Origin of the sequence: Priestia sp. YIM B13551, from assembly GCF_042787905.1 — a bacterium.
Classification (GTDB): Bacteria; Bacillota; Bacilli; order Bacillales; family Bacillaceae_H; genus Priestia.
Genome location: NZ_JBHZOX010000002.1, coordinates 561,873 through 616,750, shown reverse-complemented (window position 1 = coordinate 616,750; position 54,878 = coordinate 561,873). Strand labels below are relative to the sequence as shown.

The following is a 54,878-nucleotide window of genomic DNA, read 5'->3' as shown; positions in this document are numbered from 1 at the left end:
ACATCTGATAGCTGAGTTAGGAGTAGACTACGCAGTTATTATCCATTTTGATGAGTTATACGCTAAGCGCCCATCAATTGATTTTATCAGCAACTTAAAAAAGCTTAATCCATCGGAGATCATAGTAGGCAACGATTTTCGTTTCGGCCGAAATAGAGAAGGAGATATCAAGCTGCTGGCAAAGCACTTCCTAGTAGATATCATCCCGCCTGTCTGTTGTTCAGAAGGAACAAGAATCTCTTCTACTAGAATTCGTCAGTTACTCCAGCAAGGTGCAATTGACCAATCAAATGATTTATTAGGCTGGTCTTTACAAAAGGAATATGTATAAAAAAATGAGTGTTTGAAGATAAGTATGAGACTTCTTTAGAAGGAGGAAAGTGAAAATGAAATTACTAGGCATATCAGGCACGATTATAGGTTCTAAAACAGGTGCTGTTGTTCAACAAGTGCTTGAAGAAGCTAAATTGCAGCATCCAGACATCGAAATTGAATTTTTAGATTTACGAGATTACACTATCCAATTTTGTGATGGCCGCGATCCCTCTGCTTATTCAGAAGATACTAAAAAAGTCATTGAAATTATTTCTAGCGCTGATTTTTATATAATTGGTTCACCTATCTTCCAAGGGTCAATCACCGGTGCTCTTAAGAATGTATTTGATTTAATACATCCCCAGGTTTTTCGAAATAAAGTAATGGGGTTCATCGCCACAGGCGGGACTTATCAGCATTATCTAGTCATTGAAAATCAGTTAAAGCCTATTGCGGGTTACTTTCGTGCTTTTGTGGCACCGAGTTATGTATACGCTCATACGACTCACTTTAATCAAAAGAATGAAGTAGCCGATCCGGAAGTGTTAGGTCGCATTAAGAATTTAGCAAATGAAGTCGTCTACATGCAGAAAAAACTAAAAGTAAGCGAGCTGGAAATCCTTAATTAATCACATTTTAAGATTTTAATATTTTCAAGTGTAATCAAAATAACTTTTATTTTTTGAAAATTAAAATTTATTAAAAGGAGATTATCTCAATGACAAATACTATTCAATCATCTAAACCATTAAATCTTTGGAAGTTTATCGAAGAGCATAAAGACCAGTTAAAACCACCTGTAAACAATAAAGTGGTATGGAAAGACTCAGAATTGATGTTTATGGTTTTGGGAGGACCCAATAAACGCCGTGACTTCCACGTAGATCCTTCCGAAGAGATTTTTTATCAATTAAAAGGTGATTGCTATGTTGAAATCATTAATGAAGAAGGCAAGCGTGAAGTTGTAACGGTGAAAGAAGGAGAAGTGTATTTACTTCCTCCAAACGTTCCGCATTCTCCACATCGTGTAGCAGACACAATCGGTATTGTTATCGAGCGAAACAGAAGTGAAGGGGAGTTAGAAGACTTTGTATGGTTCTGTGATGAATGTGATGCGGAGATGCATCGTGTGAAAGTTCAGCTAACCAATATTGAAGTTCAAGTAAAAGAAGCCATTCAAGAGTTCAACAGCAGCTTAGAATTACGCACATGCAAAAAGTGTAATCATGTTATGGCACCGGAAGCGAGTGAATGGAAATGCGAATAGATTTTCATACACATATCATTCCGGAAAGTTTCCCTGACTTTGCTCAAAAATATGGCGGTGAGCGCTGGCCTGTGCTAGAACGCACATGCACATGCGGCGCATCAATTATGGTTGGAGGGAAAAATTTCAGAGACGTAACGGACCAAGTATGGAGCCCTGAAAAACGTATAGCTGACATGGATAAAGAAGGAGTAGATATTCAAGTGTTATCTCCTATCCCTGTTACGTTCTCTTATTGGGCTCAGCCCGAACATGCATTAGAAATGGCTAAAATCCAAAATGATTTTATTGCAGAAACAGTTGCTAAGTACCCTGACCGCTTTGTTGGGTTAGGAACGGTTCCTATGCAAGACGGACCTACGGCTGTTAAAGAAATGGAACGGTGCATGAATGAATTAAAACTGCATGGAATTGAAATTGGGACAAACGTCAATGGTCAAAATTTAGACCATCCGTCTTTCATTGAGTTTTTTCAAATGGCTGAAAGGTGGGAAGTGCCCATTTTCATTCACCCGTGGGAAACGTTAGGCCGTGATCGAATGCCAAACCATAACTTTATGTATACGGTAGGAATGCCAAGTGAAACAGCACTAGCGGCTGCAACACTTCTATGGAGCGGCATTATGGAGAAATTTCCTACATTAAAAGTCTGTTTTGCACATGGAGGAGGATCTTTCCCTTATATTCTTCCTAGATTAGATAAAGGGTGGGAAGTGTGGCCGCACCTCAGGCTGACAACACATCCTCCTAGTTACTATGCAAAGCAATTTTATTTTGATTCGTTAAACTACGATCCACTGAACATAAAGTATATGATTGAACGTTTTGGACATGAAAAAATCTTTATGGGATCGGATTATCCATTTTTACTGCGTGAAGTTGTTCCGGGAAAAGTTCTGGATGAAACGCTGGATTTAACTGAACAACAAAGATTAGATATGCTAGGTGGAAATGCCGCGAAGTTTCTAAACATTGGGCAAGAAAAAAGGAGTGACATTTATGCCAACAGTACAAACACCAGAGAATAGATTACAAGAACTTGGCTTAACGCTGTCAAAGGTTCGTCCTTCAGTAGGAAACTACGTCAGCTGTGTACGAACAGGTAATTTATTGTTTACTGCTGGCCAAGGTGTAGATCAATATCACGGCAAGTTAGGCAAGGATTTAACAATTGAAGAGGGATATAAGGCCGCTCAGCAATCAATGCTGAATGTATTGAGTGCGGTAAGTTATGAGTTAGACGGGTTAAGCAAAGTGAAGCGTGTCGTTAAAATTCTTGGTTTTGTAAATAGTACAGAGGACTTTACGGACCAGCCTAAAGTAATGGATGGCGCTTCAGACTTACTCGTAAAAGTATTTGGGGATAAAGGGAAACACGGCCGTTCAGCTGTAGGGATGGCCCAGCTCCCCAATAACACAGCTATAGAAATTGAAATGATTTTAGAGATTGAGGATGAGGAGGATATCCGATGAGTAAAGAGGCAGTTATTGAAAAAGTGACGGTAAAAGACGCAAAGCTTTTTATTAATGGAGAATACGTAGATGCCCTATCCGGTCAAACCTTTGATACCTTTAATCCAGCAACGAATGAGAAATTAGCTTCTGTAGCTAATGGCGGCACAGAAGATGCAAAGCGCGCTATCGACGCAGCTCAACGTGCATTTGAAAGCGGTATTTGGAGCAAGATGCCTGTTGAAGAGCGCTCTGCCATCCTTTGTAAAATGGCTGACTTAATTATGGAGAAAGTAGATGAACTAGCTTATTTAGAAACGCTAGATGTAGGCAAACCTATTAAAGAAAGTCGAGAGTTTGATATTCCACGAGCAGCTCAAAACTTCCGCTTTTTTGCTGAGATGGCTAAATATATGGTGCATGAGCATTACGAAACGCATAATGTAATGTCCTATGCCAAGTATTCACCAGCGGGAGTTACAAGCCTCATTATCCCTTGGAATCTACCGTTTATGCAGATGACATGGAAAGCTTCCGCTGCTTTGGCATCCGGTAATACAGTGGTTATTAAGCCTGCTTCTTATACACCGTTAAGTGCAGTGATGCTTGGAGAAATCGCTAACGAGGCTGGATTGCCTCCTGGTGTGTTGAATATTATTACGGGTCCGGGGAATACGGTAGGAACTACTATGTCTACTCACCCGTCCGTTCGGCGTATTTCATTTGTAGGGGAAAGTAATACAGGAAAAACGGTCATGCGAAATGCAGCAGAAAACCTGATTCCTGTTTCGCTGGAGCTTGGAGGCAAATCAGCCAATATTGTATTTGAAGATGCGGATTTAGATGAAGCAGTAAAAGGATCTATCGAAGCAATCTATCGAAATCAAGGAGAGATATGTTTAGCAGGTTCTCGTTTACTTGTACAAGAAAGCATTTATAAGCAGTTTCTTGAAAAGTTCACAGCGGAGGTAAAAAATATTAAAGTAGGCGATCCTCTGAGTGAAGAGACAAACATGGGAGCACTTGTATCACAAAGTCACTTAGAAACGGTCGATGAATATGTTCGAATTGGTTTGGCGGAAGGAGCTAAGCTGGCATGCGGAGGAAAAAGAGTAGAAGGTTTAGAAACAGGAAATTTTTATGAGCCGACTGTTCTTTACGACGTAGATAACAAAATGCGTGTAGCTCAAGAAGAAATTTTTGGTCCTGTACTTGTTGTCATTCCGTTTAAAACAGAAGAGGAAGCAATTCAAATTGCCAATGATTCTATTTATGGATTAGCAGGGGTTGTCTGGACAAATGATTTACGAAGAGCACAACGCGTTGCTTCTGGAGTTACTGCTGGATTACTTTGGATCAACTGCTGGTATATTCGTGATTTAAGAACGCCATTTGGTGGAGCAAAAGCAAGTGGAATTGGTCGTGAAGGCGGCCGGCACAGCTTTGAATTTTATACCGAAGCCAAAACAATTACGATGAAACTTTAACTCTATAAAAGAGGTGATTAACGGATGCGTACACTTATTAGTGAGCTTGCAGAAGAACTTTTAGAAGCAGAAAAGACGAATCAGCCAATTTCTCCTATTACAGAACGACATGCTGCTTTATCAGTAGCTGATTCTTACCATATTCAATTAGAGATTGTAAAAAGAAAGCTGGAAGAAGGAAAAAAAATTATTGGTAAAAAAGTTGGTCTAACCAGTAAAGCAATGCAAGATATGTTAGGAGTTAGTGAGCCTGATTATGGACACTTATTTGATGATATGAAAGTAACGGATAATGAAATAATCAACATTCATTCAATGGTGGCTCCAAAAATTGAAGCGGAAATTGGATTTATTCTAGAAGAAGATTTAAAAGGGCCAAACGTTACCTATTTAGATGTCTTAATGGCAACGAAATACGTCGTGCCGACCATCGAAGTAATCGATAGCCGTATTGCCGATTGGAAAATCAAATTAGTGGATACGGTTGCAGACAATGGCTCTTCTGCCAAAGTAGTGGTAGGGAATAAATATTCCACAATTGAACAAGCCGATTTACGTACGACTAGTATGCTTCTCTATAAAAACAAAGAGCTCGTCGCAACAGGAGCTGGAGCAGCTGCCCTTGGACATCCGGCACATGCGGTTGCATGGCTGGCAAATAAGCTATCTGATTTCGATATTTGTTTAAAAGCCGGCGAATTAATCTTACCAGGGGCTCTATCTTCAGCAGTACCAGTTGCGAGCGGGGATGTAGTAAAAGCAGAATTCGGTTCTCTTGGTTCAGTATCCGTACGTTTTGAATAATACCGGAAAGAAGGTGAAGAGTAGTGGAAAAAGTAAAAGCCGCAATTATTGGCTCAGGAAATATTGGGACCGATTTGATGTATAAGCTTCAGCGCAGCGAATTTATCGAGTTAACAGCTGTTCTTGGAATTGATCCGGATTCAGATGGTCTAAAAAGAGCGAGAGAAGCAGGATATCAAACATACAGCAATGGAATAAAAGCCCTTGCTGAAAATCCAGATCTGGCGGAAATTGTGTTTGATGCTACATCGGCTAAGGCTCACGTTAGACATGCAAAGATTTTAAAAGACTTAGGAAAAATGGTTATCGACTTAACTCCTGCTGCTAAAGGACCTTTTGTGTGTCCTCCTGTTAATCTTGGAGAAAATCTTGAATCAGAAAATGTAAACATGATTACATGCGGCGGTCAAGCAACGATTCCTATCATTTATGCAATCAACCAAGTTGCAGATGTAACATATGGAGAAATTGTGGCTACTATTTCTAGCCTAAGCGCTGGACCAGGAACACGAGCAAATATTGATGAGTTTACTGTTACCACCAGAAAAGCTATTGAAAAAGTAGGCGGTGCAGACTGCGGAAAAGCTATTATTCTCTTAAATCCGGCTGATCCACCTATCTTAATGCGCGATACAATTTATTGTAAAGTGAAAAATATGAATAAGGAAGCTATTCAAAAGGCTATCAAGGATATGGTCAAAAAAGTACAAGAATATGTACCAGGCTATAATTTAAAGCAAGAACCATTATTTGATAGTGATCAAGTAACAGTCTTTTTAGAAGTAACTGGAGCCGGAGATTATTTTCCTTCTTATGCCGGTAACTTAGATATTATGACGGCTGCTGCAGCGAAGGTTGCGGAAGATTATGCGCGCTATAAACTCGAAGAGAGCTTATATGGACGAATAAAGAAAGAGAGGGCTATGACGAATGAAACGTAATAGTGATAAGCCTATTAAGATTACAGAGGTCAGCCTCCGAGATGGAAGTCACGTAGTCAAGCATCAGTTTACAGAAGCACAAGTAAAAAGTGTCACGAAAGCGCTGGACGATGCAGGGATGCACTATATCGAGGTTAGTCATGGAGACGGGTTAGGAGGCTCGACTCTGCAATACGGAAAGTCTCTCGTTGACGAAATGAAATTAATTGAGGCTGCGGTAGAAGAAGCGAAACAAGCCACCGTTGCTGTTCTTTTAATTCCGGGAATTGGAACGGTACATGAGCTGAAGCAAGCAAATAGCCTTGGGGCAGGCTTAGTCCGAGTAGCTACACATGTGACGGAAGCAGATGTTTCTGCACAGCACATTGAATATGCTCGGAAACTAGGGATGGAAACTTTCGGTTTTCTGATGATGGCCCATTCAGCACCCGTAGAAAAGCTTGTGGAGCAAGCAAAGCTAATGGAAAGCTATGGGGCACAAGGAGTTTACATAACTGATTCAGCAGGAGCTCTTTTGCCTCATGAAGTTCGTGAACGTGTTAGAGCACTGCGTAACTCTCTTCAAGTTGAAGTAGGTTTTCACGCTCATAACAACCTTTCGTTAGCTGTTGCAAATACGCTTGCTGCTATTGAAGAAGGCGCCACGAGAATAGACGGAAGTGTTCGTTGTTTAGGAGCCGGAGCAGGTAACACTCAAACTGAAGCATTGATAGCCGTGTTAAACCGTTTAGGAATAGATGTAGGTATTGATTTGTATAAAATAATGGATCTGGCTGAAGAAGTAGTAGGACCTATCCTGCCAGGCTCTCAAGAGATTCGAAAAGGCAGCCTCGCAATGGGTTATGCAGGCGTGTATTCTAGTTTCTTACTTCATGCAGAGCGTGCTGCAAAGCGTTTTAATTTGGATTCACGTGATATTTTACTTGAACTTGGTAAAAGAAAAGCAGTCGGCGGTCAAGAAGATATGATTCTAGACGTGGCTGCTGAGTTAGCTCAAAGAAAGGTGGAAATGTGATAATGCCTTTAACGAAAAGCGCAAATTTAGAAATCGTTGACTATCTTTTATCTGCAGAAAGAGAAGGGTATGAAGTAACAAAAGTGACGGAACGCTACCCTGATTTGACAATTGATGACGCTTACAGCTTGCAAAAACAATTGATTGAACGAAAAGTACAAGACGGTGTAAAACGAGTAGGTGTAAAGCTTGGTTTAACAAGTAAGGCTAAGCAGGAAATGATGGGGGTACATGAAGCGATTTATGGATACTTAACAAGCGACATGTTGGGACTTGAATGGGAACCTATAGTATTTAATCAGCTGATTCACCCAAAAGCTGAGCCTGAAATTGCTTTTTTAATGGGGGAAGACCTCTGTGGAACCAACTTAACTGAAGAAGATGTTTTAAAAGCAGTAAAATATGTTGCACCAGCTCTTGAAATTATCGACAGCCGTTACTTGGATTTTAAATTTACTCTTCCTGATGTAGTAGCTGATAACTGTTCGTCTTCACGTTTTATTGTAGGGAGCAATTGGATAAAGCCTGACCAAGTGAATCTAGCTAATATCGGAATGGTGATGTCTAAAAACGGAGAGGTTGCTACGGTAGGCGCGGGTGCTGCCGTGCTAGGACACCCTGCTAAAGCTGTCGCCTGGGCGGTTAATAAACTAGGTGAACATAAAGAGGGATTGAAAAAAGGGGATATTGTATTAACTGGAGCGGTATCTGAAGCAATTTCTTTTAGATCAGGTGATAGTATCCATGCACAGTTCGCTGATTTAGGCAGCGTATCATTCAGCTGCAGCTAACTAGAATTTTTTAATAATTATTTCATCTGAACATAAAGGCCCTTTGTTGTATAGAAAACTTTAAGGGAAGTCGATAGTATGCCGATTGTACAAGTTCACCTTTTGGAAGGAAGAGAAGAAAAAGACATTAAAAACATGTTAGTAGAAGTAACCGAAGCAATTTCTAACAGCCTTCACGTTGAAAAGGAGAGAGTAAGGATCATTGTCAACGAGGTTCCATCTTCGCACTGGGGAATTGCAGGAGTATCAAGGAAAGAAATAGATATGAATAAGAAGAAATAAGTTGATTAGCTATAATAAAAGAGCGGTATATTTATATACCGCTCTTTTTTGTATACATCGGAAACTATCTAAGGAAAAAGAATCGTTCTTTTAATAGTCGCTTTAAGTTAGTTGATTTTTTTCAACAGCGCGCGGACAGGACTTCCATCAGCTTCAACTAAAGGAAGAGGAGCTGCGATTAGTTCATAGTCTCCTGAAGGGATTTTATCTAGTAAAACACCTTCTAAAATATGAATTTTATGGTATGCAAGTTCATGGTGAGCCGCTAGTTCTTTACTATCGAGTGGATCTACTGAAGGCAGATCAATGCCTAGCAGGCGAATGCCAAGCTTAGCAAGGTAAGGAGCTAAGCTTGGTTCAATGTAAGGAATGGTTTTCGGGAAAACACTTCGGTCTTGCCACGCGTCTGTTCGAATCAATAAGCGTGTAATACCTTTTAAAGTAACATCTGACAATTCATTTATTCCAATGCTTTTATTAGCTGGGATATGGACAACTTTTGTACGTCCAATATATAAATCTAAGTCCAAATCTATAACCTTTTTTCCGTTATCATCGAAATGAAAAGGTGCATCGATATGAGTGCCGGTATGGATACTCATTGTTATTTTTCCAACATTTACAGAACCGGTCTCTTCTTTACTCCAATTCACTTCATAAGAAAAGGGAGTATCACCAGGCCATCCTGCTGTTTTTTCGTCTAGAGGCTGTGAAATATCAATCCATTTGCTCATTCTTACTACCTCTCTATCTTTTTATAGAATATTTATAGCTTAGTTCGCAGACTCCATAGTTCTGGGAAGAAGTGCTGATCCAGAGCTCTCTTTAAGTAATTCACTCCAGAAGATCCTCCTGTACCTTGTTTGTTTCCAATAATTCTTTCTACTGTACTCATATGACTAAATCGCCACATTTGCTGTTGATTTCCGATATCAACTAATTTTTCTGCTAATTCGTATAAGTCCCAATACTGATCAACGTTACGGTATACGGTAAGCCATGCATCCTCTACGCTGGCATTCGGTTCGTAAGGCTGTGAACAATCTCTTTGTAAAACTTCTTGATCTACCGGCAATCCGCGTTTCATAAGAGCATGAATAGCAGCATCATAGATACTAGGCTCATGAAGAGCCGTTTGCATTTTTTGATATAAATCCGCGTCATGCTGGTAAACAGATAGTGTATGGACATTTTTATTTCCTAAAGCAAATTCTATCAGGCGATTTTGATAAGATTGAAAGCCAGAAGATTGACCTAATTTATCTCTAAATTCCATGTACTCTGCCGGTGTTAAGGTAGAGAGAACACTCCAAGATTGAATTAGCTGCTGCTGAATTCTTGAAACGCGTGATAACATTTTAAATGAAGGTTCCAGGTTATTAGCACGGATGCACTGAATAGCAGCTGTTACCTCATGTAGAATTAGTTTCATCCATAGTTCACTAGCTTGATGGATGACAATAAACAGCATTTCATCATGGTGATTAGAAAGTCTATGCTGACTAGATAATATTTTATCAAGGTGCAGGTAATCTCCATATGACATAGCTTTCTGAAAGTCCGTTTGAAGTTCTTTCTCTAGTTCAACTGCATTTGGTGCCTTGTTATTTGTCGTTTTCATTTTGTATCCCCCTTGTTTTTATGTAAAATAACTTGAACGTTAACGTAATTCCTCTAATTCCTCTTTCAAGCTGCTATTAGCCATATCTTCTGCAAAATGATGGTTAACTTTTCTTTTCTTAGAGATAAAATAAGCAATGGATAAGAATGCTAACCAAGGAATTCCAAACTGAAGCATAATTTTAAAATCTGTAAACCAAGTGGTAATCATTAAACCGAGTAATAAGATGGCTCCTAAAATCGTAAAATAGGGGAAGCCAAGCATTCTTACCGGTAATTTTCTTCCACCAGATTTCTCCCATTTTTTTCGGAAGTAGAGGTGAGAAACAAATATCATAAGCCATGTGAACATAGCTCCGAACATTGAAATACCCATCATAAAGGCATATGAAGAGCTTGGGAGCAGTCCATTAACTGCTGCCGCAAGAAAAATGCCCAGGGTTGATACAGCAAGGGCCCATAGCGGTACACCTTTTTTACTTAGTCTCCCTAAAAAAGCTGGTGCATGTTTACTTTGAGAGAGAGAGAACATCATACGTGTAGAAGCATATAACTGACTGTTCATAGCTGATAAAGCAGCCGTTAAAATAATGAAATTCATAATTCCAGAGGCAGCCGGGATATTCAGAATTTCCATTACTTTCACAAATGGACTTTTATCAACTTGAGCTGATTTCCATGGAACAATCATTAACATGATGCCTATAGTCAAAACGTAAAAAGTAGTTAAACGAAACACAGTTGCTTTTAAAGCCTTCGGAACGGCTACATCAGGCTCTTTTGCTTCTCCAGCTGTAACTGCAATCATTTCGGTTCCTAAGAAACTAAAGAGGGAAATAAAGACAGCTACCCACATTCCCCACCACCCGAAAGGAAGGAATCCACCATCATTTACAAAATTATCTGTACCCATATTAGGGCGTGCATCTGTTCCAAATAGAACATAGGACCCTAAAAGAATAAAGCCCACAATTGCACTAATTTTTATCATAGAAAACCAATACTCAAAAGTAGCAAACGTATTAACACTAGTTGCGTTTACATAGATTAGTATAGCAGCAAACACTAAAATCCAGACAATACCCGGAACGCTTGGAAACCAGTACTTCATATACACGGCTATTGCACTTACTTCTACTCCAACGGCGAGAACGTTGGCTATCCAATATGAATAGCGAACCAAAAACCCTGCCAGGGGATGTACATATTTTTCAGAAATTGTTCCAAACGATCCAGAGGTAGGGTGGGCCACTGTCATTTCTGCCAAACACCCCATTAAGAGTAATACAACAAAAGCTCCTAAGGCATAACTAACCAATACACTAGGTCCAGCTGTTTGAATCGCAAGTCCACTGCCTAAGAATAGTCCAGTTCCAATTGCACAGCCCATCGAAATCATTGTCAATTGACTTGTTTTTAGATTTCGTTTTAATCCCTTTTCTGCGTCATCTTTGTTTGGCAATTGAGTATTGTGGTTTTTCATATTTCATCTCCCTCATAGTTTCAAAATAATGGTTTGGCTGCATATCTACGTAAAATAGCTTCCTCAAGAATTAGAAAGCGCTTACTTTTTTCGTTAAAAAAACAAGTAGTTTAGCTTTTACGCCACTACTTCACGTTCGTTTTTAAATTTTTCATATTCTTTATCGTTCATAATTTTCTTCAAAGTTTGTACTACTTCCCAGACTTCTGTATAAGAAGTATAAAGAGCAACAGGAGCAAGACGAATAATATTCGGAGCGCGAAAATCTGGAATGATACCATTCTCTTTTAATGCTTTACAAATGCGCGCTGCTTCCTTATGTTCAAGACTTACGTGCCCTCCGCGCTTTTTATCTTCTCTAGGGCTTCCGAGGGTAAAATTGAAGTCACTCAGTTCTTTTTCTAATAAATACATTAAATAATGATTGATTTTAAGAGATTTAGCTCGAATATTATCTATACCAGCCTCAGTGAAAATTTCTAGCGATCCAATTAAAGGAGCAAGACTTAAAACGTGGGGTGTTCCAATTTGATAAGCACCGGCTGAATCAGCAGGTGTTAATGTGTGCTCCATATCAAACTGCTTTTCTTTTTTTGAACTAAACCAGCCTGCTAAACCAGGTGCTGTTCCAAAATGTTTTTTATTTACATATAAACCGCCTACACAGCCAGGTCCACCGTTTAAGTGCTTATAATTACACCAATATGCAAAGTCCACATCCCATTTACTAAATGAGTGAGGAATTGCACCAATAGAGTGGCAGCCATCAAATCCAATCAAAATTCCACGTTTGTGTGCTTCAGCCGTCAATCGTTCCATATCTAATATTTGGCCGCTGCGATAGAGTACAGTTGGTAGGATAATTAAAGCAATCTCATCGGTCATAGCCTCAATAATGTCATCTTCTTCTAAAAAACGGCCATCGCGGCTTTTTACACGTATAAGGTGAGTGTCTGGACTGTATCCGTGGGTTCGCAGCTGACTTTGAAGCGCATAAATATCAGATGGGAAGGTCAATTCATCAGCTAAAATCTTTGTGCGCGTTCCTTTTGGGTTGTAGAAAGTAGCTACAAGCTGATGAAGGTTAACTGTTGTCGAACCAGTTACAATGACTTCTTCGCTAGAAGCCCCAACTAACGGCGCACTCATTTCACCTAATTTTTCGGACAAGGAGAACCATGGATGTTTCCCCTGAGTCCATCCATCAATTCCTTGTTCTTTCCAATCATTTAATACTTCTATAAGTCTGCGTTCAGCTCTTTTAGAAAGGAGCCCCAATGAGTTTCCATCCATATATATGGAATCAGGCTTTAAATAAAATTCGTTACGAAAACTTGAAAGGGAGTCTTCTTGATCCAACTGTTTGGCATACTCTAATGTGGGTTTAAAGGTATTTAATTGCATAATTTTCCTCCTCTGCATTACTTAATATGTATCCTAGAAGAATCGTAACAAAGAATATGACACAGTGTCAATAATATAATTTTGAAAATTAAAAAAATAATTTTTGTAATAAATTCTCTTTATTACTTTTCGTTTTGTGAAAACTTCTATATCCTAGAGAGTAAAACGGATAGGGAGGAAGGAGCCTTAATGAATGAAAATAATATTGAAGATAAACGGCATTTACGTTCAATAAAGACTCGACAAAAATTATTAGAAGCTGCAAGAGAAGTATTTATACAAGAAGGTTTTCACAAAGCAACTATCACTCAAATAATAAAAAAGGCAAGGGTTGGGTATGGTACTGCATACGTTCATTTTGAAGGAAAAGAAGACTTTTTAGTTGTATTAATGGAGAATGTTATGGAGAAATTTTATGAAATTGCCGAGGCTGCATTTTTACCCGCATCTGTAAATGAAGCAGAAGAAATGATTCATAAACAAACGAACGAGTTTTTAAAAATGGCTGAGGATGAACAAAAAATGCTGCAAGTGTTTGAGCAGGCTATTGGTATTTCTCCTCTCGTTTCAGAGAAATGGAAGAACATTCGGGAAAAGTTTATTCAACGAATTTCAGAAGACATTGCCTATGCGCAGCGCAATGGATTAGCACGTAAAGATGTACATAACGAGTTAGTAGCAAGAGGGTGGTTTTTCACTAATGAAATGTACCTTTGGGAAATTGTTCGTAATGAATATAAGCACCCTGTAGAACAAATTGCTAAGAATATCGCATCTATTTATATTAAAGGACTCTATTTATAATTTCGGTGCGTAAATTGCACTTGTTTGAAATAGTATATAATATCCCGTTAATATTCAACTCTATAAAGCTAATCCAAATAGTCGATGAATGAATTTGACTTGATTTTGGACAGAGGGTTCCAAAAAAATATTTCCTCATTACTTAACGATTATCTAATGTGAGATACTTTCTTTTTATTTGAATTCTGTTTCCATAATAGAATTCAAATTCTCTTTAGCTTGGTGCCTCTTTTGCACATAAGTCTTCTTCACTCTATAAAAGAAACCTCAGTTCAAGTCATACATTTGAACTGAGGTTTCTTATTATCCTCGAAAGGTTAAATTTATTTTTTATTTACTTGGCTTCCACTTTTTTTCTGGCTCTGGGAACTTGTGTTGCCAGTTTGAAATTCATTGCCTAATTCAACATCATTTCTTTTATCTTGCTTCTCTACTTGCTCTCTTGTCTGGTTCTTTTTCTGTATCCCTTGTTTTGACATTACTTATTTCATCTCGCTTTCATCTAGTATTGTTTTTAATATGTGCAACTATAAGAAAAAACATATAAATTAAATAAATAATTTGTTAGTTGCTTCTGAATCAAAGCCCTATTTATCACCAAGCTACCCCCGGCATATAAACAACCGAGCACATCTTACATTACTACCTACGTCTTACCTAATGCAGTAATTACTCTTTTTTAGTTTTAGGGTGGACGGACAAGCTTTATGGGATTAATTTGATTTTGGAATAAGTGAGAATAGTATCGTAAAAAGGACGCATAATTAGTAAAACAATTACTGTTGTTTAATATGTCAGGAAATGAAGATTTTACTCATTTTTGGAGGAAGTTGTAATGGAGAAAGATCAAACTTTGAAAAATGCGATGAATGAATGGGCACGTGTAACTGAAGACCCAGAAATGTTAATGACTTATGAAGTAAACCAGGAATTCCAAGTAGATGAAAAATTGACATTAAAAAAAGCTGAAAAACAAGGGAAAAAAAGAGCTATTAAGAGAGTAGCGTTAAGAATGCTACAAAAAGGTATGGATAATCAAACAATATCTGAATTAACTGAGCTTACAGAAGAAGAGATTGAACAGATTCGTAAATAACGAATGTAAACCGAAGGTAGGAAGGAATATATCCAAAACAAAAATTTTATTTTATCACGATAAAAAAAGGGCTACCCCAAAATAGGAAAGAGGTAGCTTGCTCTACTCAAGCATAAAATTGAATACATTGGTTGAGTTAAAACAACTACATTATTTTAACATGTATAAAATTTTTAGTAAAACGCTATCATTTCCAGTTTTATTACCTAATTTCCTCTGCTAAAATGGAATCATAGGGATGAAGAGAGAAGGGTAGATGAGGCATATGAGTACGAGTCTATTGCTAACTTTAGGAGTTATATTTTTGGCAACAATAGCTATAGCCATTTTAATTAAGATTCCAGAGGAAGATTAAACTGAATAATAAAATAAAAAGCTATCTCAAATAATAAAGGAGATAGTTTTTTTACTGCTTTATGTCTCATTTGAAAAATTAAAATTGATTTTATATAGAGGAATTAAATGCATAAAAATTAATTAAAAACAAATACTTTCACTGTCATAAATAAAAAGGAGGCTAGATAAAGATGGATGCACAAAGAGCACAAAAAATTGCCGATTCAGTGGACATGGCCAATGTAATATATAACGGGAAAAGCATTTACATTGAGCATGTAGACCAACAAAATGGGGTAGCTACAATTCATAACCTGGATGAACCAAATAATAAGCAAAGTGTTTCTATATCTGAACTAACAGAACAATAATTTACTCTTAGAATAAAAAAGCCGTTTTATTTAGGCTTTTTTTTATTTTTCTCTCATTTTTATGGAGAGAGGATAAGAAGAAAAAATAACCACATTAGAAAAGTAGTGTTAGATCAAGGATGTATAAAAATCTAACCGTAATGAACTTCACTTTTAAATGGAGGACTCAATATAATGAAACACGACTCCTTATAACTTCCATCTTTCAAAGAAATCCCTTCCCAACAACAGTAAATCAAGCAAATAAGAAAACATTGAGGGTTAGAAGTCATTTTTTCGTTTATGTTGACTTCTGCGAAATTTTATTGTAGGATAATCTATATCATCAATAAACACATTAAATACTTATCCTACGATGCACGTTATGCCCTATTTGTTTTGAACCGTACTGTTTATTTGGGATTCCTACATTTGTTGACTGATGCCATGCCTGTCTTTGACACAGGATCGCTGGAACGTTAATATGCGGAAACCCACCTGCGAGATCGCGGGTTCACAAAACAGATTGGGAGGACGACATAGGTGGGAATCCCTTAACTATACATACCGTGCTAGACGGGGAGATGGCGGTGCCCTGTAACCTGCAATCCGCCTTAGCAGGGGTTAATTCCTAACAGAGGTATGAGTCAGGTAAGGTCTGACTTGGACAAGTGGTGTTGACAACTAGGTCCTGCACAACAGAAACCTATGAACATGGTCAGGTCCGGAAGGAAGCAGCCATAAGTAGATTCTTCTGTGTGTTGCAGCACAACCCGGTCGAGCTAACTGTACAAGTAACGCTTATTTGATCATGTCAATGACGGGTGCACGGTGTTTTTACTTAGCAATTTTTATTTAGTGTTAAGAAAACTATCTTTAATAGGTCTGGTGGCGATAGCAGAGAGGTCACACCCGTTCCCATATCGAACACGGAAGTTAAGTTCTCTAGCGCCAATGGTAGTGGGGACTTTGTCCTTGTGAGAGTAGGACGTTGTCAGGCAAAAAAACAGCTCATCATATCAATGATGGGCTGTTTTTTTGTATATTAATTTCGTTTAAATTGATTTCTACGAAATTAAATGTTATGTTTTATGTAATTTATTAGTACATGTAGGAGGATTTAGAGTGAAAAAAAATAGCCTAGAAGTTATTCCGTTGATTGATGACTTTAGCCAATGGTTAATAGAATCAGGCAAATCTGATAATACGATTAAAACCTATCGAGCAGTGCTAAACCAATTTCATGAATGGCTTCTAAGTGAAGGTAGACATTTAGATCAAGTAACAAAAAATAATGTCCAAACTTATATGATTAACCTTGAATCTAATAATAAAAGTGCGTCGACTATAGAAAAAGCTTTTGTCACAATTAGCGTTTTTGCACGCTTTCTTGAAAAACCAGAAATTGTTCAAAATATTGAACGTAAACGAAAAGAGAAAAACAACGAGGTTGTACCACAGTCATTAGAAGCAAGTGAGCTTGACCGTCTTTTATCTGAAGTAAAGCAACAGGGAAACCTTCGTGATATTGCTATTGTATATACTTTATTACATACAGGGGTTCGAGTATCAGAAATTTGTGCTTTGAATCATAAAGACGTAGAGATTAACAAATCTGACGGTTTTTTAATTATCCGTAATGCTAAAGGATGTAAAAAGCGATTTGTTCCTCTTTCTACAGAAGCAAGGAATAGTTTAAAGAAATATATTGATTCACTTGATTCTAATCATGAAGCTTTATTTGTCTCTAATTTTGATAGAAGAATGTCTCCACGTACGGTTCAGTACATGTTAAAAAAATATAATGTAAATCCTCATAAATTACGCCATACTTTCTGTCATGAGTTAGTTAAGAAAGGGATAGATATTGCAACAGTTGCCGAATTAGCAGGCCATTCTGATGTGAATGTTACAAAACGATATCTAAAATCTTCTACAAGCGATTTAGAAAATGCGATTACGCAAACCTTTTTATAAAAAAAAGCTCTGTAACAAGAATCATGATTCTTGTTACAGAGCTTTTTTTATTTAGGTGTATGTTCCTACTTAATAATTGCAAAATTAAGTATTAAAACAAAACTTACATAGATGTTGACTTCTACGAAATTATAAGATAAAATAATTTTTGTTGGTAGCGAAACAGATATTAATTATTAAATTACTAGTCCATGTTTCATATGAAGGGGTAGCATACGGATAAATGTGACTGACTATAAATAATTTCCATACTTATTGGTGGCATAGTCAAGGTCTGCAATACCTTTATCACCGGTTCAAATCCGATTGCCGGCTCCACATTCTAATAGAGAGCTTAGAAAGGACCTTTAGCTCAGCTGGTTAGAGCAGACGGCTCATAACCGTCCGGTCGTAGGTTCGAGTCCTACAAGGTCCACCATTGAACCTGAAATATGGAGGAATACCCAAGTCTGGCTGAAGGGATCGGTCTTGAAAACCGACAGGGGTGTCAAAGCCCGCGGGGGTTCGAATCCCTCTTCCTCTTCCATTATATTTTTGTTATTATCGCGGGGTGGAGCAGTTCGGTAGCTCGTCGGGCTCATAACCCGAAGGTCGCAGGTTCAAATCCTGTCCCCGCAACCATTTTTCACATGCGGATGTGGCGGAATTGGCAGACGCGCTAGACTTAGGATCTAGTGTCTTATGACGTGGGGGTTCAAGTCCCTTCATCCGCACCATTTTAGGAAGCGCCCGTAGCTCAATTGGATAGAGCGTTTGACTACGGATCAAAAGGTTAGGGGTTCGACTCCTCTCGGGCGCGCCATAAACGGGAAGTAGCTCATTTTGGTAGAGCCCAAGTCTGATAAGCGTGAGGTCGGTGGTTCAAGTCCACTTAGGCCTACTATTATTCCACAGTATTTCAATGGGAGATCCATACAGAGAAGTACCCAAGTGGCTCAAGGGGCTCCCCTGCTAAGGGAGTAGATCGTTAACGCGGTGCGAGGGTTCGAATCCCTTCTTCTCTGCCATTTTATAATTTTATCTGGTCCGTTGGCCAAGTGGTCAAGAAATTATCCTTTTAAAAAGGTAACACGGGTTCGAATCCCGGACGGGTCATTACAAAAAAGGCAGTTTGCTGATAAAGCAAGCTGTCTTTTTATTGGATAAGAGATATTGCTTTAATCCATTATGTAAAACTAATTTAAATGTTATTAGAATGAAGATAAAAAGCATTTGATAATAGTGCCGATAACTCGGAGTATGTCAACAGAGATATTTAATAAATTTCAACATTGTAGAAACGCTCGAGCTATAACCCAAAAAGAACAACCAAACAAAAAAAGCACTCACCACAAGTGAGTGCTTTTCCATTAAATAAATAATCCAACCATAATACCTGTTAAAATCGATCCCATTGTAGCGACTAACAGCATCTTTAAGCCGAACTTGGCAACGCGTGAAGCTTGTTCGCCGTTGATTGCTTGGATGGTACCAAGAACGATACCAATTGAGCTGAAGTTTGCAAATGAGATTAAGTAAGCTGATACGATCCCGACCGTTTTTTCAGAAAGGTGAGGCATCATTTTTTGGAAGTCAAGCATGGCAACGAATTCGTTTGCTACTACTTTTGTTCCCATTACGCCGCCGGCTCTCATTAGTTCATCTGCCGGAATACCCATGATAAAGGCAATTGGATAGAAGATATAGCCTAAAATGTCTTGAACAGTTAATCCGATTACGCCGTTTAATACGTAGTTCACTAATGCTAAAAGACCAACGTACGTTACAAGCATCGCTGCTACGATTAACGCAACGCGTCCGCCGTCTAGTGCTCCGTCACCGATTGCTTCAAACAGCGTGCCTTGCTTAGCAGGCGCTTTAATATCGACTTCGTTTTCATCTTCTACTTTTACAGGTGCAACGATAGAAGAAACGATTAAGCCAGAGAATACGTTTAGCGGAAGGGCAATTAATACGTATTCAGCCGGAATCATCTGCATGTATGCGCCTAGAATCGAACAAGAAACGGATACTAAAGATGTTGTTGTGACGATAAATAAACGGTTTGGTGTTAAACCTCCGATGTGGTTTTTCACCGCAATTAGCGCCGTTGTATCACCAAAAATCATCGCATTCACAGCTGTGAAGCTTTCAATTTGGGGAAGTCCGGTAATTTTTGAAACAAGTCCTCCGATATATTTGATCCCAAAGGGTAAAATACGAGAGTAGTTTAAAATACTTAATAATGCTGAAACGAATACAATCATAACTAACGTTTGGATAAAGAAAATGCCTTTTCCTGCAAGATCTCCAAACACGAACGAAATTCCGTCGTTACCAAATGATAAGATCTTTGTAAATACACTCGTAATAAAGTCAAGCACCTTGCGACCAATCGATGTATTCATCATAAAAGCAGAGATAGCGAGCTGAATAACCAGCATAACTGCGATGCCTTTGTAGTTGATAAGTTTCTTGTCGTTTGACATGAGGAACGCAACTGCTAAGACAATTACAATTCCGATAATTCCCATTAAAATTGACATTTACTTTTCTCCTTACATGTACTCTATATTTATAAAAGAGGGACGTGCATAGAAATGACTATGTAAATCGGCCTCTATTTTATATAAAAATCAGGACTTTCACGCTAGTTTTAGTAAAAATGGGCAAAATTTTTTAGGCCATTGTAAAAAATGACGTAATGGTAAAATAATATTTACTATGTGCTAATATGTAAAAAAACATGCAGAACTGACATAATAACTTATATTTCGACAACCTCTACTATCTTAAATCATTTCGAACAAAAGAAAAAGAGGAAATGAAGATATTTTTAATATAATTGTGAAATATTTTTTAAACTTTCATGATATTGCCAAGATTTTAGTGGAATACACAAAAAATAAGAGCGCCATCTTTAAAATGTGGTAAAATATGACGTAATTAGTAAGGGAAAACGGGGAAGGGAGAGGCACGAATGAATCAACGTAAAATAATTCATTTAGCAACCGGCATGCCTGAACAAATGGCATACAGTCCTGACAAAGAAATGCGCACAGGCATATGCAAGGAGCAAGTAGACAAAACGTTTTTAGCAAAAGAAGGGTTTCAAGGCGACGGCGTAGCGAACTTAAAGTATCACGGCGGTCCGGATCGTGCGGTGTGCGTGTATCCGTATGAGCACTACAAAAAATGGAACGAAGAGTTTGATACGGAACTGCCAATGTCTGCGTTTGGAGAAAATCTTGTTGTTGGAGGCATGCTTGAAAAAGAAGTATGCATTGGAGACATTTATCAAGTAGGAGACGCCGTTATTCAAGTGACGCAAGGGCGAAATCCATGCGACACAATTATAAAGCGAACGGGCGTTAAAGGGATTTTAAAACGAATGATTGAGACAAGCTACACCGGCTACCTTTGCCGCGTGCTGAAAGAAGGTACGATTACGCAAGGTGCAGAAGTGAAATTGATTGAAGCTCATCCAAACCAAGTATCCGTTTGGTTTACGCTTGATTTATATTTCCATCGTTCAAAAGATGTAGAAGGGATGAAGCGGGCTTTAGAAGTGGCTGAGCTAGCTGAAGACTGGAAGCATAAATTTCAAACGCGTATTGAAAAGGCGCTTTCCGTCGCGCAGCGATAAAAAGTAAATGCCCTCTAATCGTTAGAACGTATCTAACGATTAGAGGGCATTTTTTTCTTAGAAGCGTCCGTATCCTAAGAAATGATCTTGATAATAAGAAACATCTAGGTCAGCTACAGCTACACCGTGTGAACCAGCATGAATCATTTGGCCGTTTCCGATGTAGATTCCCATGTGAGATGGGCCGCTTGTGTATGTGTTTTGGAAGAATACTAGATCGCCTGGTTGTGGAGACGAAATTTTTGTCGCCATGTTCCAGTAGTTTGCTACGCTTGTACGTGAAATGCTGTGACCGCTATGGTTGAACACGTATGCGATAAAGCCTGAGCAGTCAAATCCGCTTGGTGTGTTTCCTGCCCATTGGTAAGGTGATCCTACTAAACTACGTGCAACATTTACTGTGCTTCCAGAAGCCGTGCTTGTTGTTGGAGCAGGTGCTGGTGTGCTTGTTTCTTGTGCTGCAGATGTAGATGCTGTAGAAGTAGAAGGAGTTGATGTGCTTACACCTTTTACTTGGCTTGCGCTTGGTTTACCTGATGCAATTGTTACATAGCTTGAGCTTTTTGAAATCCATTTATTTGGTGCAATTTCAACTAAGCCGTTTGCTTCTTTTAAAATAGCAAACTCTTGACCTTGTGTTGCAGTTCCAACAACTGGAGATGAAAAGCTAGCTCCTTGACGAATATTTAACGCACTCACGTTTACGATGACTTTTTGATTAGTAGTAGTAGTTGCTTGTTGTTGAGGTACGCTTGGCGTTACCTTTTCTTGTACGGGTGCTGGTGCAGCGCCTCCGTCATTTGCACTTGCTGAAGTTGTGCTAAATGTTAGGGCAGCGGGAACAAGTAATGCTGCTAACCCCATATTCATAACTGTACGATTTGCTTTCTTTAGCATGTTCTTTCTCCCTTTCCATAACTTGTTTTATTCACAACTGTGAGTCTATCAATCCTTACAGGAAAAGTAAACATCTAATTCCAAATTACGACATTTTGTAACATAGTTTTAATATTAAAGGGCGATATAAGTAGAATTGTCACCTTCTCTGTAATAATTCTGATAATTTATCTAGGTAGAAATGTTTAGGAGATTCATAGATTTATTAGAAAATATGTAAGCTAAATGAAAAAGGGGAGCAGAAACCCAGCAGCTGAATGGCTTCAAGGCTTTTAGGATGTATAAAAGCTATAGGTAAAAATGATATCGTCACTAGCGATGCACTTTATTTTTTCCTAAATGAGCACATAGAGAAGAAAGATACGCTGTCATAAAAGAAACTCAGTTATTATAACTGCTATGCATGAAGTACATTAAAAGCGTGCAATTGAAGTGAGTAAAAAAGAAGCGTAGTATACAAGGAGGAATGAACGCGTGAATCATTTACATTCATATATGTAGGAGTGGTTGTTGTATGAAACAGTCATCATCTTTTATTAATGGAATTCTTTTAGCTGCTCTTGTACTGATTTGGGGATTAACGTGGCCGATGTCGAAGCTGGCGCTTGGCTATTCATCGCCTATTTTGTTATCTGGACTGCGGTCATTAAGTGCGGGAATCATCTTATTAGCAGTCGCACTGCCAAGATATAAACAGCTTCACTGGAAGCAGAACTGGCGTAAATATATGGTGTCAGGTCTATTTAATTCAATCTTATTCTACGGTCTGCAAACGATTGGACTTATGTTTATGCCAGCAGGGGTCTTCAGCGTTATTGTCTACTTACAGCCGGTGCTCATCGGCATTATTGCATGGCTGTGGATTGGAGAAAGCATGAACGCTGTGAAGATAGGGGGCTTGCTTCTTGGTTTTGTAGGTGTAGCTACCATCAGCATGGGAGAATTATCTGCTAATGCTTCAGCCATTGGAATTCTTTTAGCTGTCCTTACGGCACTGAGCTGGGCGATTGGAACCGTTTATATCAAGCGTATTAGCGACAGTGTAGATGGCATTTGGCTTATTACTGTTCAAAGTCTTGTCGGCGGAGTAGTTATGACAGCAGCTGGCAGCAAAGTGGAAGGATGGTCTCATATGATGTGGAATTCATCATCTATGCTGCTGCTTTTATTTTTAGCACTGTTTTCTGTTGCCGTTGCGTGGCTCATTTATTTTTATTTAATTAGTAAAGGAGAGGCCAGCAAAGTGGCGTCCTTTAATTTTCTTGTTCCGATTATTTCAATTGTCATTGGCACGCTCTTTTTAGACGAACCGTTTACGTCGTCACTTCTTGTAGGGCTGGTGCTTATTATTATCAGCATTTATTTAGTGAATAAAAAAGCGAAGAATCAAAAGTTAAAGCCCTCTGATGGAGGAGACCAGACAGCGTGAAGCTATTCATAAAAAAACCGTATTCGCAACTCGAATACGGTTTTTCGTTTATTCAGCAACTTCAGTTTCATTTGCTTTTAGCTTTTCATAAAATACGCCAAGCGAAGTCGTTACATACGGAACAAGCCATAATAACCCAATGCCAAGCGTGATGATACTTAAAATTCCCCAGCCGATAAAGCTTAAAACAAGTAAAAAGTAGGTCCACTTGTAGCCGTTCATTAACCGTCTGCTTTCAGTAATAGACTGATTGACTGAATAATCTGGGTTATCGCGGAATACGTAGTAAGCCTGTGAATAGGCAAGGCTTTTGATGATGCCAGGAATGATTAATAAAATGCTCCATAGCACGGTATAAATAATCGTTAACAAGTAAAGTCCGAGGGTTCTAAAATATAATCCGGCAGATGAAAACGAATCAAACACGTTTCCTACACGTACACTTTCTCCTCGCACCAGACGCAATAGTACCCAGTAGTAAGAGAAAAAGAGCGGTACGAGCAGCAGGGATACAATATTAGCTAAGGTAGACTGAGAGTATTCGGTTTCAGACCCGCTTGGAAATCCGTTGATTAAAAAGTCAATAAGTCCTGGAATACCGGCAGCAATTAGATACGTAACGAACGTAAGCAGTACGGCAAATCCCCAGCGGTTTTTCAGCGCTGCGAGTGCACCTTGCTTCACTTCTTTTATTCTCATAACTTGATGTCCCCCTCTAGGTGAGTTTATACAGAGAATTTAACCTGTACATTAGTCAATATATTAGCGATTTTTGAATATATGAATGCTTGCACTAATAAGTTGTGTAAAGATTTTTTAGACGCTTGAAATTTGTGGAAATTCCTTTAAAATGGAAGTATAAGGATATTTTCGGTGGGAAGGAGGAATGAAAATGACGCTTGTGTATTTGCTGATTCTGGCAGTCGTCTATGTCTTTCTAGATTTTTGCCTGCGAAAAAAGCTGCATACAAAGATGACAAAAAGTTATTGGAGAAGCTTTAAAGGAAGGCGTCCGCTGTTTATTACAATTGAAATGGTGATGCTTGCTTCGTTTTTAGTGCTGATCTTTGTTATACCTCCAGCCTACACCTCCGTTTTTATGTTTCTTTTCTTGTTTCTCCTGTACGTGCTTCGAGGTTTCGAAGAATGGAAGTTTGAAAGAAAGCAAAAAGAGCACTACCACTCGTGGTTTGGTGCAACTTTTTTCTTATTTGGGACGTTTATATTACTGATGACAGATATGTAAAACAAGATTGAGACATAACGAAATGAACCGCTGTTGATTTCCGTGCAAGACTTCGCTTTCCGCGGGCGGCCGGTGAGCCTCCTCGTCGCGTGTGCTCCTGCGGGGTCTCACCTGTTCCGCTTTTCCCGCAGGAGTCTTCGTCGTGCTCTCCAATCAATCACTAGAAGCACCTATATATATGAAACAAGCCTACGTTCACCATACCCATGAAAAAATCCGAACGAATTGGATTCTCCATCAAGAATCAAGTTCGTTCGGATCTTCCTTCAATCAAACTACTTTTATACAAGCTTCTTTTTTTACGTAAAGTATTGAACGACTGTGCCTTTGTTCTTCTCTAAGTTAACACTCGCATACGCGCCGTTAATAAGCGTGAGCTGAGGAGGGAGGTGGCCGCAGTCGATGTCATAGATAACTGGAATATGTAAGTCAGAGGCAAGGTCGCGATACACATCTTCAGCGGTATAGGAATCAACGGGTTTATTAGCGCTGCTTCTGCCAAATAAAATACCCGAGCAGTTGTCAAACCAGCCCGCTAGCTTAAGCTGAAGAAGTGAACGGCGAAGGTCAGCGGTCGTGAGTTCACAGTTGTCAAAGTACCAAATGACCGGCTCAGCAGGAATGTGTTTTTCTCGAAAAGCTTTTACGTCTCCAAAAGGAGTGCCCGCTAAGTGTCTGATTACGTCAATACATCCTCCGAGCAGTCGCCCTTCGATGTGCACGTCGCTTAACTCTGTATGCTTCCAAGCGGTTTGTTCCGTTAAATGAAACACGCATGGTGACGGGTTGTCATGCTGCCATTCTTTTTGATAGCGATCAGAAGAAACTTGAACCACGCTTTCTCCTTTTTTGGTCGTCAGCACCTGCTGCCACATCGCAGTTGTTGGGTCCCAGTATTCTCCTCGCAAGTCCACAAAGTTGGTTCCATGAGCCGTTGCAATCCCAGTATTAAGTGTAATAGTCAGCAAAAGAACGCTGGTGTCAGAATAGCCAAGCACCCATTTTGCTGTCCATTTTGTAAAGTCGAGATGTTCAAGAATTTCAATCAGCAGCTCGCCTCCCCAAGGAGGAATAATGATATCAATGTTTTCATTAGCAATCATGGCTTGAAGTTCATTTGCACGTTTTTTAGGAGAAGCGGATTTTGCTTTATGCTGCGTCCACACGGTTTCTCCCGGTATAACAGAAAAGCCTTTTTCTTTCATGCGTTCACACGATAAAGAAAACATGGAATGAAGAGCTTGAGGTACACCAGAAGAAGGTGCGGTTATGCCGATGGTTGGGTTAGATGTAAGAAAAGGATAGGTAATCATAGGGGCCTCCTTCAAAGGTTTTAGCTTATTTTACCAGTGAGGGAAATACTGAACAAGCTTATTTTTCATTTAATTTAGGAAGATTGATAGGTTTTGTAAAAAGAATCCGTATTAATAGATGTAAAAGCAAGCGGAAAGGAGCAATGTCATGGAAGATGACTGGATTGTTGCGTGTATAACGCGGAAAAAAGAGCTGTTAATTGATCAATACGGAGGATTAATTACCTCTATTGTTCGCAAGCATTTAGGCACGTTAAAAAGCTATGAAGAAGAATGCGTAAACGACGTATTGTTAGCGGTTTGGCATCATATTCACCGCTTTGATTCGGAGAAAAATACGTTTAAAAACTGGGTTGCGGCTATTGCTAAGTACAAAGCCATTGACTATCAGCGCAAATACATAAAAACGCAGCACGAATCGCTTAGCGAAGCGGGAGTGGGTGAAACATCAGAAGTTCATAACATTCAAACAGACGACGTGGAAGAACTTTTAGGTCACTTAAATGAAGGAGACCGCGAGCTGTTTAAAGCGTATTACTTACAGGAAGTCGAGCTGAAGCAAATTGCTGAAAAACAGCAGACCACCATCAGCAATTTATATAACCGGCTGTCGCGCGGACGAAAAAAATTAAAAGCGATTTTTAAATGAGAAATAAGGAGGGACAAAGATGAAAAATCAATATGACTTATTAAACGGATCTTCTGTAGATTTTGATGAATATGAAGAAATTGAGCTAACGGCAAGCGAGAAAAAGCGAATGAAAAAACGCTTAAAACGTGAAATAAAGCCGGCGCGGAAAAAAGCGCGTCCGCTGATTGCCGCTGCGGTGCTGCTGCTTGCTGTGACGCCTGTAATGATGCAAAACGAAACGGTATGGGCATCGGCTGTGCGAATCAGTCAGCAAATTGGCCAGCAAATCGAGCTGCTTATGAACAAGCCTAAAGGCAGCTTGAGCAGCTATAAAAAAACGGTAAATGAAACGGCAACGGACCAAGGCATTCAAGTAAAAGTAAATGAGCTGATGCTTGATGACGGACAGGTGCTGCTTGGGTTAACGATTAGCGCAGATGAATTTAGAAAAACGGCACTAGGTCTTAACAGAAACACGCCAATTCGACCAGGAGAGCTGCGCGTGAAAATTGGCAATATGTCGTTTTTTGATTCGGCTTCCAGTATTAGAGAGGAACCAATCAAAAACAAAGACGGAAGCTGGAGCTATCTGTACGCTTTAAAACTAACGCAAGCGGACACGGACGGAGACGGGAAAATCGATGTGGAAGGCTACAATGTGCTAGATCATATTGATCCGAATAAAAACTATCAAATCAGCGCTCAGTTCACGAGCCTTGATTTTGAAAAGAATCCTAGCCAGACGAAAAGCGGGAACTACCGGGATTCTTACGGGGAAATTAAAGGAAATTGGACGGTTCATACAAGCGTAAATGGCTCAAAAATCATCGCTGATACAAAAGTGTATCCGTTGAATAAAGAAATTCCGATTAACGAAAAAGGAATAAAAGGCGTATTGTCCATCAAAGAAGTTCGCGTATCGCCTGTTTCGATTAAGCTACACTATACGTTTACATCGTCAACAGGAAGCATTCGAAACGGAACGAACGTGGGCGTAAAAATAAAAGACCAAAATGGAAGAGATCTTTCTGAAAGCGGCAGTGGAGGAGGAACAGACAGAGTGCTAGAAATGGACGAAGAGTACCGAAACGACAAAGGAGTGGTTATGCTTCGATTTGTTCCGTATGTAAGTGATTACGAAAACGACAGTTCAAAAGATTTAACTTCGGACGCCTTTAATTTGAAGGTAAATAACAAATAACAAACTAAAAACCAGATGCCTGCTTAGCGAGCATCTGGTTTTTTATTAGATATCCATTTTATTTAACAAGCGAAGAAACGTCTGTAATTCTTCATCCGTAAAATGTCCAAGCTTTTCACCATATTCTTTGGTGAGCACTTTTTCCATTTCTTCTGCAAACTCTTTTCCTTTATCCGTAATCGATAAGTAGACAACGCGACGGTCTTTTTGACTGCGTACGCGCGTAACAAATTCTCTTTCCATTAATCGGTCGCTGATGCACGTCATGCTACTGTTTGAGATGTGCATATGCTCGGCAATCTCAGAAACGATATGATTCCCTTCTTTATACAGCATGTGAAGCGCTAAAAATTCATTTAAAGGAATATATGATTTTAAAGTAGGGATAACCGATAGCTGCATTTTTTTCGTTTGGTTTCGCATCGTTGAAACCACATTTTGGATAAGTTCATCTCGTGTATTCATTGAGGTTGTGTGCTCCTTTTTCCGTTCAAACAATTTCTTTTCTTTTCTATTGTACCATATTGTTTATAAAGATAATGGGCAGGTTTTTTAAAGAGAAAAAGAGAAGTAGTATCTATCTGTTGCGATAGAAAGGGGCTTGAGTGATGGACAAGATAATTGAATTTAAAACGACGCTGCTTCCTTTTGATGGAGCAAAAAAGCTTGTGAATGCAAATAATTCGGAAAGTGACTTATTATACAAGGAATATTATGATCTCGGAGACGGCAAGCAGATCTGTACGCTTGTGTTTGAACGCTATTTTTTCCGCACCGGCGGCAGGGGATCACTAACGATTATTTTAGAAAATGTGTCCGGTCCAAACAAAGTAAAGTGTATTCCTTCAGGAAGCGCAGAAGGGATATTAAATATTGATTGGGGAGCAAGCAAGGATTTTGTACGATGGGTAGAAAACGCACTGTCATCGTACACGTTAGAAGAACCGCAGAGATAAAGGCAAAGCTGGAGAAGGCAATGAGCTTCTTCAGCTTTTTTTGTGAAGCGAAGGGCGAGTAGAGAAATGAAAAGATGCAAAAGCTACTGTAGAAATAAGAACTTTATGTGGACAATAAGCATTTTTTCTCTTTTTACCGGATAAATGAGTATAATATTAAATTGCAGGAAGACTTCACATTTACATAACAAAGGAGAACATAATGAAAAAACTCAGCATTGTATTATTTGTTTTAATGATAGCTATAGTAGGCTGTTCAAAAGGAAATGATTCAAGTTCAAAAGAAGTAAAAGGAACGATTGAAGTACCGGAATCAATTCAAGCAAATGAACAAGTCAAGCTTAAAGTCCTTGTGACGCAAGGAGATAAAAAAGTGGAAAACGCCGATGACGTGCAGTTCCAAGTTGAAAAAGAAGGCTACATCAATCAAGAAATGACAAAAGCACCGCACGAAGGAAAAGGTGTATACAGCACGGACTATACGTTTAAAGAAGACGGCGAATATATGATTACCGCTCACGTTACGGTAGACGGTGACATGAAAATGTTTACGAAAAAAGTAGAGGTAGGCAAGTCTAAAGAGTAAAGCTTATAGTTAAATAAGGTGATTATATAGCCACAAAAAAAAGAGAATGCCACGCGCATTCTCTTTTTTCAATAAGGTGGATTTAATCTACGTAATTGGATAACTCAATTAAATTGTAATCAGGATCTCTAATATAAACAGAAACAATAGGGCCTACAGCACCTGTTCGTTTGACCGGTCCTTCTTCGATTTCTACATTATGTTTTTGTAAGTGATTGATTACGCTTTCGATTTTTTCTTCTGTAATAAAACATAAATCAGCAGAGCCGGGAAGAGGATGCTTTGCTTTTGGCTCAAATTCATGGCCTGCTTGATGTAAGTTTATTTTTTGTTCACCAAAACGAAGCGCTATTCTTCCTTCTCCGAACGTTTCTTTCTGCATGCCTAAAATAACCGTATAAAAGTGAGTCGTTTTTTCCATGTTTTTTATCGTTAGCACAAAATGGTCCAACTTTTTAATCATTTCGTTTCCTCCTAACAATGTGAACTTTCTTCCTCTGAAAATAGAGTAAGTATTGGATGAGATCTGAGAGGTTTTTCTACAAATAAGTATATCATTTGTAAAGTGGAAAATAGACAAAGACAGCTGTATGTCTATTTTTAGTTCAAAAGAGCGTTTTATAAATAGCCTGTTTTTTAAAATGTTGTGGTTTTACACAATGCATTAAAGGTTTATGGGATTTTATGTTAATATTGGATGAAGAGTGGCACTTGTTTTAGTAACTTGATCTGGAAAGTTTGTTGATTAGATGTGTTAAAAATTTAAATACATATAAGAATGGAGATGCTCATATGTCTATGGGGATACTTTCTTTAATCACTTTTGTTATCTGGTTTGTAGCAATTCAAGAGTTTTTAAAACCTGAAAAGAATCAGAGTAACCGAAAAATAATGATGTTAACATCCGCAGGCTCCTTGCTGACGTTAGTTCTGACCATTTCACTTTTTCAAACGCTATAAAAATACTTCTAAAAGCGGTTTTTCCTAGGCTATAAGAAGCGGAATAGGGCTCACCTTTCTTTTTTGCTCCGCTTATTCTGCAGAAAAAAAGAAAAAGAAGCTTATGAACTGATGGTTCGTAAGCTTCTTTTTTCTTGTACTAGTTTAGTTTTATACGACCATATTACTTATAAACGCTAGACGGAATTTTAAACGTATGAATGCCGTTAGAATACGGGCCGTACTCATATTCACCAAATATAATGGCAATGCCGCTACTTGTATAGTAAAACTGATCTTCTTTTAAATTTACAGACTTAAATTCATTAACCCAGAACTGAGCACCCTTTTTATTACGAGCAATCATTTCATTACGAATATAGTTATTAACTTTATTTAACTTAGTGTTGTTGTTAATAATATCTTTTAAGCTAATTTGTCGAGCTTTCAACAAATCGTAATTGTACGTATCAATCCAAGCGTTGCCGTGAGCGCCGCCAGCGTACGCATCATTCGTAATAGCAACACTTAAAATATTATCTTGGTTGTAAGGTACAGAGTATGTCATATTACGAGAATAAGGACCTGGTGCCCAACCGTTTTTGCGGTCTTCCTTTTCTTGTTCTTTTAGTTCGTTATGTTCTTTTTGTGCTTCCTTAGCAATGTTTAAAAACTTTCGATTATAGCTAGCCTCAAATGGTTTATTGATAAGGCCGGATACCTGCGGATAGCTAATGTTGCTTGCTAAAGATTTCTTCGTAACCGTTACTCCTAGTGCTTGAATTTTGTCACTAGGTGCTTTTTCATACTTAATACTTGATGACTTTTGAGCATAGGTACCCTTTGATACCCCATACAGACCACCAAATTTACTTGACTCAGAATACACGCGAAATACTTGCCCTTTTGTCACTTTTCTAGCTGCTACTAACTTGTTGTTTTTAATGTTGTAAAGATTAGTATTCTTTAAAACGGTAACGCGTCCTATTTGCCCTTTAACCAGTTCTTGATTCCCCCACACGACTTTTGCTTCTGCAACTGTTTGCGGAGCAAGCGGTGAGAATAACAAAGCCAAACCTAAAACAACTGCGCTAACCCTTTTGAACCTTTTCATAAAAGCCTCCTAAAGTGATTTTTGTAGGTTTTAAAACTAATCGATACTTTATTTTCAAAAAAACCCATTTATTAGTATAGCACAGGATTTACAGGTTTTTACTGTTTTTTTGATTCTTTTTTACTGATTTATTTTCAGTATGATTTTTCATAAATATTTACGAACACAGGCTGTAAGTAAGAAAAAAACACAGTATTTTACCCTAGACTAAAAAAGTTTCCTGTGGTAAACTTTTGGTATCATGACAAGTGAAAACTGAAAATTTTAAATAAATCATGCTGACATGTTCATTTTTCTGCACTAGCAGAATACCCTATTAAAAATCAACGAGCATATTTTTTTTACCTTAAAAGTTGGTCTAACGAAAAAAATATAACCTTAGGTAAAAAATGAGAAGGGACGAAAAATAGATGGCTAGTGTAAATAATTATCCATTGTCTACATTTACGACAGGTGAAACGGTGCAGCTAGAGCGAATCGAAATCGAAGGTGCCTTAAAGCGACGCTTGTTAGATTTAGGATTTATTCCAGGAGCAATTATCAAAGTGCTTCAAAAAAGCCCGTTAGGAGATCCTGTTGCCTATCAAGTAAGTCATACAACGATTGGTCTCAGAAAAGAAGAGAGCTCAAAAATTTATGTGAAAAAAGTAGGTGACGACGGTGAGTAAGTATTGTATTGCATTAGCAGGAAATCCGAACACAGGAAAAAGTACGTTATTTAATAGCTTAACCGGTCTTAAGCAGCACACGGGAAACTGGACGGGAAAAACCGTAGCCAAAGCAGAAGGGACGTTTGAACATCACCAGCAGCTCTACACAATCGTCGATTTACCTGGAACGTATTCACTGTATTCAAACTCGGCGGACGAAGAAGTAGCGCGTGACTATATTTTATTTGAAAGACCTGACGTTACGGTAGTGGTGGTTGATGCAACGGCGATGGAGCGAAATCTTAATTTAGCGCTGCAAGTGATGGAAATGACTGAAAACGTCGTGATTTGCGTGAACTTAATGGATGAAGCAAAGAAAAAAGGAATTGTGATTAACGAAAAAAAGCTGGCTGAATCGTTAGGCGTACCGGTTGTGCCTATATCAGCACGTAATAAAAAAGGGATTACGAATTTGCTAGATGCAATTGAACAAGTCGTACGCGGGCAGGTAAAACTTAACCCTTACCAGGTGCAGTACACAAAAGAAATAGAAGCGTCATTAAAGGAGCTAGAACCTCAAGTCGCTTCTATTGTTGGAAATCAATTTCCTCTGCGCTGGATTGCTTTACGGGTTCTTGATGGAGACACGTCATTTTTAGAAACCATTCAGCAGCGTCAGCAGCAAGGTATCAGTCACACAGAAAGGAGGAACAGCGCATATGGGAAATCCGTTAACTCCTGAAAACTCATTAGCGATGGAACAATTAACTCGCTATGCGCAGCAGGCAAAAGAAAAAGATCATCGTTCCAATATGGTCGCAAGTATTTATCAGTCGTCAAAGCAAATATGTAAAAAATCAGTTGTGTACGAAGACCGCTCAAAGCTTCAGCGTACAGAAAAGTTAGATAAAGTCTTTACCTCGCCAATTTGGGGCTTTCCGATTATGCTTGGTATTTTATCGGTCATCTTTTATATCACAATAGCCGGCGCAAATGTTCCTTCTGGATTAATCGCACAAGGATTTGGCTGGGCCGAAGGGTATTTAACAGCTTTCTTTCAAGCTATGCATGCGCCAGAATGGCTGCACGGAATTCTTGTATTAGGGCTGTTTCGCGGTACCGGATGGGTCATTAGCGTGATGCTGCCTCCGATGGCCATCTTTTTCCCGGTTTTTGCTCTTTTAGAAAACTACGGATATTTGCCTCGCGTAGCGTTTAATATGGATCGTTTGTTCAAACGAGCAGGCGCACACGGCAAGCAGTCGCTGACGATGGCGATGGGGTTTGGATGTAACGCCGCAGCGATTATGTCAACGCGTATTATTGAATCGCCTCGTGAACGTATGATGGCGATTTTAACAAATAATTTTGTTCCATGTAACGGCAGGTGGCCTACGCTGATTTTGTTAGCTTCTTTATTTATGGCAACAGGCTTTACAGGGAGTGCTAAAACTTTCGTAACGGCGCTTGTTGTGGTTGGAACGGTGTTATTTGGAATCGTGGTGACGCTGTTTGTATCGTGGGCACTGTCTAAAACAGCGCTGCGCGGAGTTCCGACACACTATACGCTAGAGCTTCCGCCTTACCGCAAGCCAAAATTTGTAGATACAATTGTACGCGCGACGCTGGATAAATCGCTGTTCGTGTTAAAACGCGCGATTATTGTTGCAGCACCCGCAGCGGTGTTAACGTGGGTATTGGCCAACATTTATATCGGTGACACAAGTATTTTAATGCACTTTGTTCAGTTTCTTGACCCATTTGCTAAGTCGCTAGGACTAGACGGGTATATACTAGCTGCTTTTATCATTGGCTTGCCAGCTAATGAAATTGTTGTACCGGTTCTACTGATGGCGTATTTATCAACGGGCTCATTAATTGAAATTGAAGATGCGACTCGACTGAAACAAATTTTCCTTGATCACCACTGGACGTGGCTAACGGCTCTTAACATGATGTTGTTTTCACTCCTGCATTTTCCGTGCGGAACGACGCTTGTGAATATTTATAAAGAAACCAAAAATGCAAAGTGGACGTTTCTTGCTTTTGCAATACCAACAGTGATTGCGGTTGGCGTTACGTTTACGGTTGCGCAAGTGGTAAAAGCGTTTAACCTTATTTAAATATGAAATAAAAGTGCAGGGCTTTGAAAAGAGCCCTGCTTTTTTTATGAGTTGTTAATTAACTAGATTTTCAGTTTTATAATGTAAGATTAATTGATATTTTTTAGGGGAAATGGTAATTTGTATGATATGTGCTTCGTTCATGATGCACATACATGTAACTTCTGGGGGAGAACAACTATGGTGAAAAACAAGGTCATAGAAACCATCTGCTGGCTGGCAATCCTTGCTCTCCTTATTCTCAGTATTGTAAATGTCGTTTATAAAGGTACAAAACAAACGCTTCTATTTACAAGAGATGAGCTGAAGTCTGGAGAAGTAAGCAAAAGCTGGGAATCATTTCGAAAAGAACAGCAGCTGTCACAGCACAAAGCAAAAATAGAAGATTTTCGTTTGACGCTAGATAGGGATCAAAACATATCTTCTATGCGGTTTACAGTGATAGATCCTTCTGATGATAACTCATATACAATGCTAGATTACAGCTCTTGTTTTTTATGTGAAGACAAAGGAGAGGATCGGTTGACGGTTACAAGTGACAAAGTTGATCGAAAGCCTGCTCAATACGACCGATTAATGACCGCAGATGAGTTCTTTTTGAAGGTAGAAACCCTTAACAACCAGCATTTCTTTACAACTAGTCGCTATGCGTACACGCACCTTCATTCTTCCGGTGAGTACGAGAATACGAGTTATGACGGCCCTTACTTTATTTTAGAGGGAACGGAGTTAAAACAACTACAAACCTCTCATTCTTTGGACAAAGATTATCGTAATTACGGCAGCATACAAGTGATTGGCAGCAACAGTTCAGGAAGCTATCAGACAAGCGAGGGTACAACCAAAAGCATCATCATTAGGTAAAAAAAGCTGCTGTTTGCACCACGAGAGATTAATAGAAAAAAGCGCCAATGAAATGCTAAAAGGAGGCTGACGGTGGGGATATTTTTTAATAAAATAGATTCAAAAAAAGCTAATAAGTATCAAACAAGGCTATACTCTTGTTTCACCATTCTGATAATAGTGAATGTGATTAACAGCTGGTTTCTCGATTGGCTTTGGCTTTATATCACCACAAGTAGCGTTCTTGTTATACTAGTGATATTCCTGCTCAAAACACCTAAACGTGATTTAGATGAAGAGTGGAAGCAGCTAGAAATAGAGAAAGACGAGGCTTTTGAAAACAGAGTCAATTTGATGGTTATGAATGGCCGAAGTGATGTGCAGGCTATTAAATACATACGAAAAGAAAAAAATCTTGGTCTGCTTCATGCGAAGCAGTATCTTGACCGTATTAAAGAATCAAAGAAATAATAAAAGCGACCTTTGACAAGCAGAGGTCGCTTTTTGATAGGCTATTTACTTTTTCTCGCCAACCGTCACTTTTTTCGTAAACATTTTCATGTCGCCTTTTATCGTCACATGAGCGGTAATCGTATATTCGCCGTCGTCTTTGAACGTATAGTCCGTGCTGTATGCGCCGTTATCCTGATGTTTGGCATCGATCATTTCCTGGTTAATATAGCCTTCTTTTTCAACTTGAATCTGTACGGCGTCTGCATTTTCGATTTTTTTATCTCCTTGTGTAACGAGTACGTTAATAGATGTTTTTTCGTTTGCTTTAATAGTTTGCGGCACTTCAATTGTTCCTTTTACTTCCTGTGACTGTTGCTCATTTCCTTTTGAACAGCCGACCACGGCAATGACTAAAACGAGCAGCAGCATGCTAAGCTTTTTCATAAATATCTCCTTTTTATTTTCTATCTTGTTAGTAAATAAATTTCTCTATAAAACTTTATCACTGAAGTCATAAAATAAAATCATCACAATGAGTGATTTTTACGATTGTTCATGTGAAAGAATTGAACATTTTGTTACAAAAAAATAGTTTGCTATTACAACGCGAGAAGGGGTGCTTTACAGCATTGTGCCATACGTTTAGGATTAAAAATAATAAGCTAGGAAAAGGAGAGAGAAATATGCTCATACTTTATGATGAGCTGTACGGGAAATTTGAAATAGACGGCGTTCTTTTAGAACTCATTCAAAGTGATCCCGTACAGCGTTTAAAAGGAATTTACCAAGGCGGAGCGAGCCGGTTTGTAAATGAAAACTGGAATACTACTCGATATGATCATTCCGTTGGTACGATGATGCTTGTCAACAGATTAGGAGGCTCTTTGGAAGAGCAAATAGCGGCTTTATTACATGACGTTTCACATATGGCATTTTCTCATGTGATTGACTATGTTTTGGAACAAAAAGAAGAAAATTATCATGAAACGATTTACGAACAAATTGTGGCCCAGTCGTCTATTCCTCCTATTTTAAAGAGCGCCGGTTTAAACTGGCAAGATATCTTACTTGATGAAAGCCAGTGGACGCTGCTCGAACAGAACGCTCCGCACTTATGTGCTGACCGCGTGGATTATACGCTGCGGGATTTGTACGTATGCGGGGAGATTACTTTACAAGAAGTGCATGCGTTTTTGGATCAGCTTGTCGTATTTAATGGACAAATGGCGTGCAGTAATTTATCAGCGGCAGAGTGGTTTGTGGATGCTTACTACAAAGAAGTGATTGGCTTTTTTATGAATCCGCTTAATATGTTTGGAAATTATCAGCTGACGGAGATTATCAAGCTTGCTTTGCAAAAAGATATTTTATCTATAGAAGATTTTCTAAAGCAGGATGAAGATGTGGTTCGGTTGCTGAAAAACGCTGGAGATAGCAGCATTGAAGCAATGTTAGCTGCTCTTTTTAACAGCAAAGCAGAAAGAGGAACTGCGTCTTGTCATGATGTTCACCAAACGACAAAAATGCGCTGGGTTGATCCTCTTGTTATTGGTTCAGGTGGGGCGGTTCCTGTATCTCAGTTATCACTTACCGCTAAAAGAGTAATAGAAGAAGCAAAACAAAAGATAGAAAAAGGAGTATATCTCAACATTCAGGCTCCGTTATAAAGGGAATCAGTACATAAAGAAAGGGATGCATAATAACGCGCATCCCTTTCTCTCATAAGAAGTTTTATAGACCTCTAAGCAAGCCTTCTCTTAACGAACTTCATCACGCTTCGCATTTAACTCTTTAATCGTTTCACCTTCAACTAATACAGGCTGATAGTAGGTTTCGGTTGGTAACTCTTTTTTGCCCTGCAGCTTTTTAATAATCCAATCCGCCGCGTCGTGTCCCATTTGTTCCTGCGGATGGGTTAAAGTTGTTAAATTAATCGTCGCATTTTTAGCGATGTATGAATTGTCTTGCCCAATAATTGACAACTTGTCCGGAATAGAAATGCCAAGCTGTCTGCATACATTTACAACTTCTAATCCGACTTCATCGTTATAGCAGACAAGAGCCGTCATTTCGTCTTGATTTTCAGTAAGAAACGTCTTTAAATTAGCGTACAAATCAAGCTTTGTTTCGGTGTTAAAAGACAAAATATGCTCAGGCTGAAAGCGGAGCTTTGCTTCACCAAGCGCTTTTATGTAGCCTTTCATTCGGTACTTTCCTTGCAGGTCATCCATTTTTGCGATGAGTCCAATTTGTGTATGACCTTTTGAAATTAATTCATTTGTGGCAAGGTAGCTTGACTGAACGTCATCTAGACAAAAAAACGGAACATCCAGTTCTTCGTAGTAGGCATTAATCATCGTAAACGGAACGTCTTGTTCTTTGAATGATAAATAATACGAGATGTTTGGATTGTACAAATTACTTTTTGTAGGCTCAACAATTAGACCGTCTACTCCGTAGGAAAGCATCATTTCCAATGCTTTTTTTTCTTGTTCTACATCATTATTCGTGCTCGCCAGCAGCAGCGAATAATTATCTTTATTTAATCTGCTTTCAATTCCGCGAATAATAGAAGGGAAAATATAGTCGGAAATATACGTGGTAATTACGCCGATTGTTTTGTTGGCAGAAGCCCCGCTAGATTTGGATTGATACTGATTGCTCACATAGGTGCCAGAGCCTTTTTCACTTCTTAAAAAACCTTCATTCGACAGCTCTAAAATGGCTTTTCGAACCGTATGTCTGCTGACACCATACGTTTCTTGCATAACCGATTCAGTAGGGATTTGTTCGCCCATGCTGTAATCGCCTGAAAGAATTTTGCTTTTTATATCCTCAATAATCACCTGATATTTTGGCTTCATGTTTTCACTTCTTTCGTAGTTGTATACATTCAACTTTTTTTATGTATAAAATTTGTATGGACATATTTTATCATGAACGTGAATAAATGAAAAGATTTCCTTGATTTTTAATCGAAAGGAGAATGATTTAAGGGTTGGATACCGATTTTTTAAAAGTTTGAGAAGGGAATAGTATGGTGTTTTGAATATTTGTGTGCATATATAATTTTTATATTGACAAATGTACGTACAAATAAATATACTTAAGTTGTTAACAAATTCAAACAGCGTTACATAAAACGGAAAGCGCTTCCTTACTGCTATAGGTATCTTTATAGCTATCAGAAAGGAGATTAAACGTGAAAACAACTCAAGAAAGCATAAAACAAGCAATTGCTAAAGGGAAAACGTCCCTTGGAATTGAACTTGGATCTACTCGTATTAAAGCGGTGCTGATTGATGAAAACTTTGAAACGATCGCATCAGGCAGTTATGAATGGGAAAATCTCTTAGAAGACGGTTTTTGGACGTACAACTTACTCGATATTATTACAGGTCTGCAAAGTGCTTACCGTGAAATGAAGCAAGAAGTGGAACGAAGCTACGGGATCACGATTCGAACAGTTGGCTCCATCGGCGTTTCAGCTATGATGCACGGATATATGGCATTTGATAAAACGGGTGAGCTGCTTGTTCCGTTTCGAACGTGGCGTAATGCAACAACAAGCGCAGCAGCAAAAGAATTAACTGAACATTTCCAATTTAATATTCCTGAACGATGGAGCATTGCGCATCTGTATCAGGCAATCATAAATCAAGAAAAACATCTGCCGCGCATTGATTACATGACAACGCTAGCCGGCTATATTCACTGGCTGCTGACAGGCAGTAAGGCGCTTGGCATTGGAGATGCTTCGGGGATGTTTCCAATTGATGAACGCACGCAAAATTACAGTGAAGCGATGATGAAGCAGTTTGATGATCTCATTTCTCATAAAGGGTATCCGTGGCAACTATCAGATATTCTGCCTGCAGTCCATACTTCAGGCGAGCAAGCAGGTACATTAACAGCCATTGGAGCTAGTATTTTAGATCAATCAAAAAATTTGCAGCCGGGAATTCCATTTTGTCCTCCAGAAGGAGATGCGGGAACGGGAATGGTGGCGACAAACAGCGTAAGAAAACGCACGGGAAATGTTTCAGTAGGAACGTCCGTTTTTGCGATGATTGTAATAGATAAAAAGCTTTCAAACGTTTATCCGGAAATTGATTTGGTTACTACGCCAAACGGCAGTCCAGTTGGAATGGTTCATGCGAATAACTGCTCAAGCGACTTAAACGCCTGGCTCGGATTGTTTCGCGAATTTTCGGAGGCTATGGGACAAAAAGTAGAGTCGGATAAATTATTCGAAGTGATGTTAAATAAAGCGCTAGAAGCTGATCCTGATGGAGGAGGCTTGCTTAGCTACGGCTATTTCTCAGGTGAAAATATTACCGGAGTAGAAAGTGGACGTCCGCTATTTGTCCGTTCAGCAAAAAGTAATTTTAATCTAGCAAACTTTATGCGAACGCATCTTTTTACAGCTTTTGGCGCTTTAAAAATAGGTATGGATCTTTTAGTCAAAGAAGAAAACGTAAAGATTCACAGTATTTTAGCGCACGGAGGATTATTTAAAACGCCGGTAGTTGGTCAAAAAATGATGGCAGCGGCAATTAATACCCCGGTTTCCGTCATGGACACAGCTGGAGAAGGCGGCGCGTGGGGAATGGCTATTCTTTCTTCTTATATGCTTAATAAAAATGAGAATGAAAGTTTAGAAGATTTCTTGGATGATAAAGTCTTTAAAGAAGTAACCGCACAAGAAATTTATCCTGACGAACTCGATGTAAAAGGGTTTGAAGCATTTATTAAAAGATATAAAAAAGGGCTAGTGATTGAAAAAGCAGCTGCAGAGCACCACAGCGAAGAACGGGAGGAATTAGTGTGCTAGATAAATTAAAAGAAGAAGTATTTCAAGCAAACGTCGATTTGCCAAAACACGGACTGGTTAAGTACACGTGGGGAAATGTAAGTGCCATTGATCGAGACAGCGGTTTGTTTGTGATTAAACCAAGCGGTGTGACGTACGAGAAAATGACGGCGCAAGACATGGTAGTCGTTGATTTAGATGGCCGCGTGGTAGAAGGGGAGCTTAATCCGTCATCGGATACGCTGACGCATGCCGTACTCTATAAACATTATCCGCAAATCGGCGGTATTGCCCATACGCATTCAACGTGGGCGACCATTTGGGCTCAAGCAGGACTTGATGTGCAGGCAATGGGAACGACTCATGCCGATACCTTCTATGGTTCCGTACCGTGCGCGCGCTTTTTGACAGAAAAAGAAGTGAATGACGGATATGAAGTGGAAACGGGCAAAGTGATTATCGAAACGTTTGAAGAGCGCGGCTTAGATGTGCTAGCGGTTCCTGGCATTTTACTTCAAGGACACGGGCCGTTTACGTGGGGAAAAGATGCCAAATCGGCGGTAATGAACAGCGTCGTACTAGACGAAGTATCCAAAATGAATTTCTTTACACAAAAATTAAACGGACTGGCTGAAGGGCTGCCGCAGCGTATATTAGACAAACATTATTTACGAAAACACGGACAAAACGCGTATTACGGGCAAGGACAATAAAAGACTTACATACAGAAAAGGGGATTATCATGTTAAAAACAGCTCAAAAAGAATTTTGGTTTATTGTTGGTTCACAGCATCTTTACGGAAAAGAAGCACTAGCAGAAGTAAAAGCACACGCGCAAACGATGACTGATGCTTTAAATGAAAGCGGTGTCTTGCCTTATCCGATTGTTCTGCAAGATTTAGCTGTGAGTGCTGATACAATTACAAGCATGATGAAAGAAGTGAATTACCGAGATGAAGTTGCCGGTGTAATCACGTGGATGCATACGTTCTCGCCTGCAAAAATGTGGATTCGCGGTACCAAGTTACTGCAAAAACCGCTGCTTCATTTGGCGACACAATTTAACGAAAGCATTCCTTGGGAAACGATTGATATGGATTTTATGAACTTGAATCAATCCGCTCACGGTGATCGAGAATACGGTTTTATCAACGCGCGTTTGAACAAGCAAAATAAAATTGTAGTAGGCTACTGGGAGCGCCCCCAAGTACAGCAGCAAATTGCACAATGGATGGACGTAGCCGCTGCTTATAACGAAAGCTTCAACATTAAAGTCGCGCGTTTCGGCGACAATATGCGCAACGTCGGAGTAACGGAAGGAGACAAAATTGAAGCGCAAATTCAATTTGGCTGGACGGTTGACTACTTTGGAATCGGTGACCTTGTTCAATATGTAAATGCCGTTACGGAAGAAGAAATCAATGATTTGTTTGCTGAATATGCCGACGCGTACGAATTTGTCTACGGTGATTATTCTGCAGAAGAATGGGAGTCTAGCGTAAAAGTACAGGCAAGCTATGAAATTGCGATTAAACGTTTTCTAGACGAAGGCGGCTACAGCGCTTTTACGACTAACTTTGAAGATCTATACGGTATGAAACAGCTTCCTGGTCTAGCCGTACAACGCTTGATGGCACAGGGCTACGGCTTTGCTGGTGAAGGAGACTGGAAAACAGCGGCGCTTGACCGCTTGCTTAAAGTAATGAGCCACAATCAGTCAACGGGCTTTATGGAAGACTACACGTATGAATTAGCTCCCGGACGTGAGTCTGTGCTTCAATCTCACATGCTTGAAGTCGACCCGACGCTAGCGGTAAACAAGCCAAAACTAATTGTCTCTCCGCTAGGCATCGGCAACCGCGAAGACCCGGCCCGCTTAGTGTTTGACGGTAAACAAGGAGAAGGCGTAGTGGTTTCCATGGCTGACTTCGGTACGCATTACAAGCTGTTAATTAACGAAGTATCCGCATTTGAGCCGGAAGTTCCAGCTCCAAATCTTCCGGTAGCGCGCGTGCTTTGGAACATTAAGCCGAACTTCCAAGACGGCGTTAAAGCGTGGATTGAAAACGGAGGCGGCCATCATACGGTACTTTCATTAAATTTAACGACCGATCAAATCGTGAGCTATGCAAAGCTTGTTGATCTAGAGTACGTCATTATTAAGTAAGCACCACTACTTCCGAGGGAGCACTGCTTCCTTGGAAGTGAAAATATAGCGTCAGTAAAAGAACGCCGTTTTTAGAAATAAATGAAAGCGTTTTAAATAAGTGTGGTAGGAAGCAAAACTAAGACAATACAAAGGGGATATATAATCATGAGTAAAGTATCAAGTAAGTTTATCTTCTTCTTCGGCTCATTTGCCGGTATTTTATTCGGTTATGATATTGGGATTATTGCTGGTGCAGAAAGTCATATCCGTGAAGCGTTTCATTTAAGTCCGCTCTGGCTGGGGATTGTGGTTTCGTCGCTAATGGGAGGAGCAATTATCGGTTCCATTTTAAGCGGATTATTAGGAGATAAGTTTGGACGAAGAAAGTTAATTTTAATTTCATCTATCATCTTTCTTTTAGGCTCCATCGGTTCAGCGATTGCACCAGAGGAAATTACGTTAACGATTGCGCGCGTCTTTTTAGGTACAGCAGTAGGAACGGCTTCTTCGTTAGTTCCTGCTTATATGTCAGAAATCGCACCTGCTCATATTCGCGGGAAGCTTTCAGGTTTAAATCAGCTAATGATTGTAATTGGATTATTATTAAGCTATATCGTAGCCTTTATTTTTGAGCCGGTTCCAAACAGCTGGCGATTAATGCTTGGCAGCGCCGGTATTTTTGCGATCGTCTTATGCATCGGTATGATCAAGCTTCCAGAGTCGCCTCGCTACTTAATTAAAAACGGAATGGCAGATAAAGCGCGTGAAGTACTGCGTACGCTTCGCCGGTCAACAGCTGAAGTAGAAGCTGAAGTGTCTGAAATTGAAAGCATAGCTGTTCATGAACAATCAGGCATCAAACAGCTGTTTCATAAAAAGTTTCGTTTAGCATTAATTATCGGTGTCGGAATGGCAACTTTTCAGCAGATTCAAGGCTCAAACTCAATTGTTTATTATGCAACAAGCATTGCTCGTCAAGTTGGTTTAGCGCCGCAGGTAGCTGCTGGTTTTACGGTCATCGTTGGGGTAATCTTCGTTGTGACAACACTTATTTTTCTGCAGTTTGTTGATAGATTCAACCGCCGTACCATTCTTACGATTGGCGGCGCGGGTATGGCTCTTTCATTTTTCACACCGGCTATTCTAGGAGCATTAGGCGTTAATGAAGTCGTCGTAAACTGGGTTACGTTAATTGCTCTTTGCTGCTTTATCCTTTGCTATGCGTTTTCTTGGGCGCCGCTTACGTGGATCATTGTAGGAGAAATTTTCCCGCTTTCTGTACGCGGAATCGGTGCTGGGATTTCATCTGCTTTTAACTGGACGGGATCGCTTGCAGTAGGGCTTGTGTTCCCAATTTTAGCCGACCAGTTTAGTTTAGGCGTGATCTTTTCAACGTTCGGGATCATTTGTATTCTCGGATTATTCTTCATACGCTTTGTAGTTGTTGAAACAAAAGGACGCAGCCTAGAGCAAATTGAAATGGACATGGCAGCTCGTTCTGCAAGGAAGTCTTTAAGTCCGGTTGAGCGTAATAAATATGTTTGATTGTCGTAATGTTTTAAATGTAAGGTGCTGAGATAAAAGTATTTTAGCTGAAGTGAAAAACGAACCACTAATCAAAGTGTTTGATTAGTGGTTCGTTTTTTTATGGTGAACGCAGGTTTCATCTGTTTCGTTTCTTCTAGCAGTTGATTGGAGAGCAAGGCGAAGACTCCTGCGGGAAAAGCGGAACAGATGAGACCCCGCAGGAGCACAAGCGACGAGGAGGCTCATCGGACGCCCGCGGAAAGTGAAGCCTTGCACGGAAATCAACTGTGGGGTAACAAGCGGTTCAGCACATGTCGGCCTTTGTTCGTCCCCAGCCTCTTTCTTATTAGTAGATATAGAGATTTCAGCTTTTACACTGTCATATTAGTGCCTAATAAAATGGAAAGATAGGTTAGCTTATCATAGAGTGGACTTTAATAGATATTCATAACTAGCAATTTCTAAAACGAAAGCTAAATGTGCGTTCTGCTTACAAGAAGGTAGTGACCTTCGTCAACAAATTCTCATATAAACAAGTAAGCTTGTTTACTTATTAATAGGGGGATTAACTAGTTGATGAATTTGACGCTTCATGAACGTTCTGAAAAGTTATTAAAGCAAAGAATTAAACAATTAAATCCGATCCATTTAACTTTGTTTTTATGGGTGACAGTAGAGGTGACGGATCAAACGATAATTGTTACACGATGAACGGTGAATTTGAGCTTGTATTAAAAAAGGCGGTGGAATTGAACCCGCTGTTTATTATTCATGGGGGAGACACCGTCTATACAGGGGAAAAAGAGTATTTGGAGCACTTTGTTAAGGTTGTCGAAAAAATCGCACCAAACATTCCTATGTTTGTATGCGTAGGGAATCATGATGAACTGTACCTTGGTGAAAGCAATCTCGAAAACTTCAGAGCCACTATCGGAAAAGTACACTGGGTCATTGATATTCCTGTCTTTAACTTTCGGTGCATCGCATTAAATAATGTCATCAGTCCCAAGAATAAAATATATGGATTTACAGATAGAGAGCTGAATTATTTAGAGCAGCAGCTAGAGGATGCTCCTCGTAATACCATCGTAGCCATGCATGCGCAGCCAAATATTGGCCGGTGGTCAAATCTTGAAGGGTTTCCTGTAACGACTCCTCAAAGTCAAGAATTTTTTGATTTAATTCAAGAACACCGCGTGAAAAAAGTGTTAGTCAGCCATGTGCATGCATATGACGAGCAGTTTATTAGAAAAAACAGAAACGGGTCGTTTACGCTTGGAAGAGGCACTGATTTTGTATTGTCAGGAGGCGCCGGTGCTCCTCTTGATTTTGAGCCGCCTTTAATTTTAAATAATTATAATTTTACGGAGTTTTTTGTAAGCAGGTACAACATATTAGGACCTCTTCTTTGGAAGGATTTTGGACGACCTCGAAGAAATTGTTTGTAAAAACAAGAGAATAGAAAGCTATGTTTAGCCAAAAGCCTGCCCGTAATTCACAGGCAGACTTTTGGAAGATTATGCATAATGTTTACAGAAACCTTGTAGCAGAAGGCTCAGTCAAACGTTATAATAGATAATGAATGATGATATATTCTCTATATTTGTCATATATTTGTATTACATATGTAATTGAAGAAAAACATTCACTTGATATACTGTTTAATGACTTAACTTTATCTTAAAATTTACAGTGAAATGCCTGTTTATAGAGGCTTAGAACATACACAGCAAATGGAGGAGCAATCATGGCAAACGAAAAGATGCAAGAAGGACTTGATCGTTTTATCAAGGAAGATTTAAATGACCTTTTAGGTAGACTGTTCCCCTTAATGGACCGGGAGTGTGCCGAAGAAAAAAGAAAGCTTATCGAAACAGCGGTAGAGTATATTTATTCGTCAGGATATCACCAGGGAGCCAAAGATTTAATTGAAACGCACCGAAAAGACGATTACAAATTGTTAAGGCAAAAATTAGCGTCAACGCCTCCTAAAAACTAATTTTTTTGAAATTTCTTTTGACAACATAAATCTAAGGTGTTAAGATGACTCTACATTCAAAATATTATAAACAATTAAAACTCTTATTGAGAGAGGCGGAGGGACTGGCCCTGTGAAGCCCGGCAACCATTTAACATTCTTGTTGAAAAGGTGCTACATCCTGCAAAGCGTACAGCTTTGAAAAATAAGAGAGGATTTCATAGATACTATGCCTCTCTATTCGTGATAGAGAGGCTTTTTATTTTATGTGAATATGTTTTGAATGGACAATTTTATAAAAATGCATCAGGTGCTGTGTAACGAATGTACGCAGCTTAAAAGGGAAGACCGGTGAAAAGCCGGCGCGGTCCCGCCACTGTAATGGGGAGCAACTTATTAACCACTGTTTCATGTTGAAATGGGAAGGGATAGGAAGCGATGAACCTAAGTCAGGAGACCTGCCTGTTGTATGCACTTAAGCTCTACGGGATATAGAGAGGAGTGAGGAATACGTGTTGAGAAAAACAGGCTGTCTCAACTCTAGTTAAGTATGCGTATTATCTCTCTTTTCATTTCGAAAAGGGAGATTTTTTAGTTTACCGATAAAAAAATATACAGGGAGTGGAAAAAATGAGCAGTGTAAAAAGTTCAAACTTAGGTTATCCAAGAATTGGTGAAAAACGAGAGTGGAAAAAAGCGCTTGAGCAGTTTTGGGCAGGAAAGCTGGAGAAAGATATCTTTCTTCAAGAAATTGAAGCTCTTCGTCTAGGGCATCTGAAAAAACAGCGTGACGCAGGAATTGAATTAATTCCAGTCGGCGATTTCAGTTTATACGACCACGTGTTAGATACAGCTGTTATGTTCGGTCTAGTGCCAAAGCGCTTTGAGTATGACGGAGGACCGGTATCGCTTGAAACGTATTTTGACATCGCCCGAGGAACAAAAGGTGCGGTAGCCTCTACGATGACAAAATGGTTTAACACAAATTATCACTACATCGTACCGGAGCTTGAGGAATGTACGCCGGCACTTGTAGAAAATCGCCCGCTTCAGTTTTACAAAGAAGCAAAAGAAAAGCTGAATATTGAAGGAAAGCCCGTTATTCTAGGTCCAGTAACATTTGTGAAGCTGTCAAAAGGATATAAAAAAAGTGAGTTTAAAGAAGTAGTTGAACAGTTTGTTCCGCTTTATGCAACTATTTTAGCGGAGCTGCAGGCAGAAGGAGTAGAGTGGGTGCAGATAGATGAGCCAATTTTATCTACAACGCTATCAAAAGAAGACCTGGCGCTTTACACAGAAGTCTATCAAACTTTGAAGGAAGCGGCACCGAATGTAAAAGTCATTTTGCAAACGTATTTTGACAGCGTTGATCACTACAAAGAAGTTGTGTCTCTTCCTGTTGAAGGAATCGGTTTAGACTTTGTGCATGACCGAGGCGAAAATCTCACTGCGCTTAATAAATATGGTTTTCCAACTGATAAAGTGCTTGCTGCGGGAGTGATTGACGGACGCAACATTTGGCGTGAAAACTTGGACGAACAGCTTTTAACGCTTAGTGAAATTGAAGAAGCCGTATCAAAAGACCGTTTGATTCTGCAGCCTTCATCAAGTTTATTACATGTTCCTGTCACGGTGAAAAATGAAGAAACCATTGATCCAGTATTGAAAAATGCGCTCTCTTTTGCAGATGAAAAGCTAAAGGAAATCACGCTTTTAACAAAAGCAGTGCAGCAAGGAAAAGAGTCGATAGAAGAAGAAATAAACGTAAGCAAACAGGCGATTCAAGCATTAAATGGTTCATCTTTTCGAAATCATCAAGACGTGCAAAAAGAGCTGAAGCAGCTGCACAGCTATAAAGCAGCGCGACAAGCGCCGTTTGACGTACGTCAACGCGTTCAGCAAGAAGCGTTTCAACTGCCGCTTCTTCCAACGACAACGATTGGAAGCTTTCCGCAAACAAAAGAAGTGCGAAAAGAGCGTTTAAAATGGCGTAAAGGCGAGTTAAGCGATGAAGCATATGAAGCGTACATTAACGAGGAAATAAAAAAATGGATTGAAATTCAAGAAGACATCGGCTTAGATGTCCTTGTGCACGGAGAGTTTGAGCGTACGGACATGGTCGAATACTTCGGTGAGAAATTAGGAGGCTTTCAGTTTACGAAGTTTGGCTGGGTGCAATCTTACGGTTCTCGCTGCGTGAAGCCGCCGCTTATTTACGGAGATGTATCGTATGAGCAGGCGATGACGATCAAAGAAACGGTCTACGCACAGTCTCTAACAAATAAGCCGGTTAAAGGAATGCTGACGGGTCCGATTACGATTTTAAATTGGTCGTTTGTGCGTGATGATATCCCGCGCTACGACGTGGCAAATCAAATTGCGCTTGCTCTTAGAAAAGAAGTAGAAGCACTTGAAAGTCAGGGCATTTCAATGATTCAAGTAGATGAACCGGCACTGCGTGAAGGACTGCCATTAAAACGAGAAAACTGGGACAGCTACTTGAACGCTGCGGTGTATGCGTTCAAGCTAGCCACGGTATCGGTGCAAAACGAGACGCAAATTCACACGCATATGTGCTATTCAGAATTCGAAGAGATTATTGATGCCATCAAAGCGCTTGATGCCGACGTGATTTCCATTGAAACGTCTAAAAGCCACGGTGAATTAATTTATGCGTTTGAAAAACATACGTACAATCAAGGAATCGGACTTGGCGTGTATGATATCCACAGTCCGCGCGTACCGAAGCTTGAAGAGCTTCAGCGAAACATTGACCGCGCTCTGCAGGTACTTGATCCTGCATTATTTTGGATTAATCCCGACTGCGGCCTTAAAACAAGAGGAATCAGCGAGACGGTTGAAGCTTTAAAAGTCATGGTTGAGTCCGCAAAACAAACCAGACAAAATTTATTACAAAACGTTTAATGATAAGAAATTAAAGAACAAGCAGTGTAACCGCTACACTGCTTGTTCTTATGGGATTTTAAAAGGCCAAAAATATCCATTGACACTTCCCCTACATTTTTGTATCTTTTTAAAGGTGTTTTTAAAATCAGGGAGGTACAACATGAGTAACAACAGCACGCAGCACGTTAAAATTGTAACAGCGGATCCATCAGCGCTAGGTCTATTTGGACTTGCCATGGTGACACTTGTTGCATCGTTTCAAAAGCTTGGGGTAACCGATGGTGTTTCATTGGTATTGCCATGGGCGATTTTTTTAGGCGGGGTAGGGCAGTTAATCGCGTCTATGCAAGATTTCAAACATAATAATACCTTCGGCGCAACTGCTTTTGGTGCCTTCGGGTTATTTTGGCTAGGTGTAGCTATGACATGGCTTATTCAGCTTGGAGCATTTGGGGAAGCGCTCGCAAAAGAAGCGGATCCGAAGCAGCTCGCATTTGCTTTTGTCGGCTACTTGATTTTCAGCGTTTTTATGACAGTTGGAGCAATGGGCACTCATAAAGTATTATTTATTATTTTTGTGTTAATCGATTTCTTATTCATTGGATTATCGCTAAGTACATTTGGTGTGGCATATGAGTACACGCACTTACTAGCAGCAGTTTCAGAGCTATTAATTGCTCTGTTTTCATTCTATGGATCTGCAGCGGCTGTATTAAATACTCACTACGGTCGAGTTGTGCTTCCGGTGGGCAAGCCGTTTGGTGCATTTATCAAATAATCAAGACGTTAATTAAAAAGCGAAGTAGGATTGAATTCTGTATGGTGCAGAGGTCAATCCTTTTTTGTTTGGGCGTTTTTATATATAGTAGAAAGAGATAGTTATATGTAATAGAAGCTTTTAGAGAAAAAAGAGAAATACATAATGAAAGGAAACGTTTCAATGATTATAAGACAAGTGGATGAAAAAGATTTAAACCAATTAATTACGTTAGAAAACAAAGGCTTTACACCTGAAGAGGCTGCCTCAAAAGACGCATTCATCACGCGGATCAACACCATTCCTGATACGTTTATCATCGCCCAAGAAAATGAAGAAATAATCGGATATGTGAACGGTCCCGTCATTTCAGCTCCGTTTATTACGGATGATTTGTTTGAAAAAACGATTTCGAACCCTGAGACAGGCGGTCATCAAAGTATTTTGGGTATCGTTGTAAATCCCAAGCATCATCATAAAGGAATTGCGAGTATGCTGCTAAGAGAGTTTGAAAAACAAGCGCGGAACAAACAGCGCTTAACGGTTACCTTAACATGTAAAGAAGAATTGATTCCTTTTTACGAAAAAAACGGATATGTGAATCAAGGAGTAGCGGAGTCTCAGCATGCAGGCGTGCAGTGGTTTAATATGAGTAAGGAGCTTTAACAAACAGACAATGAAATAAAAAAGCACAAGCTTCTTTTAAGGAGTTTGTGCTTTTTTATATTAATTTCTGTGTAGTTATTGTAAATATGTAAAAGTAAAGATGGTATTTACATGAATAAGTACGGCTTTTTTTATTGAGAGGGTGAACATGTGTTTAATCTATTTCGTTGCTTCTAGCGGTTGATTGGAGGGCAAGGCGAAGACTCCTGCGGGAAAAGCGGCACAGATGAGACCCCGCAGGAGCGAAAGCGACGAGGAGGCTCAGCGGCCGCCCGCGGAAAGCGAAGCCTTGCACGGAAATCAAGAGCGGTGTAACAAGCGATTCATACTCAATCATTTCTCCCATTTTTTCGTCTTTAGATTGGATTAATCTCGTTATATTTAAATCTCTTTTTTAGGTAGGTAAGAGACATTGATTTGTCAAATATATTTGACAGTAACAAGGAAGATAATATAAGATATGGATGTAAAAAGTTTTTTACATTTTAGAGATGAGTGATGAATGGTGGAAAATCGAATTAAAGAACTGCGTAAAAGCAAACGAATGTCTCAAGATGAATTGGCAAAAGTATGCGGCGTATCGAGACAAACGATTAATGCAATTGAAAACAATAAGTATGATCCAAGCTTGACCCTTGCTTTTCAACTGGCTGCAGAGCTGGGAGCAACAGTAGATGAGCTGTTTTTATTTCATAAATCATGATGAGTTAGTTAAAAAGAGAAGGTAATGTGAAGTAGCGATCTTACTAGTAGAAGTTTTGACATTTCTGTACTATAAGCTAAAAGCACATAAGTAAATAGTAGATCAATATTACTTCTATCACTTTATAAAAAGAGATTTACAGAGCAACGGTGGTGAAATGAATGAGAAATCGAGCTGCCGGAGTAGCTCTTACAAGTACGGGCATGTTACTGTTGATGGTAACGTTAGTACTTCCTGTTCCGGGATTAACGTATAGTTTACTTGTAGGAAGCAGCATTGTACTAAAGGGCTGCGGAACAGGAGGAATAAAAAGGTGTATCACGTGAATACAGCGTGATGTAGAAAAGGAGGTTCCTTTTGAAAAAAAGAACGATTATTATAGCTGCACTTTTATTTATCGTCGTATTTTATTTTACATATACCGGGAAAGCCTATCAGTTAAAAGACGTCATAAAAGTAGATGAAGCAAACGTTACGCGTATTGAAATAGATACGGACGAAGGAAAACGTGTAGTAGATGATAAAAAAGAGATAAAGCAAATCGTACATTCTTTGGCAAAAGTAGAAGTAAAAAAAAGCAAGGAGCTCGACCCAAAGTTTGACCAAGCTTACTGGGTAAAAATCGTCGAAAACGGAAAAGATGCGTACGGCTTAACGATTTACGATAATGACTACATAAAAGCGTTTAGCTTTGAAGATAAAAAACAGGCGACATATACGATTGTTAAAGATCAAAAAGTAGATGTTAAAAAGCTGCTTTCAACTAAATAAGCCTGAAAAGTACCATAAGCTTTTTCAAACCTACCAAAAAAGACAGCCTGCGCTGTCTTTTTTTATTAAAATAATAGATTGAAAATTATGACTATTTAAAGCGGAATTAATCCTTGCCTATATAATTAATAAATGATTGAATTAGGTCAATATCAGGGTTAACCAATAGTGCTGGAAGAAGGCCGAATGTTAATAATACAAGAACGTTTGATCCAATAAAGATGCGAAGTGCTTTTTTGATTTTCATGATATTTCCTCCCTTTTTTATATTTTCGTATAAAAAGAGAAAAAAATCAATAGAAATGTGACGAAAATGTGAACTTTTTGTCTGATAGTCCCTGATAGATTATAAAAATTCCCTCTCTATACTAGATAAAGAGGGGATATAGCAAGTCATAAAATATGTAGAAACATTAAAAGTACATGCGCAGATTCCCAATGAAACGATAAAGAAAATAGCATGAAAAACCAATTAAGACACATCCTGCCGCAATAGAAACCCATTTAATATAAAGCTGATTCAGCACTTTTCTAGTTCCAGAGACAATCGTCATTAAGCCTAGGTCATGAATTAAAATCCCTGTTAATATTCCGGCAGCAATCAGTAGGAAATGAAAAGAATGAGAGGATTGAAGCGAATTAGTCAGCACCGTTCCAAACACGCTGAGCCAAAAAATGAGATTGCTAGGAGAAATCGCAACAAAGATCCCGTTCATATAGGAAGATGCAAACGACTTTTTTACGTGCTCTCCAGGAGACGTTATATCATGGTCGGCATGTCTAATGCTGTCATAGCCAATATAAAGTAAAAAAAGCGCTCCTATAAGCCACATCATAAGCTGTATAAAAGGAGCCGATAAAAAAGAAGCCAGTCCAGAGTAAAGAAGCACAATTAATAATAAATCAACCGTCATTCCTCCGAGTCCAACAACCCATCCGTGAAGAAACCCGTTTTTTAAACCTTGTTTTGTCATTTCAATCGTCACCGTGCCAACGGGAAGGGCAATCGAAAGGCCTAGCAGTACATTTGTTAAAAATAACGTCACCAAAAACAAAACCTCTTTCAATCTTGTATCTACTATTATTTTCCGTTTAAGTGGTCTTTCATTATATAAAAATATGTAATGAAATTTGATGTTATGTATAAAAAACAGTAAGCACAAAGGCTACTTCGTTATATTTACACTTTTTACTTACCGAGCTATAAAAAGAGGAGCAGTAGCGGCTCCTCTTCACCATTTTAAACGCTTTCCTGCACGGTTGCTGACTGTCTTTTAAACGCAACAACAAACCACACAATATTCGTAATCAGCAAACCTAAACAAGAAATCATTATTCCTATAATTGAAGATAAGTTTCCTGAGAAATCTTCTAATCCGAATAAAAACAGAGCCGGCATCAGTAATAGAGTACTAGCAGCGATTAAAAGTCCGATGCTGCAAAAAGCAGCCATGACAAATCTTAAAAAATGCATTCCTATCAGATAAAAAGCTAAAGGCAACAAATATAAAAACAGAACCATGCCAAGAGATAACCACAGCCCTGTTGAGCCGAACGTATTAACGTTGGGGCCTGAATCTGCTAGAGGAGAAAGCGAACCAAGAACCAAAATGAAGCAGAAAAATAGGGCGGAAAGCAAAGTGGTGACTATCACACTATTTTTTGCTGTAGAATTACGCACTGTTTTTTAACCTCCTTTCCAATAAATAAGCATATGGATTAATTTTACAATAAAAAACTCAATTAAAAACCATTTTTTCACAAAAACCTTTGATAGGTTGGATAATAATGAAGAGAAGCCGGGTTAAGATAATACACGTGTACATATTTTTTGTGTGGACCTGGATAGTGGGTTTCGTGCCAGTATTGCGCCAGTATTGTTTGAATAGGATGCGAATGAGGGGCTTCTCCGTAATGTCCGTAGTAGAGGCCGCTTCCTGAATAAGGAGAATACATAAAATCACCTGCCTGCTTAAATGAATGTGTTACACGGTATGTTTTTATATGGATTAACGTTCTTCTACAGTGTAAAAAGGGCACAAATAGGTCATTTATATGAATGCTCCATTACAGTAAAAAAGACCTTTAAAAGCAAGAGGTCATAAGCTAAGCATCTGTATGTTCTTCACTTGGATTCCTTTGAAAATCCAAAAAACGAGTTCCTTGAAACGTCAGCATTCCTTCATCGCCTTCTGCTAGCATGCCGTATTCGCGGCCTGAAACAGTAAATTCAGAGCGGTCGGTGCTTTCAAACTGAAAGGTTACGTAGTAGGTTGTAGACGTGTGAGAGTGATGATGTTCGTGAGCGTGACTGTTGTGGCGGTGGACGTTTGTCCGTTTGCCCGTAACTTTTGCTTTTACGGAGAGACGGGGAGACTGCTCATTTTTACTCCACGTGCCGATTCCTTTAAAAATAGAAAATAGAAAAATACCAATAACTATAACAAAAAATAGCATCACAAACGTAGGCATTCCGTTAAATAACGCGTCATCTGGAAAAAAAGCGCCTCCGCTTACGTCATCGGGCACATCACCTTCAAAAACAATGTCATCTCCGGACGGGTCATCTTCAAATAGCATTTCATCTTCAAACATTCGTATTCCCCCTTACTATAAATACGATTACTGAATGGAAAAAGTTTCATCTTTATAGTAGTCTTATGATAGGATAGCTAGTTACTATTCATACATATGAGTGAACAAGGAAAAGGAGAGATACACATGGGGAAATACAAAGTTGTTATGTCTGGAAAAACGTGGCCAAATGCTTACGAGAAGCTAGCGGAGCACTGCGATATTCAAATGTGGGAAGGAGAAGGAAAGATTCCACAAGAAACGCTGCGCGACTGGCTTCGTGACGCTGACGGCTTTTTTAATATCGGCCACATCACAGTGGACGAAGAGCTGTTAGAAGCAGCACCGAACCTGCGCGTTATTTCTCAATCAGGCGTCGGGTATGACAGTGTAGATGTCGAAGCATGCACCAAAAAAGGCGTGCCGTTTAGTAATACGCCAGGCGTGTTAGTAGAAGCAACGGCTGACTTAACGTTTGGTCTCTTGCTGTCAGCAGCTCGCCGCATTCATGAAGGCTATGAAAAAGTGAAACAAGGAAACTGGGAAACGGTATTTGGCGTCGATTTATTTGGAAAAACGCTTGGTATTGTTGGAATGGGCGAT

The 54,878-nt window shown here is 39.3% G+C and carries 64 protein-coding genes, 6 tRNA genes, 1 rRNA gene, 2 other RNA genes and 2 riboswitches (2 of these 75 cut by a window edge); of the genes, 53 read left to right on the top strand and 20 right to left on the bottom strand.

The annotated features are described in order from the left end of the window. From ACFX4N_RS12570 to ACFX4N_RS12520, 11 genes are all read left to right on the top strand, one after another. Positions 1–331, top strand: the 3' portion of a protein-coding gene (locus tag ACFX4N_RS12570) for an FAD synthetase family protein (RefSeq protein ID WP_013058282.1). Its footprint begins 215 nt before the window's first position; 331 of the gene's 546 nt are visible here — the last part of the coding sequence; its start codon lies beyond the left edge, outside the window; its stop codon occupies positions 329–331. 55 nt (positions 332–386) lie between these two features. After that, positions 387–944 (top strand): NADPH-dependent FMN reductase, encoded by a 558-nt coding sequence (locus ACFX4N_RS12565; RefSeq protein ID WP_029323383.1) that lies wholly within the window; start codon positions 387–389, stop codon positions 942–944. An 89-nt stretch (positions 945–1,033) separates the two neighbouring features. Then, the gene (locus tag ACFX4N_RS12560) at positions 1,034–1,582 is read left to right on the top strand and encodes a 3-hydroxyanthranilate 3,4-dioxygenase (RefSeq protein WP_013058280.1); all 549 of its coding nucleotides are present in this window, start codon (positions 1,034–1,036) and stop codon (positions 1,580–1,582) included. Continuing rightward, positions 1,567–2,610 carry an amidohydrolase family protein gene (locus ACFX4N_RS12555; protein ID WP_053487582.1) on the top strand — a complete coding sequence of 348 codons (1,044 nt, stop codon included), beginning with the start codon at positions 1,567–1,569 and terminating at the stop codon, positions 2,608–2,610. Before ACFX4N_RS12560 ends, ACFX4N_RS12555 begins: the two co-directional genes overlap by 16 nt. Then, positions 2,582–3,055: a RidA family protein gene (locus ACFX4N_RS12550; protein ID WP_013058278.1), complete on the top strand. Its 474-nt coding sequence runs from the start codon at positions 2,582–2,584 to the stop codon at positions 3,053–3,055. The genes ACFX4N_RS12555 and ACFX4N_RS12550 overlap by 29 nt, the downstream gene beginning before the upstream one ends. Further along, positions 3,052–4,521, top strand: coding sequence for an aldehyde dehydrogenase (locus ACFX4N_RS12545; protein ID WP_274589093.1), 1,470 nt, complete (start codon positions 3,052–3,054; stop codon positions 4,519–4,521). Before ACFX4N_RS12550 ends, ACFX4N_RS12545 begins: the two co-directional genes overlap by 4 nt. A 24-nt stretch (positions 4,522–4,545) precedes the next feature. Beyond that, entirely contained in the window at positions 4,546–5,325 is a 780-nt protein-coding gene (locus tag ACFX4N_RS12540; protein WP_013058276.1) for a 2-keto-4-pentenoate hydratase, read from the top strand. A 23-nt stretch (positions 5,326–5,348) separates the two neighbouring features. After that, the gene (locus tag ACFX4N_RS12535; protein ID WP_377261504.1) at positions 5,349–6,266 is read left to right on the top strand and encodes an acetaldehyde dehydrogenase (acetylating); all 918 of its coding nucleotides are present in this window, start codon (positions 5,349–5,351) and stop codon (positions 6,264–6,266) included. Next, positions 6,256–7,281: a 4-hydroxy-2-oxovalerate aldolase gene (gene dmpG / locus ACFX4N_RS12530; protein WP_078082057.1), complete on the top strand. Its 1,026-nt coding sequence runs from the start codon at positions 6,256–6,258 to the stop codon at positions 7,279–7,281. The genes ACFX4N_RS12535 and dmpG overlap by 11 nt, the downstream gene beginning before the upstream one ends. Before the next feature lie 2 nt (positions 7,282–7,283). Then, positions 7,284–8,072, top strand: coding sequence for a 2-keto-4-pentenoate hydratase (locus ACFX4N_RS12525; RefSeq protein ID WP_013058273.1), 789 nt, complete (start codon positions 7,284–7,286; stop codon positions 8,070–8,072). Between the two features lie 78 nt (positions 8,073–8,150). Then, positions 8,151–8,354, top strand: a complete 204-nt coding sequence (locus tag ACFX4N_RS12520) for a 4-oxalocrotonate tautomerase (RefSeq protein ID WP_013058272.1) — start codon at positions 8,151–8,153, stop codon at positions 8,352–8,354. Positions 8,355–8,461: 107 nt separating this feature from the next. Here ACFX4N_RS12520 and kynB read toward each other — a convergent pair whose 3' ends face one another. The 4 genes from kynB to kynU form a co-directional block, all read right to left on the bottom strand. Beyond that, entirely contained in the window at positions 8,462–9,088 is a 627-nt protein-coding gene (gene kynB, locus ACFX4N_RS12515; protein WP_057273703.1) for an arylformamidase, read from the bottom strand. Between the two features lie 32 nt (positions 9,089–9,120). Next, on the bottom strand, positions 9,121–9,975 hold the full coding sequence (gene kynA, locus ACFX4N_RS12510; RefSeq protein WP_013058270.1) for a tryptophan 2,3-dioxygenase: 855 nt from the start codon (positions 9,973–9,975) through the stop codon (positions 9,121–9,123). Positions 9,976–10,014: 39 nt separating this feature from the next. Next, positions 10,015–11,457: an amino acid permease gene (locus ACFX4N_RS12505; protein ID WP_055992711.1), complete on the bottom strand. Its 1,443-nt coding sequence runs from the start codon at positions 11,455–11,457 to the stop codon at positions 10,015–10,017. Positions 11,458–11,574: 117 nt separating this feature from the next. After that, complete coding sequence (gene kynU, locus ACFX4N_RS12500) at positions 11,575–12,861, bottom strand: kynureninase (protein ID WP_029323369.1); 1,287 nt, start codon at positions 12,859–12,861, stop codon at positions 11,575–11,577. Between the two features lie 189 nt (positions 12,862–13,050). Between kynU and ACFX4N_RS12495 the strand changes: the two genes are divergently transcribed. Continuing rightward, the gene (locus tag ACFX4N_RS12495; RefSeq protein ID WP_057273700.1) at positions 13,051–13,665 is read left to right on the top strand and encodes a TetR/AcrR family transcriptional regulator; all 615 of its coding nucleotides are present in this window, start codon (positions 13,051–13,053) and stop codon (positions 13,663–13,665) included. Positions 13,666–13,988: 323 nt separating this feature from the next. On the opposite strand, the gene ACFX4N_RS12490 is transcribed toward ACFX4N_RS12495, so the two are convergent. Further along, the gene (locus tag ACFX4N_RS12490; protein WP_192100182.1) at positions 13,989–14,144 is read right to left on the bottom strand and encodes a hypothetical protein; all 156 of its coding nucleotides are present in this window, start codon (positions 14,142–14,144) and stop codon (positions 13,989–13,991) included. Between the two features lie 356 nt (positions 14,145–14,500). Here ACFX4N_RS12490 and ACFX4N_RS12485 point away from each other — a divergent pair, with 356 nt between their 5' ends. The 12 genes from ACFX4N_RS12485 to ACFX4N_RS12430 all read left to right on the top strand — a co-directional run bounded on the left by ACFX4N_RS12485 (position 14,501) and on the right by ACFX4N_RS12430 (position 18,431). Continuing rightward, on the top strand, positions 14,501–14,761 hold the full coding sequence (locus ACFX4N_RS12485) for a hypothetical protein (RefSeq protein ID WP_057273699.1): 261 nt from the start codon (positions 14,501–14,503) through the stop codon (positions 14,759–14,761). A gap of 527 nt (positions 14,762–15,288) precedes the next feature. Further along, positions 15,289–15,468: a small acid-soluble spore protein H gene (locus ACFX4N_RS12480; RefSeq protein WP_192100183.1), complete on the top strand. Its 180-nt coding sequence runs from the start codon at positions 15,289–15,291 to the stop codon at positions 15,466–15,468. A gap of 344 nt (positions 15,469–15,812) precedes the next feature. Beyond that, positions 15,813–16,001: non-coding RNA, 6S RNA (ssrS, locus tag ACFX4N_RS12475), on the top strand. 13 nt (positions 16,002–16,014) lie between these two features. Then, positions 16,015–16,279, top strand: an RNA gene (ffs, locus tag ACFX4N_RS12470) — signal recognition particle sRNA large type. A 52-nt stretch (positions 16,280–16,331) separates the two neighbouring features. Continuing rightward, positions 16,332–16,447 (top strand): 5S ribosomal RNA (rrf, locus tag ACFX4N_RS12465). Positions 16,448–16,572: 125 nt separating this feature from the next. Continuing rightward, positions 16,573–17,424 (top strand): tyrosine-type recombinase/integrase, encoded by an 852-nt coding sequence (locus ACFX4N_RS12460; protein WP_057273698.1) that lies wholly within the window; start codon positions 16,573–16,575, stop codon positions 17,422–17,424. 341 nt (positions 17,425–17,765) lie between these two features. Next, a tRNA-Ile gene (locus tag ACFX4N_RS12455) sits at positions 17,766–17,842 on the top strand. 15 nt (positions 17,843–17,857) lie between these two features. Next, positions 17,858–17,950: transfer RNA gene (locus ACFX4N_RS12450), tRNA-Ser, on the top strand. Positions 17,951–17,968: 18 nt separating this feature from the next. After that, positions 17,969–18,045, top strand: a tRNA-Met gene (locus ACFX4N_RS12445). A 10-nt stretch (positions 18,046–18,055) separates the two neighbouring features. Next, positions 18,056–18,140, top strand: a tRNA-Leu gene (locus ACFX4N_RS12440). A gap of 9 nt (positions 18,141–18,149) precedes the next feature. Beyond that, positions 18,150–18,226: transfer RNA gene (locus ACFX4N_RS12435), tRNA-Arg, on the top strand. Positions 18,227–18,340: 114 nt separating this feature from the next. Further along, a tRNA-Ser gene (locus ACFX4N_RS12430) sits at positions 18,341–18,431 on the top strand. A gap of 342 nt (positions 18,432–18,773) precedes the next feature. On the opposite strand, the gene ACFX4N_RS12425 is transcribed toward ACFX4N_RS12430, so the two are convergent. Further along, complete coding sequence (locus ACFX4N_RS12425) at positions 18,774–19,949, bottom strand: NupC/NupG family nucleoside CNT transporter (RefSeq protein WP_013058262.1); 1,176 nt, start codon at positions 19,947–19,949, stop codon at positions 18,774–18,776. Between the two features lie 434 nt (positions 19,950–20,383). Between ACFX4N_RS12425 and ACFX4N_RS12420 the strand changes: the two genes are divergently transcribed. Further along, positions 20,384–21,049: an MOSC domain-containing protein gene (locus ACFX4N_RS12420; RefSeq protein WP_192100185.1), complete on the top strand. Its 666-nt coding sequence runs from the start codon at positions 20,384–20,386 to the stop codon at positions 21,047–21,049. A 57-nt stretch (positions 21,050–21,106) separates the two neighbouring features. Here ACFX4N_RS12420 and ACFX4N_RS12415 read toward each other — a convergent pair whose 3' ends face one another. Further along, positions 21,107–21,946: a C40 family peptidase gene (locus tag ACFX4N_RS12415; RefSeq protein WP_013058260.1), complete on the bottom strand. Its 840-nt coding sequence runs from the start codon at positions 21,944–21,946 to the stop codon at positions 21,107–21,109. Positions 21,947–22,460: 514 nt separating this feature from the next. Between ACFX4N_RS12415 and ACFX4N_RS12410 the strand changes: the two genes are divergently transcribed. Then, the gene (locus tag ACFX4N_RS12410) at positions 22,461–23,375 is read left to right on the top strand and encodes a DMT family transporter (protein WP_192100187.1); all 915 of its coding nucleotides are present in this window, start codon (positions 22,461–22,463) and stop codon (positions 23,373–23,375) included. A gap of 48 nt (positions 23,376–23,423) precedes the next feature. On the opposite strand, the gene ACFX4N_RS12405 is transcribed toward ACFX4N_RS12410, so the two are convergent. Further along, positions 23,424–24,074 carry a DUF975 family protein gene (locus tag ACFX4N_RS12405; RefSeq protein WP_013058258.1) on the bottom strand — a complete coding sequence of 217 codons (651 nt, stop codon included), beginning with the start codon at positions 24,072–24,074 and terminating at the stop codon, positions 23,424–23,426. 193 nt (positions 24,075–24,267) lie between these two features. Between ACFX4N_RS12405 and ACFX4N_RS12400 the strand changes: the two genes are divergently transcribed. Further along, positions 24,268–24,621: a DUF4181 domain-containing protein gene (locus tag ACFX4N_RS12400; RefSeq protein WP_057273695.1), complete on the top strand. Its 354-nt coding sequence runs from the start codon at positions 24,268–24,270 to the stop codon at positions 24,619–24,621. On the opposite strand, the gene ACFX4N_RS12395 is transcribed toward ACFX4N_RS12400, so the two are convergent. Beyond that, positions 24,596–24,778, bottom strand: coding sequence for a hypothetical protein (locus ACFX4N_RS12395; RefSeq protein ID WP_082611759.1), 183 nt, complete (start codon positions 24,776–24,778; stop codon positions 24,596–24,598). The genes ACFX4N_RS12400 and ACFX4N_RS12395 overlap by 26 nt on opposite strands. Before the next feature lie 142 nt (positions 24,779–24,920). Further along, the gene (locus tag ACFX4N_RS12390) at positions 24,921–25,934 is read right to left on the bottom strand and encodes a S66 family peptidase (protein ID WP_057273694.1); all 1,014 of its coding nucleotides are present in this window, start codon (positions 25,932–25,934) and stop codon (positions 24,921–24,923) included. Between the two features lie 148 nt (positions 25,935–26,082). On the opposite strand from ACFX4N_RS12390, the gene ACFX4N_RS12385 reads away from it, so the two are divergent. Together ACFX4N_RS12385 and ACFX4N_RS12380 are read left to right on the top strand one after the other, a co-directional pair. After that, positions 26,083–26,583 (top strand): sigma-70 family RNA polymerase sigma factor, encoded by a 501-nt coding sequence (locus ACFX4N_RS12385; protein ID WP_057273693.1) that lies wholly within the window; start codon positions 26,083–26,085, stop codon positions 26,581–26,583. A gap of 19 nt (positions 26,584–26,602) precedes the next feature. Beyond that, the gene (locus tag ACFX4N_RS12380) at positions 26,603–27,766 is read left to right on the top strand and encodes a DUF4179 domain-containing protein (protein ID WP_057273692.1); all 1,164 of its coding nucleotides are present in this window, start codon (positions 26,603–26,605) and stop codon (positions 27,764–27,766) included. A 45-nt stretch (positions 27,767–27,811) separates the two neighbouring features. Here ACFX4N_RS12380 and ACFX4N_RS12375 read toward each other — a convergent pair whose 3' ends face one another. Next, positions 27,812–28,231: a MarR family winged helix-turn-helix transcriptional regulator gene (locus tag ACFX4N_RS12375; protein WP_013058252.1), complete on the bottom strand. Its 420-nt coding sequence runs from the start codon at positions 28,229–28,231 to the stop codon at positions 27,812–27,814. Positions 28,232–28,374: 143 nt separating this feature from the next. Here ACFX4N_RS12375 and ACFX4N_RS12370 point away from each other — a divergent pair, with 143 nt between their 5' ends. Together ACFX4N_RS12370 and ACFX4N_RS12365 are read left to right on the top strand one after the other, a co-directional pair. Continuing rightward, positions 28,375–28,722, top strand: a complete 348-nt coding sequence (locus ACFX4N_RS12370; RefSeq protein WP_013058251.1) for a DUF6054 family protein — start codon at positions 28,375–28,377, stop codon at positions 28,720–28,722. Positions 28,723–28,924: 202 nt separating this feature from the next. Beyond that, the gene (locus tag ACFX4N_RS12365; RefSeq protein ID WP_013058250.1) at positions 28,925–29,308 is read left to right on the top strand and encodes a FixH family protein; all 384 of its coding nucleotides are present in this window, start codon (positions 28,925–28,927) and stop codon (positions 29,306–29,308) included. An 82-nt stretch (positions 29,309–29,390) separates the two neighbouring features. On the opposite strand, the gene ACFX4N_RS12360 is transcribed toward ACFX4N_RS12365, so the two are convergent. Then, positions 29,391–29,771, bottom strand: a complete 381-nt coding sequence (locus ACFX4N_RS12360; RefSeq protein ID WP_057273691.1) for a VOC family protein — start codon at positions 29,769–29,771, stop codon at positions 29,391–29,393. A gap of 329 nt (positions 29,772–30,100) precedes the next feature. On the opposite strand from ACFX4N_RS12360, the gene ACFX4N_RS12355 reads away from it, so the two are divergent. Then, positions 30,101–30,268: a hypothetical protein gene (locus ACFX4N_RS12355; protein WP_013058248.1), complete on the top strand. Its 168-nt coding sequence runs from the start codon at positions 30,101–30,103 to the stop codon at positions 30,266–30,268. Between the two features lie 163 nt (positions 30,269–30,431). Here ACFX4N_RS12355 and ACFX4N_RS12350 read toward each other — a convergent pair whose 3' ends face one another. After that, positions 30,432–31,361 (bottom strand): DUF3298 and DUF4163 domain-containing protein, encoded by a 930-nt coding sequence (locus tag ACFX4N_RS12350; protein ID WP_013084242.1) that lies wholly within the window; start codon positions 31,359–31,361, stop codon positions 30,432–30,434. Positions 31,362–31,771: 410 nt separating this feature from the next. Here ACFX4N_RS12350 and ACFX4N_RS12345 point away from each other — a divergent pair, with 410 nt between their 5' ends. The 5 genes from ACFX4N_RS12345 (at position 31,772) to ACFX4N_RS12325 (ending at position 35,448) form a co-directional block, all read left to right on the top strand. Then, positions 31,772–32,029: a FeoA family protein gene (locus tag ACFX4N_RS12345; RefSeq protein ID WP_013058246.1), complete on the top strand. Its 258-nt coding sequence runs from the start codon at positions 31,772–31,774 to the stop codon at positions 32,027–32,029. Further along, positions 32,022–32,753 carry a FeoB small GTPase domain-containing protein gene (locus tag ACFX4N_RS12340; protein ID WP_013058245.1) on the top strand — a complete coding sequence of 244 codons (732 nt, stop codon included), beginning with the start codon at positions 32,022–32,024 and terminating at the stop codon, positions 32,751–32,753. The genes ACFX4N_RS12345 and ACFX4N_RS12340 overlap by 8 nt, the downstream gene beginning before the upstream one ends. Before the next feature lie 13 nt (positions 32,754–32,766). Next, positions 32,767–34,134 carry a nucleoside recognition domain-containing protein gene (locus tag ACFX4N_RS12335; protein WP_057274136.1) on the top strand — a complete coding sequence of 456 codons (1,368 nt, stop codon included), beginning with the start codon at positions 32,767–32,769 and terminating at the stop codon, positions 34,132–34,134. Between the two features lie 180 nt (positions 34,135–34,314). Continuing rightward, positions 34,315–34,998, top strand: coding sequence for a hypothetical protein (locus ACFX4N_RS12330; protein WP_057273690.1), 684 nt, complete (start codon positions 34,315–34,317; stop codon positions 34,996–34,998). A 72-nt stretch (positions 34,999–35,070) separates the two neighbouring features. Continuing rightward, positions 35,071–35,448, top strand: a complete 378-nt coding sequence (locus ACFX4N_RS12325; protein WP_053487569.1) for a hypothetical protein — start codon at positions 35,071–35,073, stop codon at positions 35,446–35,448. A gap of 45 nt (positions 35,449–35,493) precedes the next feature. Here the strand turns inward: ACFX4N_RS12325 and ACFX4N_RS12320 are convergent, their stop codons facing one another. Further along, entirely contained in the window at positions 35,494–35,874 is a 381-nt protein-coding gene (locus tag ACFX4N_RS12320) for a FixH family protein (RefSeq protein ID WP_013058241.1), read from the bottom strand. Positions 35,875–36,113: 239 nt separating this feature from the next. Between ACFX4N_RS12320 and ACFX4N_RS12315 the strand changes: the two genes are divergently transcribed. Further along, complete coding sequence (locus ACFX4N_RS12315; RefSeq protein ID WP_057273689.1) at positions 36,114–37,097, top strand: HD domain-containing protein; 984 nt, start codon at positions 36,114–36,116, stop codon at positions 37,095–37,097. A 90-nt stretch (positions 37,098–37,187) separates the two neighbouring features. Here ACFX4N_RS12315 and ACFX4N_RS12310 read toward each other — a convergent pair whose 3' ends face one another. Then, on the bottom strand, positions 37,188–38,294 hold the full coding sequence (locus tag ACFX4N_RS12310) for a GntR family transcriptional regulator (RefSeq protein WP_013058239.1): 1,107 nt from the start codon (positions 38,292–38,294) through the stop codon (positions 37,188–37,190). Positions 38,295–38,632: 338 nt separating this feature from the next. Between ACFX4N_RS12310 and ACFX4N_RS12305 the strand changes: the two genes are divergently transcribed. From ACFX4N_RS12305 to ACFX4N_RS12240, 14 genes are all read left to right on the top strand, one after another. Further along, positions 38,633–40,264 (top strand): xylulokinase, encoded by a 1,632-nt coding sequence (locus ACFX4N_RS12305; RefSeq protein WP_274589101.1) that lies wholly within the window; start codon positions 38,633–38,635, stop codon positions 40,262–40,264. After that, positions 40,258–40,956: an L-ribulose-5-phosphate 4-epimerase gene (locus ACFX4N_RS12300; protein WP_057234608.1), complete on the top strand. Its 699-nt coding sequence runs from the start codon at positions 40,258–40,260 to the stop codon at positions 40,954–40,956. The genes ACFX4N_RS12305 and ACFX4N_RS12300 overlap by 7 nt, the downstream gene beginning before the upstream one ends. 29 nt (positions 40,957–40,985) lie before the next feature. Continuing rightward, the gene (gene araA, locus ACFX4N_RS12295; protein WP_013058236.1) at positions 40,986–42,410 is read left to right on the top strand and encodes an L-arabinose isomerase; all 1,425 of its coding nucleotides are present in this window, start codon (positions 40,986–40,988) and stop codon (positions 42,408–42,410) included. A 147-nt stretch (positions 42,411–42,557) separates the two neighbouring features. Further along, the gene (locus ACFX4N_RS12290) at positions 42,558–43,937 is read left to right on the top strand and encodes a sugar porter family MFS transporter (protein ID WP_192100193.1); all 1,380 of its coding nucleotides are present in this window, start codon (positions 42,558–42,560) and stop codon (positions 43,935–43,937) included. A gap of 555 nt (positions 43,938–44,492) precedes the next feature. Beyond that, positions 44,493–44,630, top strand: coding sequence for a hypothetical protein (locus tag ACFX4N_RS12285; protein WP_192100195.1), 138 nt, complete (start codon positions 44,493–44,495; stop codon positions 44,628–44,630). After that, on the top strand, positions 44,582–45,367 hold the full coding sequence (locus ACFX4N_RS12280; protein WP_192100197.1) for a metallophosphoesterase family protein: 786 nt from the start codon (positions 44,582–44,584) through the stop codon (positions 45,365–45,367). Before ACFX4N_RS12285 ends, ACFX4N_RS12280 begins: the two co-directional genes overlap by 49 nt. 299 nt (positions 45,368–45,666) lie before the next feature. Further along, positions 45,667–45,918, top strand: a complete 252-nt coding sequence (locus ACFX4N_RS12275) for a hypothetical protein (protein ID WP_057273687.1) — start codon at positions 45,667–45,669, stop codon at positions 45,916–45,918. 80 nt (positions 45,919–45,998) lie between these two features. Continuing rightward, positions 45,999–46,109, top strand: a riboswitch (SAM riboswitch). Between the two features lie 79 nt (positions 46,110–46,188). After that, a riboswitch (cobalamin riboswitch) is annotated at positions 46,189–46,377 on the top strand. A gap of 150 nt (positions 46,378–46,527) precedes the next feature. Continuing rightward, entirely contained in the window at positions 46,528–48,822 is a 2,295-nt protein-coding gene (gene metE / locus ACFX4N_RS12270; RefSeq protein ID WP_192100199.1) for a 5-methyltetrahydropteroyltriglutamate--homocysteine S-methyltransferase, read from the top strand. Between the two features lie 142 nt (positions 48,823–48,964). Next, on the top strand, positions 48,965–49,582 hold the full coding sequence (locus ACFX4N_RS12265; RefSeq protein WP_057273685.1) for an acetate uptake transporter: 618 nt from the start codon (positions 48,965–48,967) through the stop codon (positions 49,580–49,582). 144 nt (positions 49,583–49,726) lie between these two features. Continuing rightward, positions 49,727–50,227 carry a GNAT family N-acetyltransferase gene (locus ACFX4N_RS12260; RefSeq protein WP_013058230.1) on the top strand — a complete coding sequence of 167 codons (501 nt, stop codon included), beginning with the start codon at positions 49,727–49,729 and terminating at the stop codon, positions 50,225–50,227. Positions 50,228–50,407: 180 nt separating this feature from the next. Next, positions 50,408–50,542 carry a hypothetical protein gene (locus ACFX4N_RS12255; RefSeq protein ID WP_255255966.1) on the top strand — a complete coding sequence of 45 codons (135 nt, stop codon included), beginning with the start codon at positions 50,408–50,410 and terminating at the stop codon, positions 50,540–50,542. 187 nt (positions 50,543–50,729) lie between these two features. Then, positions 50,730–50,930, top strand: a complete 201-nt coding sequence (locus ACFX4N_RS12250) for a helix-turn-helix transcriptional regulator (protein ID WP_013058229.1) — start codon at positions 50,730–50,732, stop codon at positions 50,928–50,930. Between the two features lie 161 nt (positions 50,931–51,091). Next, on the top strand, positions 51,092–51,256 hold the full coding sequence (locus tag ACFX4N_RS12245) for a hypothetical protein (RefSeq protein ID WP_180227529.1): 165 nt from the start codon (positions 51,092–51,094) through the stop codon (positions 51,254–51,256). A gap of 31 nt (positions 51,257–51,287) precedes the next feature. Then, positions 51,288–51,701, top strand: a complete 414-nt coding sequence (locus ACFX4N_RS12240) for a DUF5301 domain-containing protein (RefSeq protein ID WP_057273683.1) — start codon at positions 51,288–51,290, stop codon at positions 51,699–51,701. Between the two features lie 106 nt (positions 51,702–51,807). On the opposite strand, the gene ACFX4N_RS12235 is transcribed toward ACFX4N_RS12240, so the two are convergent. The 5 genes from ACFX4N_RS12235 to ACFX4N_RS12215 form a co-directional block, all read right to left on the bottom strand. Beyond that, positions 51,808–51,948 (bottom strand): hypothetical protein, encoded by a 141-nt coding sequence (locus tag ACFX4N_RS12235; RefSeq protein ID WP_013058226.1) that lies wholly within the window; start codon positions 51,946–51,948, stop codon positions 51,808–51,810. 166 nt (positions 51,949–52,114) lie between these two features. Further along, the gene (locus tag ACFX4N_RS12230) at positions 52,115–52,747 is read right to left on the bottom strand and encodes a LysE family translocator (RefSeq protein WP_029323312.1); all 633 of its coding nucleotides are present in this window, start codon (positions 52,745–52,747) and stop codon (positions 52,115–52,117) included. 194 nt (positions 52,748–52,941) lie between these two features. Then, positions 52,942–53,382 (bottom strand): DUF5391 family protein, encoded by a 441-nt coding sequence (locus ACFX4N_RS12225; protein WP_274589102.1) that lies wholly within the window; start codon positions 53,380–53,382, stop codon positions 52,942–52,944. Between the two features lie 77 nt (positions 53,383–53,459). Then, positions 53,460–53,657: a hypothetical protein gene (locus tag ACFX4N_RS12220; RefSeq protein WP_043981104.1), complete on the bottom strand. Its 198-nt coding sequence runs from the start codon at positions 53,655–53,657 to the stop codon at positions 53,460–53,462. A gap of 150 nt (positions 53,658–53,807) precedes the next feature. Beyond that, positions 53,808–54,296 (bottom strand): DUF2500 domain-containing protein, encoded by a 489-nt coding sequence (locus ACFX4N_RS12215; protein ID WP_274589103.1) that lies wholly within the window; start codon positions 54,294–54,296, stop codon positions 53,808–53,810. Positions 54,297–54,422: 126 nt separating this feature from the next. On the opposite strand from ACFX4N_RS12215, the gene ACFX4N_RS12210 reads away from it, so the two are divergent. Next, positions 54,423–54,878, top strand: partial view of a 2-hydroxyacid dehydrogenase gene (locus tag ACFX4N_RS12210; RefSeq protein WP_013058220.1) — the beginning only. 510 nt of this gene lie beyond the right edge of the window; 456 of the gene's 966 nt are visible here — the first part of the coding sequence; it begins with the start codon at positions 54,423–54,425; its stop codon lies off the right edge, out of view.

What these genes read in the sequence shown, in the direction of transcription:
- ACFX4N_RS12565 (WP_029323383.1), top strand. Translation starts at nt 387, where the DNA reads ATGAAATTACTAGGCATATCAGGCACGATTATAGGTTCTAAAACAGGT.
- ACFX4N_RS12560 (WP_013058280.1), top strand. Translation starts at nt 1,034, where the DNA reads ATGACAAATACTATTCAATCATCTAAACCATTAAATCTTTGGAAGTTT.
- ACFX4N_RS12555 (WP_053487582.1), top strand. Translation starts at nt 1,567, where the DNA reads ATGGAAATGCGAATAGATTTTCATACACATATCATTCCGGAAAGTTTC.
- ACFX4N_RS12550 (WP_013058278.1), top strand. Translation starts at nt 2,582, where the DNA reads ATGCCAACAGTACAAACACCAGAGAATAGATTACAAGAACTTGGCTTA.
- ACFX4N_RS12545 (WP_274589093.1), top strand. Translation starts at nt 3,052, where the DNA reads ATGAGTAAAGAGGCAGTTATTGAAAAAGTGACGGTAAAAGACGCAAAG.
- ACFX4N_RS12540 (WP_013058276.1), top strand. Translation starts at nt 4,546, where the DNA reads ATGCGTACACTTATTAGTGAGCTTGCAGAAGAACTTTTAGAAGCAGAA.
- dmpG (WP_078082057.1), top strand. Translation starts at nt 6,256, where the DNA reads ATGAAACGTAATAGTGATAAGCCTATTAAGATTACAGAGGTCAGCCTC.
- ACFX4N_RS12525 (WP_013058273.1), top strand. Translation starts at nt 7,284, where the DNA reads ATGCCTTTAACGAAAAGCGCAAATTTAGAAATCGTTGACTATCTTTTA.
- ACFX4N_RS12520 (WP_013058272.1), top strand. Translation starts at nt 8,151, where the DNA reads ATGCCGATTGTACAAGTTCACCTTTTGGAAGGAAGAGAAGAAAAAGAC.
- kynB (WP_057273703.1), bottom strand. Translation starts at nt 9,088, where the DNA reads ATGAGCAAATGGATTGATATTTCACAGCCTCTAGACGAAAAAACAGCA.
- kynA (WP_013058270.1), bottom strand. Translation starts at nt 9,975, where the DNA reads ATGAAAACGACAAATAACAAGGCACCAAATGCAGTTGAACTAGAGAAA.
- ACFX4N_RS12505 (WP_055992711.1), bottom strand. Translation starts at nt 11,457, where the DNA reads ATGAAAAACCACAATACTCAATTGCCAAACAAAGATGACGCAGAAAAG.
- kynU (WP_029323369.1), bottom strand. Translation starts at nt 12,861, where the DNA reads ATGCAATTAAATACCTTTAAACCCACATTAGAGTATGCCAAACAGTTG.
- ACFX4N_RS12495 (WP_057273700.1), top strand. Translation starts at nt 13,051, where the DNA reads ATGAATGAAAATAATATTGAAGATAAACGGCATTTACGTTCAATAAAG.
- ACFX4N_RS12490 (WP_192100182.1), bottom strand. Translation starts at nt 14,144, where the DNA reads ATGTCAAAACAAGGGATACAGAAAAAGAACCAGACAAGAGAGCAAGTA.
- ACFX4N_RS12485 (WP_057273699.1), top strand. Translation starts at nt 14,501, where the DNA reads ATGGAGAAAGATCAAACTTTGAAAAATGCGATGAATGAATGGGCACGT.
- ACFX4N_RS12480 (WP_192100183.1), top strand. Translation starts at nt 15,289, where the DNA reads ATGGATGCACAAAGAGCACAAAAAATTGCCGATTCAGTGGACATGGCC.
- ACFX4N_RS12425 (WP_013058262.1), bottom strand. Translation starts at nt 19,949, where the DNA reads ATGTCAATTTTAATGGGAATTATCGGAATTGTAATTGTCTTAGCAGTT.
- ACFX4N_RS12420 (WP_192100185.1), top strand. Translation starts at nt 20,384, where the DNA reads ATGAATCAACGTAAAATAATTCATTTAGCAACCGGCATGCCTGAACAA.
- ACFX4N_RS12415 (WP_013058260.1), bottom strand. Translation starts at nt 21,946, where the DNA reads ATGCTAAAGAAAGCAAATCGTACAGTTATGAATATGGGGTTAGCAGCA.
- ACFX4N_RS12410 (WP_192100187.1), top strand. Translation starts at nt 22,461, where the DNA reads ATGAAACAGTCATCATCTTTTATTAATGGAATTCTTTTAGCTGCTCTT.
- ACFX4N_RS12405 (WP_013058258.1), bottom strand. Translation starts at nt 24,074, where the DNA reads ATGAGAATAAAAGAAGTGAAGCAAGGTGCACTCGCAGCGCTGAAAAAC.
- ACFX4N_RS12400 (WP_057273695.1), top strand. Translation starts at nt 24,268, where the DNA reads ATGACGCTTGTGTATTTGCTGATTCTGGCAGTCGTCTATGTCTTTCTA.
- ACFX4N_RS12390 (WP_057273694.1), bottom strand. Translation starts at nt 25,934, where the DNA reads ATGATTACCTATCCTTTTCTTACATCTAACCCAACCATCGGCATAACC.
- ACFX4N_RS12385 (WP_057273693.1), top strand. Translation starts at nt 26,083, where the DNA reads ATGGAAGATGACTGGATTGTTGCGTGTATAACGCGGAAAAAAGAGCTG.
- ACFX4N_RS12380 (WP_057273692.1), top strand. Translation starts at nt 26,603, where the DNA reads ATGAAAAATCAATATGACTTATTAAACGGATCTTCTGTAGATTTTGAT.
- ACFX4N_RS12375 (WP_013058252.1), bottom strand. Translation starts at nt 28,231, where the DNA reads ATGAATACACGAGATGAACTTATCCAAAATGTGGTTTCAACGATGCGA.
- ACFX4N_RS12370 (WP_013058251.1), top strand. Translation starts at nt 28,375, where the DNA reads ATGGACAAGATAATTGAATTTAAAACGACGCTGCTTCCTTTTGATGGA.
- ACFX4N_RS12365 (WP_013058250.1), top strand. Translation starts at nt 28,925, where the DNA reads ATGAAAAAACTCAGCATTGTATTATTTGTTTTAATGATAGCTATAGTA.
- ACFX4N_RS12360 (WP_057273691.1), bottom strand. Translation starts at nt 29,771, where the DNA reads ATGATTAAAAAGTTGGACCATTTTGTGCTAACGATAAAAAACATGGAA.
- ACFX4N_RS12355 (WP_013058248.1), top strand. Translation starts at nt 30,101, where the DNA reads ATGTCTATGGGGATACTTTCTTTAATCACTTTTGTTATCTGGTTTGTA.
- ACFX4N_RS12350 (WP_013084242.1), bottom strand. Translation starts at nt 31,361, where the DNA reads ATGAAAAGGTTCAAAAGGGTTAGCGCAGTTGTTTTAGGTTTGGCTTTG.
- ACFX4N_RS12345 (WP_013058246.1), top strand. Translation starts at nt 31,772, where the DNA reads ATGGCTAGTGTAAATAATTATCCATTGTCTACATTTACGACAGGTGAA.
- ACFX4N_RS12335 (WP_057274136.1), top strand. Translation starts at nt 32,767, where the DNA reads ATGGAACAATTAACTCGCTATGCGCAGCAGGCAAAAGAAAAAGATCAT.
- ACFX4N_RS12330 (WP_057273690.1), top strand. Translation starts at nt 34,315, where the DNA reads ATGGTGAAAAACAAGGTCATAGAAACCATCTGCTGGCTGGCAATCCTT.
- ACFX4N_RS12320 (WP_013058241.1), bottom strand. Translation starts at nt 35,874, where the DNA reads ATGAAAAAGCTTAGCATGCTGCTGCTCGTTTTAGTCATTGCCGTGGTC.
- ACFX4N_RS12315 (WP_057273689.1), top strand. Translation starts at nt 36,114, where the DNA reads ATGCTCATACTTTATGATGAGCTGTACGGGAAATTTGAAATAGACGGC.
- ACFX4N_RS12310 (WP_013058239.1), bottom strand. Translation starts at nt 38,294, where the DNA reads ATGAAGCCAAAATATCAGGTGATTATTGAGGATATAAAAAGCAAAATT.
- araA (WP_013058236.1), top strand. Translation starts at nt 40,986, where the DNA reads ATGTTAAAAACAGCTCAAAAAGAATTTTGGTTTATTGTTGGTTCACAG.
- ACFX4N_RS12290 (WP_192100193.1), top strand. Translation starts at nt 42,558, where the DNA reads ATGAGTAAAGTATCAAGTAAGTTTATCTTCTTCTTCGGCTCATTTGCC.
- ACFX4N_RS12280 (WP_192100197.1), top strand. Translation starts at nt 44,582, where the DNA reads ATGGGTGACAGTAGAGGTGACGGATCAAACGATAATTGTTACACGATG.
- ACFX4N_RS12275 (WP_057273687.1), top strand. Translation starts at nt 45,667, where the DNA reads ATGGCAAACGAAAAGATGCAAGAAGGACTTGATCGTTTTATCAAGGAA.
- metE (WP_192100199.1), top strand. Translation starts at nt 46,528, where the DNA reads ATGAGCAGTGTAAAAAGTTCAAACTTAGGTTATCCAAGAATTGGTGAA.
- ACFX4N_RS12265 (WP_057273685.1), top strand. Translation starts at nt 48,965, where the DNA reads ATGAGTAACAACAGCACGCAGCACGTTAAAATTGTAACAGCGGATCCA.
- ACFX4N_RS12260 (WP_013058230.1), top strand. Translation starts at nt 49,727, where the DNA reads ATGAAAGGAAACGTTTCAATGATTATAAGACAAGTGGATGAAAAAGAT.
- ACFX4N_RS12250 (WP_013058229.1), top strand. Translation starts at nt 50,730, where the DNA reads ATGGTGGAAAATCGAATTAAAGAACTGCGTAAAAGCAAACGAATGTCT.
- ACFX4N_RS12245 (WP_180227529.1), top strand. Translation starts at nt 51,092, where the DNA reads ATGAGAAATCGAGCTGCCGGAGTAGCTCTTACAAGTACGGGCATGTTA.
- ACFX4N_RS12235 (WP_013058226.1), bottom strand. Translation starts at nt 51,948, where the DNA reads ATGAAAATCAAAAAAGCACTTCGCATCTTTATTGGATCAAACGTTCTT.
- ACFX4N_RS12220 (WP_043981104.1), bottom strand. Translation starts at nt 53,657, where the DNA reads ATGTATTCTCCTTATTCAGGAAGCGGCCTCTACTACGGACATTACGGA.
- ACFX4N_RS12215 (WP_274589103.1), bottom strand. Translation starts at nt 54,296, where the DNA reads ATGTTTGAAGATGAAATGCTATTTGAAGATGACCCGTCCGGAGATGAC.